Source organism: Streptomyces sp. NPDC033845 (assembly GCF_055576225.1).
The window spans coordinates 281,496-339,166 of sequence record NZ_JBVIRI010000001.1 but is presented as its reverse complement, the minus strand read 5'-3'; the positions used below and the strand labels follow the sequence as shown (position 1 = coordinate 339,166).

Below are 57,671 nucleotides of genomic sequence, written 5' to 3'. Positions count from 1 at the left end.
GCTCGCCGGGGCCCCCGAGGTCGTCGTGGTCGGAGCCGGCTGGATCGGCGCCGAGTTCGCCACCGCCGCCCGGGCGGCCGGCTGCGGGGTCACCGTGGTCGAGGCCGCCGACCGGGTGCTCCCCGGCGCCCTGCCGCCCGAGGTGACCGCCCCGATGGCGCACTGGTACCAGCAGGCCGGGGTCCGCCTGGTCACCTGCGCCCGCGTCGAGTCCGTGGAACCGGGCCTGGTCCGGCTGGCCGACGGCCGCGAGATCCCGGCCGGCGCCGTGGTGGTCGGCATCGGCGCCCGGCCCGCCACCGGCTGGCTGGCCGGCTCCGGGGTGGAGCTCGGCCCGGACGGTTCGGTCACCGCCGACGACCGGCTCCGCACCTCCCTCCCCGGGGTGTACGCGGTCGGCGACTGCGCCTCCTTCCCCTCGGCCCGCTACGCCGCCCGGCTGCTCGTCCACCACTGGGACAACGCCCTCCAGGGCCCCCGCACCGTGGCCGCGGGCATCCTCGGCACCGAGGACCTCCCCTACGACCCGGTGCCCTACTTCTGGTCCGAGCAGTTCGACCGCTTCGTCCAGTACGCCGGGCACCACACCCCCGCCGACACCCTGGTCCGGCGCGGCGACCCGGCCGGCCCGGCCTGGTCGGTCTGCTGGCTGCGGGAGGGCGCCCTCACCGCCGTACTGGCCGTCGGCCGGCCCCGCGACCTGGCCCAGGGCCGCCGCCTGATCGAGTCCGGCTCCCCGGTGGACCCGGCCAGGGTCGCCGACCCGGCCGTCCCGCTGAAGTCGGCCCTCGCCGGCTGAGCCCCACCGGACGGGCCCGGCCCGCCCCCGGACGGGCCGCCCGGGTACCGGGTGTCCGTCCGGGATGGCAGGCTTGGTCCCGTGACCGAGATTGACGCAAAGATCGAAGCTCTCGTCCCCGAGTGGCTCTACCTCCCCGACATCGCAGAAATGCTGGACGTCGAGGTGACCCGAGTCCGCCAGCTGGTCAAGGAGGGCCAGCTCATCGCCGTGCGCCGCGGCGAGAACCGCGCGCTCCAGGTGCCCGCCGCCTTCATCGACGGCGACAAGGTGGTCAAGGGCCTGGTGGGCACCCTGACCCTGCTCCGGGACGACGGCTTCACCGACGCAGAGATGCTGGAGTGGCTCTTCACCGCGGACGACAGCCTCCCCGGCACGCCCGCCCAGGCCCTCAGCGAGAACCGCGGCACGGAGGTGAAGCGCCGCGCCCAGGCGCTCGCCGTCTGACGGCGCCACCACCCGCAGCACCTGCACCAACCGCACCAACCGCAGCACCCGCACCACCGCACCACCCGGTGTGCGGGCCCCCCGCACGGGGCCCGCACACCGCTCACGCAGCTCACACCGGGGGATCCCATGTCCTTGGCCGACGCACGGCTCTACCTCTGCACCGATGCCCGCAAGCGCCAGGGCGATCTGCCCGAGTTCCTGGACGCCGTTCTGGCCGGCGGCGTGGACATCGTCCAGCTCCGCGACAAGGGCATGGAGGCCGGCGAGGAGCTGGAACACCTGGCCGTCTTCGCCGAGGCCGCCCGCCGGCACGGCCGGCTCCTCGCGGTGAACGACCGGGCCGACGTGGCCCACGCCATCGGCTCCGACGTGCTGCACCTGGGCCAGGGGGACATCCCCGTCCCGGCGGCCCGCGCCATCCTGCCCGCCGGAGTGCTCGTCGGCCGCTCCTGCCACGCCGAGGCCGAGGTGGACGCCGCCGTCGCCGAGCCCGGCGTGGACTACTTCTGCACCGGCCCCTGCTGGCCCACCCCCACCAAGCCCGGCCGGCACGCCCCCGGCCTCGGCCTCGTCCGGTACGCCGCCGGGCTCGCCCAGGACCGCCCCTGGTTCGCCATCGGGGGCATCGACGCGGGCAACCTCGACGAGGTCCTGGACGCCGGGGCCACCCGGGTGGTCGTGGTCCGCGCCCTCACCGAGGCCACCGACCCCGGAGCGGCCGCCGCCGGTCTCGCCAAGCGGATCCGCGAACGCCTCGGCTGAACCGGCCCGCCCGGCTGTCCAAAAAGCTGTCCATCTGGTGGACAGCGCTTCGGTGTCCCCGGGCGCCGGTCTAACCTGCCCGTATGGCCTTTGGTACCGCTTCGACCTGGACAGACCGTGCGCACACGGTCCACGACCTGCTGGCGTCCGGGCCTTCGTACTCCTTCGAGTTCTGGGCGCCCAAGACGGAGAAGGGCGAGCGGAACCTCTGGAACGCCCTCCGCCGGGTCGAGGCGGTGGCCCCCAGCTTCGTCTCCGTGACCTACGGGGCCGGCGGCTCCACCCGCGGCGGCACGGTCAAGGCCACCCAGGAGATCGCCGCCGACACCACCCTGACCCCGGTGGCGCACCTCACCGCGGTGGACCACTCCATCGCCGAGCTGCGGCACGTCATCGGCCAGTTCGCCGACGCCGGCATCCGCAACATGCTCGCCCTGCGCGGGGACCCGCCGGGCGACCCGATGGCCGAGTGGGTGCCGCACCCGGAGGGCGTGCACTACGCCGCCGACCTGGTCCGGCTGCTCAAGGAGTCCGGGGACTTCTGCGTGGGCGTCGCCGCCTTCCCCGAGATGCACCCGCGGTCCTCCGACTGGGACACGGACATCCGTCACTTCGTGGACAAGTGCCGCGCGGGCGCCGACTACGCGATCACCCAGATGTTCTTCGATCCGGAGAATTATCTGCGGCTCCGCGACAGCGTGGAGAAGGCCGGCTGCGACACCCCGATCATCCCTGAGGTCATGCCGGTTGTGGGCATCCGGCAGTTGGACCGGCTGCCACAGCTCAGTACAGCGGTCTTCCCCCCGGCGGTGAAAGAGCGCATGCTCGCCGTCAAGGACGATCCGGCCGCTGTACGCTCCATTGGCATCGAGTTCGCCACGGAGTTCTGCGCGCGGCTGCTGTCCGAGGGTGTCCCGGGGCTGCACTTCATCACGCTGAACAACTCCACGGCGACCCTCGAGATCTACGAGAACCTCGGCCTGCACCAGCGGGCCTAGACCGGTCACCTCCTGTCGGGCGGCCGAACCGAGAGGGGCCAGGCATGGGGATGTACGTCCTGTACGGGGCGTTCGGCTTGGTCGCGCTGTGGCTGCTCGCCGAGGTCCTGCTCCAGTACAAGGCCCGGCTGCGCTGGCGGCTGCTGGCCTTCACCGGCTTCCTCGGGGTGGTCGCCGGGGTGCTGCTGCCCTCCGTCCCGGTCATCGGGGCCGGTGCGGCCGCCTTCGCCGTGGGTCAGACCCTGGTCACCCTGTCCTTCCGCAAGGGCTTCGAGGCCGGCTGGGCCCTGCGCCGGGACGGGGCGCCCGAGGACCTGGTGGCCCCCGCCGCCCGGCGCCGGGGCCCCGCCGCCGAGGACCGGGATCCCGCCCTGCGGGTATCCGACCTCTCCTTCGAGGCCCCCGCCGGCCCTGCCGCGGCCGCCCGTCGGCCCGCGGACCGCTCGGAGGAGGACTTCTTCAGCCCGCAGGGGCTGCCCGGGGACACCGGATACGGCTTCCAGGACGCCGGTGACCGGCAGCCGACCGGCGCCTTCCACCCGGACGGCTTCCTGCCCGGCGGGTTCGCGCCGGCGGGCGGGCAGGACGCCCATCAGTACGCGGCCCACCAGGACCCGTACGGCCAGGGCTACTACCAGCCGGACGGCGAGCAGCAGGTCTACGCGGCGTACTCGGACCCGTACATCGGCACCGGCCCCGCGGCGCAGTCCTACGGCTACCCGGACCCGTACGCCCAGGGCCAGTACGCCATGGACACCCCGCCCGGCGGGGTGTGGGTCCCGCAGCAGCGGGCCGAGGAGCCGGGGCCCTACCCCCAGCAGGAGGCCTGGACCGGCCAGGACGGCGGCTACCAGCAGCCGTACGACCCCCAGCAGGCCCACCGGTCCACGCAGCCGCAGCAGCCCCAGCAGCAGGGCTATCCGTACACCGGCGAGTACGAGCAGTACCGCTACTGAGAGCCGCGGAACCCGGCGCCCTCCACGATCAGTCCGGCCACCAGGGCCCCGGTCATGCCCGCGTGCGGCAGGCCGCCGCCGGGGTGTGACCAGCCGCCGGCCCGGTACAGGCCGGGCAGGCCCGTGGTGTTCGCGGGGTGGAGCAGCAGCCCGCCCGCTCCGGCCAGCGAGGGAGCCGGCACGGCTCCGCCCGCCGCCCCGGTGTCCCGTTCCACGTCCGCCGGGGTCCGCACCTCGTGCCACAGCAGCCGCCGCTGGAGGTCGGGCACCACCAGGGCGGCCGCCTCCAGCAGCCGTTCGGCATGTGGACGGGCCGTCTCGGGATCCGACCAGTCGAGCCCACCCTGGAGGGCGCAGACGGCCTGGACGGTCACCGCCTCGTGGTCCTCGTCCGGCCGGGTGGACGGGTCGTCCGGACGGAGCACGGTGAGGTCGGGGGTGCTGCCCCGGCTGGACAGCAGGGTGCGGTGCGCGGTGCCGGTCGGGCGGGCCCCGCGCAGCGCCAGGAACAGGGTGAGCCGGCTGGTCCCGCCGCCCGCGCCGTCCCCGCCGGATCCGGGGGCGCGTCCGCCGGCCGTCAGCTGCCGGGGGTCGATCCCGCAGACCACCGAGTCGGCCCGGGCCTCGGTGCCGTCGGCGAGCCGCAGTCCGGCGGCCCGGCCGTCCTCCGCGAGCACCTCGCGGACCTCGGCCCCGAACACGAAGGCGACCTTCCGTTCCAGGCAGCGTTCGTGGACGGCGTCGGCCAGGGCCCGCATGCCGCCGCGCGCGTACCAGCTGCCGAAGGTCTGCTCCATGTAGGGCAGCACGGTCGCCGATCCGGGGGCGGTGTCGGGGTCGAGGCCGTACGAGCGGACCAGGCCGGTGAGCAGTTCGCCGAGGGCGCCGCCGAGCTCCCGGTCGGCGATCTCGGCGAGGGTGGGCGGACGGCGGCGCAGCAGCCCGCTCCGGCGGAGCGCCGGATAGGGGTCGGCGGCCAGCTCGGCGGCCCGGCCGGGGCCCAGGGGCTCTTCCAGCAGCGGGCGGCGGGTGGCGTCCCAGACGGAGCGGGCGCGGGTCAGCATGCCGTTCCAGCGGTCGCCGGCGCCCGGTCCGAAGGCCTGGTCCAGGGCGGCCGCGACCCCGCCGTGGGAGGCACCGGGGAGGGTGAGGTCGATGCCGTAGTCGGGCAGCAGGTGCCGGACGGCCGGGTTCGCCTGGACCAGGTCCAGGCAGTCCTCCAGGGGGCGTTTGCCGGTCTTCACGAACAGGTCGCGGTAGACGGCGGGCAGGTGCAGCAGGCCCGGCCCGGTGTCGAAGGCGAAGCCCTCGCGTTCCCGGCGGCCGACGGCCCCGCCGTAGGTCTCCGAGCGTTCGTACACCGTCACCTGGTGTCCCGCCACCGCCAGCCGGGCGGCCGTCGCCATCGCGCCCATCCCGGCGCCGATCACCGCAATTCGTGCCATGCGGTGACCTTATCGAGCGCGGTCAGCCCGGGGGCGACCCGGTCCGGTCCGGGTGCTCCGCGCGGGCGGCGGCGGCCAGCCGTTTCTCCTCCCGGCGCTGGGCGCGGCGGCGCCGGAACCGGCGGATCCGGGACCAGAGGTAGATCAGTGCGGCCAGACCGAGGGCGAGCAGGACGGCGGCGATGATCGCGGCGGCCTGCGGGTTGAACATGGCGAAGGTGACGATGCCGCCGACGCCGAGATCCTCGGCGGTGCTCATGGCGATGTTGCTGAACGGCTCGGGGGAGGTGTTGATCGCCATCCGGGTGCCGGCCTTGACGAAATGGCTGGCCAGGGCGGTGGAACCGCCGACGGCTCCGGCGGCGAGATCGGACAGGGAGCCGCTCTGGCCGGCCAGCAGGGCGGCGACCACGGCTCCGCAGACGGGCCGGATCACGGTGTGGACGATGTCCCAGAGGGAGTCGACGTAGGGGATCTTGTCGGCGACCGCCTCGCAGAGGAAGAGCACTCCGGCGGCGATCAGCACGTCGGTGCGCTGGAGGGAGGCGGGGACCTCGTCGGTGAGCCCGGTCGCGCCGAACAGGCCGAGCAGCAGGATCACGGCGTAGGCGTTGATGCCGCTGGCCCAGCCGCTGGTGAACACCAGGGGGAGCACGCTCATCCGCCCAGCATGCCGCAGCCGGGATGATCCGGCGGGGTGAAACGCGTGAGGGGGCGACCGCCGGCGGCGGTCACCCCCTCACCCGGATGTCATGGGTGTCGCGGGTCGCGGGAGCTCAATGCCCCTGCTGTTCGTCGCGGCGGCGCTGCCACCGCTGTTCGATACGGGTCATCATGGACCGGCGCTGCCGGTTCCGGCCCTGGCCCGAGCCGCCGGCGGCACCGCCGGAGACGGGCTGCTCGCCGGGTTTGGGGGCCTTGCGCCATCCGGTGACCGCGAGCACCGCGCAGCCCAGCATGACGAGAAAACCCACCACGCTGATCCAGATCAGATTTCCCTGCGCGACCATTCCGGTCATGAGGAGCGCGATACCCACCAGAAAGCCTGCGACCGCCTGGTAGACCCGTCGCCGGGTGTACGTACGCAGCCCGCTTCCCTCAAGCGCTGTCGCGAACTTGGGATCTTCGGCGTACAGCGCTCGCTCCATCTGCTCGAGCATTCGCTGCTCGTGCTCCGAGAGCGGCACGGGAGTCCTCCTCATCCGTCGGTCGCGGGGGGCGACCGGGGGTCCCCTTCAGGATAGGCAGGGAATCGCCCCCGTGAAACCCGCCCCTCTACGCCATGTTTTTCTGAATCGAGCCTGAAACGAGCACTGCGGCAAACCGTACCGTCGCGAGGGCGGCCGGTGAGGCCATTGTTCCCCAACGGCCCCGGGACCACACCGGACGGTGTCCCCCGATCATACGGGTCCGGCAGCCGGAGCGGAGGGCTTGCGGCGGCACTGCGTCACTTCCCGGGTCCGGGGCAGCGTCGCAGCTCAGGCCTGCTTCTCGCCCAGTACGTGCAACTGGGTGGCGACGGCGTGGAAGGCGGGCAGCTCGGCCGCCGCCTCCTCCAGCTTGAGCAGGGCTTCGACGGCTCCCGGTTCGGTGTCCACCAAGACCCCGGGGACCAGGTCGGCGAAGATCCGGACGCCGTGCACCGAGCCGACCTCCAGACCGGCCCCGGAGACCAGGGCGGAGAGCTGTTCGGCGCTGAACCGGCGGGGGACGGGGTCGCCGGAGCCCCAGCGGCCGTCCGGGTCGGTGAGCGCGGTCCGGGCCTCGGTGAAGTGTCCGGCCAGGGCCCGTGCCAGGACGGCCCCGCCGACCCCGGCCGCGAGCAGGCTGAGGGTGCCGCCGGGGCGGAGCGCGGCGACGGCGTTGGCGACCCCTTCGGCCGGGTCGTCCAGGTACTCCAGGACGCCGTGGCAGACCACCACGTCGTAGGAGCCGCGGTCGACCACGTCCAGCAGGCCCTGGGCGTCGCCCTGGACCCCGCGGACCAGGTCGGCGACCCCGGCCTCGGCGACCCGGCGCTCCAGCCCGAAGAGGGCGTTGGGGCTGGGGTCGACCACGGTGACCCGGTGGCCGAGCCGGGCCACCGGGACCGCGAACTTGCCGGTGCCGCCGCCGGTGTCGAGCACGTCCAGCACATCCCGCCCGGTGGCCTTGACCCGGCGGTCGAGCGCCTCCTTCAGGACCTCCCACACCACGGCGGTACGGAGGGAGGCGCGGGGGCGGGAAGTGTCGGACACGTCGAATGACTCCTCGGCGCGGAAGGGGTGTGCGGTGCGGTCACCACCCTATTCCCTATCCCCGCCGGGCCGGTCATCCCACGTCCGGGCGCGGCCCGGGCAGCGGCGGACGCAGTTCCAGCAGCCGCTCGACCAGCCGCAGGAACATGCCCGCGGCGCGCAGCAGGTCGTCCGCGTCGCGGCTGCTGGCCGCGTCCGCTATCCCCGCCTCGGCCCGCGCCCGGCGGGCCGCGCCGGAGGCGAACAGGGCGCTCCACTCGGAGAGTTCCGGCGCTATCTCCGGAAGCACCTCCCAGGCGCTGCGGATCCGGGGCCGGCGCCGCGGGCCGACCGGCTCGGGCTTGCCGCGGGCGGCGAGCACGGCCGCGGCGGTGCGCAGGGCGGCGAGGTGGGCGGTGGCGTACCGCTCGTTGGGCCGGGGCAGCTCGGCGGCCTCGGCCAGGCCCCGGTGGGCCTTGGCGAGCAGGTCGAGGGCGGCGGGCGGTGCCGCCGACTTCCGCAGGACGGGGTGGACAGGGGACGGGGACGGTGTGGCCATGGCGAACCTCCTGTCGATGCGTTCTGTCTGTGTCGCTCGGTCCGTGGTGCTCGGTCTGTGTCGCTTTCTGTCAGTTGTTCGGTATCCATCGTGACGTACCCCACTGACAATCGCGCTGACCTGCGGATTCGTGCTGGCTACGAAGGATGGTAGTTTTTGAACTGACCGGTCAGTTCAAAGAATGTCGAGGGGGGAACCCGTGGACAGCCCACACCACGGCGCGGCGGTCAAGGCCGAGGACTTCGGACTCAAGGGCCCGCGCGGCTGGGTCTTCCGGGGGGTGGGCGTGGACGCCGCCCCCGGCTCGCTGATCGCGATCACCGGCCCCTCCGGCAGCGGCCGCACCTGTCTGCTGCTCGCCCTCACCGGCCGGATGAAGCCCACCGAGGGCACCGCCGAGGTCGGCGGGCACCCGCTGCCCCGGCGGATGGCCGCGGTCCGCGGGATCGCCGCCCTGGGCCCGGTCCCCGGGGTCACCGACCTCGACCCCTCCCTGACCGTCGCCGAACACCTCCGCGAGGGCGCCCTGCTGCAGGGCCGTTACGAGAGCTCCCTGCGCGCCCTGTTCCGCACCCCCAAGGAGCGGGCCGCCGCCGCGACGGCCCGGACCGACGCGGCGCTGGCCGCGGCCGGTCTGGACCTGGCGGCCCTCCCCAAGGGGCCCCGCACCCCGGTCCGCGGCCTCGAACGCCTCGAAGCCCTGCGGCTCTCGGTGGCCCTGGCCCTGCTCGGCCGGCCCCGGCTGCTCGCGGTGGACGACACCGACCTGAAGCTGTCCGCCGAGGAGCGGGACCGGGCCTGGGAGCTGCTCCGCGGTCTCGCCGCGGCCGGCACCACCGTCCTCGCGGTGTGCACCGAGGCCCCCGCCGGCGCGGTCGAGCTGCGCACCGGGTCCCCGCGCCCGGAGGGGGTGGAGCCGGGGGGCTCCACCCCCTCCGCCATGGCCCCCGCCGGGTCCGCCGCCCCCGCCGGGCCCCGCAAGCCCGCAGGGCGCACCGGGCCCGCCCGGCCGGCCGACCCGGCCGATGCCCCCGCCGGGCCCGCCGCCCCCGCCGGGCAGGCCAAGCCCGCCGCCTCTGCCGAGCAGGCGGGGGCCGCCGGGCCCGGCAAGCCCGCAGGGCGCACCGTGCCCGCCGGTCAGGCCGGACCCGCCTGGCCCGCCGGGCCCGCCGGGCCCGTTGCGTCCGCCGATCCGGCCGGGCCTGCCGATCCGGCCGATCCGGCTGATCCGGCTGAGCCGGCTGAGCCGGCCGACCCGGCTGGGCCTGCCGAACCGGCCGGGCACGCCGGGCCGGCCGAGGCCACCGCCACCGCCGAGACCGTCACGAAGGAGGCCGAGGATGAAATCCTCGAAGCTCGCCGCGCTTGAGCTCAAGCGGTTCGGCCGGGGCAAGCTCCCCCGCGCCGCCCTGGTCGCCGTCCTGCTGATCCCGCTGCTCTACGGCGCCCTCTACCTCTGCTCCTTCTGGGACCCCTACAGCCGTCTCGACAAGGTCCCGGTGGCCCTGGTCAACTCCGACACCGGCACCACCGTGGACGGGGAGCGGCTCTCCGCCGGCGACGAGATCGCCGAGAAGCTGAAGGACAGCAAGACCTTCGGCTGGCAGGAGGTCGGCGCCGCCGAGGCCGAACGGGGCCTGGAAGAGGGGCGTTTCTACCTGACCCTCACCCTGCCCGCCGACTTCAGCACCAGGATCGCCTCCAGTTCCGGCGAGGACCCCACCACCGGCGCCCTCCAGGTCCGCACCAACGACGCCAACAACTACATCGTCGGCTCCATCTCCAAGACCGTGTTCTCCGAGGTCCGGGCCGCCGCCTCCAGCAATGCCTCCCGGGGCTTCCTGGACAAGATCTTCATCTCGTTCTCCGATCTGCACGACAAGACCACCGAGGCCGCCGACGGCGCCGACAAGCTCAAGGACGGTGCCGGGAAGGCCAAGAAGGGGTCCGAGGACCTCGCCGACGGTCTGGACACCGCCAAGGAGAAGACCGGTGAACTCGCCGGCGGCCTCCGCAGGCTGGACTCCGCCGCCGCGCGGCTGGAGACCGGCAGCGCCGACCTCGCCGCCGGTACCGGGATCCTCGCCGGGAAGGTCAACGGGGCAGCGGCCAAAGCCCGTCCGTTCCTGAAGGACCCCGAACGCCTCGCGGCCAGCGCCGAACTCGTCGCCGACACCGCCAGGACGGTCCGCAACCACCTCGGGAGCGTCACCGCCAAGGCCCCCGCCGCGGCCGCCGCCGCGAAGAAGGCCGCCGAGCGGACCGACCGGCTCTACACCGAGGCCTGCGCCACCGGGGCCGAGGCCCCGCCCGCCTTCTGCCCGGAACTGAAGAAGGCCAAGGACGCGGCCGCGGAGGCCGCCGAACTCGCCGGGGACGTGGACACCCTCGTCAAGACCGGCAGCGGTGACATCGACACCCTCAAGTCCCAGCTCACCGACCTGGAGAACAAGGCCCGCGACGTGGTCCGCCGGGCCCCGGCCCTGACCGCCGACCTCGACGCCGCCGTGGCCAAGGTGAACGCCCTGAACACGGGCGCCCGCAAGGTGGCCGACGGCATGGACAAGCTGCACACCGGCATCACCGCGGCCAGCAAGGGCTCCACCGGCATCGACCGGGGCGTCGGCAAGCTCGGCGACGGGGCCCACACCCTCAACAGCGGCATGTACAAGCTCGTCGACGGTTCCGGCGAGCTCGCCACCGGACTGCACGACGGCGCCGGCCGGATCCCCGACTACGACCAGCAGGCCCGGGAGGCCCGCACCGAGGTCATGGCCGACCCGGTCCGGCTCGCCGCCCAGTCCCTGTACAAGGCGCCCAACTACGGCACCGGCTTCGCCCCGTACTTCATCCCGCTGTCCCTCTGGGTCGGCGCGATGGTGGCCTACATGCTGATCGCCCCGGTCAACCGGCGGGCCCTGGCCGCCGGAGCCTCCCCCTGGCGGGTGGCCCTGGCCGGCTGGCTGCCGGTGGCCTCCCTCGGCGTGCTCCAGGTCGCCCTGCTGATGAGCGTCCTGCACTTCGCCCTCGGTCTGGAACTGGCCCATCCGGCCGCCGCCATCGGCTTCCTGGCCCTGGTCACCGGCTGCTTCGCCGCCATGGTGCAGTGGCTGAACGCCAAGTTCGGCGCGGCCGGCCGGATCCTGGTCCTCGCCGTGCTGATGCTCCAGCTGACCTCGGCCGGCGGCACCTATCCGGTGCAGACCAGCCCCGGCTTCTTCAACGCCATCCACCCCTATCTGCCGATGTCCTACGTGGTGGAGAGCCTGCGCAGGCTCATCACCGGCGGCGACCTCACCCCCGTCTGGCAGGGCTGCGCGGTGCTGCTGGCCTTCACCGCCGGATCCCTGGCGCTGACCGCCCTGGCCGTGCGCGGCAAGCAGGTGTGGACCATGGACCGGCTCCACCCGGACCTGAGCCTGTAGGCGGACCTGTGAGAATCAGCGCCATGGACAGCAGCACCGGCACCAGCGCCGGATCCGGCACCGCCCGGCGGCGGGCCACCCGCCAGAAGCTCTACGAGGCCGCCGTCACCCTCATCGCCGAGCAGGGTTTCTCCGCGACCACGGTCGACGAGATCGCCGAACGGGCCGGAGTCGCGAAAGGCACCGTCTACTACAACTTCGCCAGCAAGACGGACCTGTTCGAGGAGCTCCTGCGGCACGGGGTCGGCCTGCTGACCGCCTCCCTGCGGACGGCCGCCGAGGACACCGAGGCCCGCGGCGGCAGCAAGGTCGAGGCCCTCGACGCGATGATCCGCGCCGGACTGGTCTTCATCGAGCGCTACCCGTCCTTCACCCAGCTGTACGTGGCCGAGCTGTGGCGCACCAACCGGGCCTGGCAGTCCACCCTGATGGTGGTCCGGCAGGAGGCCGTCGCCGTGGTGGAGACCGTGCTCCGCGAAGGGGTGGAGCGCGGGGAGCTCAGCCGGGAGATCGACGTGCCGCTGACCGCCGCGGCCCTCGTCGGGATGGTCCTGGTGGCCGCCCTCGACTGGCAGTCCTTCCAGCGCGAGCGCTCCCTGGACGACGTGCACTCCGCGCTGTCGTTCCTGCTGCGGGGCCGGGTCAGCGGCGGCCGGTGACCCCCGGTCGGTGACCCCCGGTCGGCGGTGTCCCGGCCGCCCGCCCGGCACGTAGAACTGAGTATCCGTACCTAGGCGCGCAGATGAGTACGCGCACGGATGGGCCGCCGCCCGCGGGACCGCAGACTGGTGGCCATGGACAGGGGCGTCCGGCCCGCACCGCCGACACGGGGCCGCGGAGCGGGCCGGACACCTCACTTCCGCACGAAGACACCGCCGCGACGGGACCCGGGGGGAACGGGTCCCGCCGCGGCGGTGTTCTCGTCGTGTACCGGGTGACGCCCCGCTCTCAGCCGCGGCGCGGCAGCGGCAGCCGGCCCCAGGCCGCCGAGGCATGGCCCGCCAGGACGGTCCGGCGGGCGGTCAGCGCCCACCACAGCCGGACCGCCGAGCGCGGCAGCAGCAGCGAGCGCAGCCGCCGGCCGCGGGAGGCGGCCGCCAGGAGGCCCGCCCGGGCCTGCTGGACGTCCGCGGCCAGGCCCTCGTACGCGGGGCCCGCGCCGGGCGGGGCGTACAGGGCGACCTCCACCGCGCCGGCCACCCGGTGCACGGCCTCCGCCGGGGCCCCCGCCAGGGAGCCGAGCTCCACGATCCGGGCGGCCGCCCGGCGCGGGGACAGCGCCTCGTCGGGGGCGATGTCCAGGTCCCAGGCCGAGTCCCCGAGCTCCCGCCAGGCGTCCAGCGGACGCCCGGAGGCCAGCCGGCGGGACCGCAGCCGGCTCCGCCAGAGCAGCGGAAGCGAGGGCAGCGCCAGCAGCAGGAGGCCCAGGGCGGTCAGGCCCAGCGCCGGGCCCCAGCCCGACCCGGTGTCCGTCGGGTCGGTGACCACGGTGGCCGCCGTGTCGCAGTCGCCGAGCCGCCGCAGCTCCGGCGGGCAGGTGTCGGCCGACCGGGAGGGCGTCGGCTCCGGGGCGCCGGAGCTCCGGGAGGGCGCCGCGCTCGGCGCCGAGGGCTGGTCGGCGGGCAGCTCCGCCCGGGTGTAGTCCGGGGTGGTGCCGCGGGTCGGGGTGGGCTCGAAGCGGGTCCAGCCCACTCCCTCGAAGTACAGCTCCGGCCAGGCGTGCGCGTCCTTCATGGTGACCTGCATGCTGCCGTCCGGCAGCGCGGTGCCGGGGGTGAACCCGACCGCGACCCGGGCCGGGATGCCCAGCGAGCGGGCCATGGCGGCCATCGAGAAGGAGAAGTGCACGCAGAACCCCTCCTTGTCCCGGAGGAACCGGACGATGGCCTGCGAGCCGGAGCCGGAGGAGCTCCGCGTGTTGTAGCTGAACCCGCCGTTCTCCTTGACCGCGAACCAGTTCTGCAGCTTGAGCGCCTTTGCGTAGTCGTCCTCGGCGCCCCGGGTCACCCGCAGGGCGGTCTCGGCGACCACCGGGGGCAGGTCGTCCGGCAGCCGGGTGAACTCCTCCAGGAAGGCGGCGGGCGGCCGGGGCGCCCCGGACAGCTGCCGGGCGGTGGGGCGGAGCACCAGGCTGGTCACCGTGTACCGGGCGTTCTGCACGGTCTGCCGCTTGCCTTTGCCCAGGTCGTCGCCGATGACGGTGCGGCCGACCGGTTCGAACCGCCAGCGCCCGCCGATCTCCACCTGGGTCGCCGGGTACGGCATCGGCACGTACCGCTGCACGTAGTCGGAGGCGGCCGACACGCTGGTCCGCACCTCGGTGGCGTCCAGCCGGGCCTGCCCGGCGAGCCCCGGGACCTGCGGCAGCTGGTCGGGGACCTCGGTGAGGCTGCGGCCGGAGGACTTCCACTCCACCCCGTCGAACTCGTCCAGGGAGACGATCCGCAGGTACTGGTCGGCCGGGCGGTTGTCGGTGCGGTAGCGCAGCACCACCCGGTCGTCCTGGGAGTTCAGACTGCTCTGCAGGGCGACCAGCGGGTTCACCGCGGAGATGGTGCCGCCGCCGGAGCCGTTCCCGCCGCCGTCGCCACGGCCGCCCGTCAGCCCGCCCTGCGGGGTGGGCAGGACGTACGCCCCGGCCAGCGCGATCAGCACGGCGACCGCGCCGAGCCGGCGGCCGGTCCGCACCGGTGCCACCGCGGGCCCGCCGGGCCGGCCGCCGGCCGGACCGCCGCCGAACACCCGGCCCCACTGGGCGAGCCGGTCGCGGCTCTCGGCCAGCAGCATCAGCAGATAGCCCGCCCCGGCCATCACGAACAGCGGCCAGGAGCCGCCCTCGGAGAGTCCCGCGGCCACCGAGTAGAGGGCCAGCAGCGGCAGTCCGGCCGCCGCCGCCGTCCGGAAGGTCACCGCGAGGAGGTCCACCAGCAGGCCGATGACCAGCACCCCGGAGACCAGCAGCAGCCGGATCCCGTCGGTGAGCGGGGCCGGTATGGCGTACTCGGCCACATCGGCCAGGCCCTCCTGGTACAGCGCGCCCACACCGCCGAACAGGGTGTCGCCCAGCCCGCCGCCCTCCCCGGACCGGCCCGCGCCGGCGAACAGCAGCACCAGCAGGGCCAGCGAGACGAGCAGCTGGGCGCCGACCGTCAGCGAGCGGGCCAGCGGCACCCGCCGGCACAGCGCGCCCACCCCGGCCTGCACCGCCAGCAGTCCGGCGGCCTGCACCAGCCAGGCCGTCCCGCCCACCAGCGGGACCAGGGACACCGCGGTCAGCAGGGTCGCCAGTACGGCGAACAGCGTCAGTCTCGCCCGGCCGCTCATGCCCAGCCCCCCGCACCCGAAGTCCCCGTGCCCAGGGGCATCCCGCCGAATTCCGGGGTGTGCGCCCCGGCCTGCCGCCACAGTTCGCCGAGGGCGGCGCCCGGAAGTACCTCGACGGCCGTCCAGCCCGCCTCCCGCAGCCGGTGCAGACGCGCGGCGGCCGCGGAGCGGTCGGGCGCGCCCTCGGACGCCCCGGCGGCCGGCGCCGGGCCGGTGGTCCGGCCGGCCCAGGCGTCGGGGTCCAGGACGAAGGCCACCGCGCCGCCGCTGCCCCGGCGCAGTCCGGCCGCCAGCTGGGTCTGGGTCTCGTCCAGGCCGCCGAAGAAGGCGATCAGCAGCCCCTCCTCGCCGTGCCGGGCGGTGTCGCAGACCCGGGACAGGCCGCTGCCGTCGGAGTGCCCGACGACCGCGAGGGTGTCCATCATCAGCCCGGCCGCCTCGGCCGACTCCTGGCCGCCGCCCGCGGAGAACCCGCCGCCGCCCGCCCCGGGGACCGAGTCCCCGGTGTCGGTGAGCAGCCGGACCGAGAAGCCCCGCTCCAGCAGGTGGAGCAGGGCGGAGGCCGCCCCGGAGACGGCCCATTCGAAGGCCGAGTCGGGTCCGGCGCCCTCGAAGGCCGTCCGGCGGGTGTCCAGCAGCACGGTGGCCCTGGCCCGCTGCGGCTGCTCCTCGCGGCGCACCATCAGTTCGCCGTAGCGGGCGGTGGACCGCCAGTGCACCCGGCGCAGGTCGTCGCCCGAGCGGTAGCCGCGCGGGATCACGTCGTCGTCCCCGGCCAGGGCCAGCGACCGCTGGAGGCCCTCGCCGTAGCCGTTGGCCTCGCCGGCCAGCCGGACCGGGGGCAGCGGCTCGGTGCGGGGGATCACCGTCAGCGTGTCGTAGGTGCTGAACGAGCGGGTCAGCTCGACCAGCCCGAAGGGGTCGGTGAGCCGCAGCTGGAGCGGGCCGAGCGGATAGCGGCCGCGCAGGTCCGAGCGGACCCGGTAGGACACCTCGCGGCGGCCGCCGGGCTCCACCCGGTCCAGGACGAACCGGGGTCGCGGGCCCAGCACGTACGGCACCCGGTCCTGGAGCATCAGCAGTCCGGTGGGCAGCCGGGAGACGTTGTCCATGCGCAGCTGCACCCGGGCCTCCCCGCCGGCCGGGACCCGCATCGGGGTGAGCCGGCGGCTGCCGGACACCCGGTAGCGGGTGCGGTGCAGTGCGTACACGCAGAGCAGCGGGAGCACGGCGATCAGCAGCCCGACCTGGAGCAGGGCCTGCTGGCCGAGGACGAAGGCGCACACGGTCGCGGCCAGCCCGGCGGCCAGGAAGGACCGGCCCCGGGTGGTGAGTCCGGACAGGGCGGCGCGCAGTCCGCCGGGGCCGCCCGCCCCGGCCGGGGTACCGCCGGCGGCCATCAGAAGCCCCGGGCGCCCGGCTGCTCCCCGGTCCGCGGATGGGCCGCGGGGACCGGGGTGCGCTGCAGGATGTCGGCGACGACCTGCTCGGGGAGCCGGCTGGCCAGCCGGGCCTGCGCGGTGATGGACAGCCGGTGGGTGAGCACCGGGGAGGCGAGCGCCTGCACGTCGTCGGGGAGCACGTAGTCGCGTCCGGAGAGGGCGGCGGAGGCCTTCGCCGCGCGCAGCAGGTGCAGGGTGGCCCGGGGGGAGGCGCCGACCCGGACGTCCTGGTGGACGCGGGTGGCGGAGACCAGGTCGACGATGTAGCGGCGGACCGGTTCGGCCACGTACACCTCGCGGACCGCCTCGATCAGCTTGACGATGTCGTGGGCGTGCGCGACGGCCTGGAGGTCGTCGAGCGGGGACACCCCGCCGTGCACCTCCAGCATCTGCAGTTCGGCGGCCGGGCTGGGGTAGCCGACGGAGACCCGGGCCATGAAGCGGTCCAGCTGGGCTTCGGGCAGCGGGTAGGTGCCCTCCATCTCCACGGGGTTCTGGGTGGCGACCACCATGAAGGGGGAGGGCAGCCGGTAGGTCTGGCCGTCGCTGGTGACCTGCCGTTCCTCCATGGACTCCAGCAGGGCGGACTGGGTCTTGGGGGAGGCCCGGTTGATCTCGTCGCCGATCACGATCTGGGCGAAGATCGCGCCGGGCTTGAACTCGAACTCGCGGTTGTGCTGGTCGTAGACGCTGACGCCGGTGACGTCCGAGGGCAGCAGGTCGGGGGTGAACTGGATGCGCTGGACCGAGCAGTCGATGGACTTGGCCAGGGTCTTGGCGAGCATGGTCTTGCCGACCCCGGGCACGTCCTCGATCAGCAGGTGCCCCTCGGCGAGGAGCACCGTCAGCGCCAGCCGGACGACCTCGGGCTTCCCCTCGATCACGGTCTCCACCGACCTGCGGACCCGGTCCGCGGTGCTGGTCAGATCCGCGAGGCCGGCACGGTCGTCGTAGGTCGTCACCTGGTTCTCCACCCCAAAACAGCCAAAACGATCAAAAATGGGGTCCGCCGGGACCCGGACCGCTGCGGGTCCGGGTGGCGTTCCTCCCGCATTCTTGACGCCGTAGCCGTCCCCTGTCACTCAAGAGGCCGGGTCGATCTCCCGCAGCAGGCCGGTGTGGACGTCGAAGACGAAGCCTCGCACATCGTCGGTGTGCAGCAGGAACGGGTTGGTGCGCACCCGCTGCATGGACTGCCGGACGTCCTGGTCCACGTCCCGGAAGGACTCCACGGCCCAGGCGGGGCGCTGGCCGACCTCCAGCTCCAGCTCGTGCCGGAACTCCTCGGTCAGGCTCTCCAGACCGCAGCCGGTGTGGTGGATGAGTATGACGCTGCGGGTACCCAGGGCCCGCTGGCTGATGGTGAGGGAGCGGATGGTGTCGTCGGTGACCACGCCGCCGGCGTTGCGGACGGTGTGGCAGTCGCCGAGCTCCAGGCCGAGCGCCGCGTGCAGGTCGAGCCGGGCGTCCATGCAGGCCACCACGGCGACCTTGAGGACGGGGCGGGCGTCCATGCCCGGGTCGGTGAAGCGGCCGGCGTAGCCGCGGTTCGCCTCGACCAGGCGGTCGATGACGGATTCCCCGGCGCTCTGGGCCACGGGAGCCGGCGCGGAGTCGGTGGGCAGGTGTGCGGAAGTCGTCATACCCAAGACGTTAGTGGTCACGGCTGGTGAAGGCCTTGCGTGAGGACGGACAAAGAACGTCAACGACCCTTGTTGTGAGCTAACCCACAGGAGTGGGCGGGAGGCGGCCGTCCGGGTGATTCGGGGCCGCCGGCGGTTCGGTGGGGGCGGGCCACACCGGTCACGGGCCGGTTCGTTGACCGCGGCGACCGTTGGACTAAAGTGGCGCGAAACCGGCCGGGGCCCAGCCGTGGCCCGGGCCCGGGCCGGAGTCGCGGTCCGGACGGCACAACCCGCGTGCGCGGTGCGTACGCCTACGCATACGACTGCCGCGCCGTTATCTGAGAGGGCGCCTTGACCAGCGAATCCCGACATGTCCCGGTGATGCTCCAGCGGTGCCTGGACCTGTTGGCCCCGGCGCTGGAGGCCCCCGGGGCGGTCGTCGTCGACTGCACCCTCGGCCTCGGCGGCCACAGCGAGGCCCTGCTCCGGCAGTTTCCCGGAGTCCGACTGATCGGGCTGGACCGGGACAAGGAGGCCCTGCGGCTCTCCGGCGAGCGCCTCGCCCCCTACGGCGACCGCGCCACCCTGGTGCACGCCGTCTACGACGAGCTCCCCGAGGTCCTCGACAGGCTCGGCGTCCCCGCCGTCCAGGGTGTCCTCTTCGACCTCGGCGTCTCCTCCATGCAGCTCGACGAGGCCGACCGCGGGTTCGCCTACGCCCAGGACGCCCCGCTGGACATGCGCATGGACCAGACCACCGGGATGAGCGCGGCCGAGGTCCTCAACAGCTACCCGCCCGGCGAACTGGTCCGCATCCTGCGCGCCTACGGCGAGGAGAAGCAGGCCAAGCGGATCGTCTCCGCGGTGGTCCGGGAGCGCGCCAGGGAGCCCTTCACCAACAGCGCCCGACTGGTCGAACTGATCCGCGACGCCCTGCCGCAGGCCGCCAAGCGGACCGGCGGCAACCCGGCCAAGCGCACCTTCCAGGCCCTGCGGATCGAGGTCAACGGGGAGCTCTCGGTGCTGGAGCGGGCCATCCCGGCCGCGGTGGACCGGATCGCCGTCGGCGGCCGGATCGCGGTGCTCGCCTACCACTCCCTGGAGGACCGCCTGGTGAAGACGGTGTTCGCGGCGGGTGCCGCCTCCACCGCCCCGCCCGGACTGCCGGTGGTCCCCGAGAAGTACCAGCCCAAGCTGAAACTGCTGACCCGCGGCGCGGAGCTCCCCACCGAGGAGGAGGTCGCCGAGAACCGCCGGGCCGCCCCCGCCCGGCTGCGCGGGGTGCAGCGCATCCGCGAGGCCGAACTGTGAGTCGGGCGCCGCTGGGCGGACCCGGGGACCGGGAGGAAGCGTGAGCAGAGTGGCCACCGCGACCCGGATGCGGGTGGCGCGCCTGGGCGGCAGGCGCCCGCGCGGCGCCCGCCCCGCCGGGGGGACGGCCCCGCAGGCCGCCCGCACCCCCTTCGTGCTGCTGGTCGTGGTGCTGCTCGGCGGCGGCCTGATCAGCCTGCTGCTGCTGAACTCCGCCCTCAACCAGGGCTCCTTCCAGCTCAGCAGGCTGAAGAAGGAGACCACCGCGCTCACCGACGAGCAGCAGGCCCTGCAACGCGACGTGGACGCCCACTCGGCCCCCGACGCGCTGGAGCGCCGGGCCCGCGAGCTCGGCATGGTGCCCGGCGGCAGCCCGGTCTTCCTCGGCCCGGACGGGAAGACCACCGGCAGCCCCACCCCCGCCGCGGCCCCGCCGCCCCCCTCGCCCACCGCCGCCCCGCCCGCCGCCGCCCCGGGCACCGGCGCCGACCCGGCGGCCCCCGGCACGAACCCGCCCCCCGGCCCGAACGCCGCCCCCGACGCCGGCAGCACCGCCCCGAACACCGCCGCCGCCCCCGACACGGGCACCGGCACCGGCCCGGCCGACGGATCCGCCGTCCCGCCCGCCGGACCCGAAGGCACCGAACCCCCCGCGGACCCCGCGGCCCCGGCCGCCCCCGCGCCCCCGCAGTCCACCCCGAGCCCCGGACGGTGACGACGTGACCGCCAAGGAACCGCCCCGCCGCCGGGTCCCGGGCCCGCCCCGGCCGCGCCCCGCCGAACGCGGCCGGGGTGCCGCCGGCCGGCCCGGCGGCCGCCCCGCCGCCCGCCCCGCCACCCGGCGGCCCGCTGCCCCCCGCGCCGCGCACACCATCCGGCTCGGCAACCCGCGCCCCCGGCTGCGGCTGGTCGGCATCGGACTGACCCTGGTGATGCTCGCCTTCGTGGTCCGGCTGCTCCAGGTCCAGGCGGTGGACGCCTCCACCTTCTCCGCGGTCGCCTCCAAGAACCGGTACGCCAGCTACACCCTGGCCGCCGAGCGCGGGGACATCACCGACCGCAAGGGCGTCGCCCTCGCCACCAGCGTGGACGCGTACGACATCACCGCCGACCCCTCCATGTTCACGCCCGAGGAGAGCAAGGCCCCGGACGCCCCGGAACAGGCCGCCGCCCTGCTCGCCCCGATCCTGGGCAAGGAGGCCGGGGAACTGGCCGGCCGGCTCAAGACCAAGAACACCCGCTACGTGGTGCTGGCCCGCCGCCAGACCCCCCAGGTCTGGAACCAGATCAAGGACCTCAAGCGGGTGTTCGCCGACAAGGCGACCGCCGACCGGAACAACAACGGGCCGGGCGCCAACGTCCTCGCCGGGATCTTCAACGCGGAGAGCAGCAAGCGGGTGTACCCCAACGGCACCCTGGCCGCCGGGATACTGGGTTACGTCAACGCCGAGGGCAAGGGCGGCGGCGGCCTGGAGTCCTCCCTGGACGACAAGCTGTCCGGCCGCGACGGCGAGGTCACCTACGCCCAGTCCGGCGGCCGCCGGGTCCCCACCGCCGGCTCCAGCGAGAAGCCGGCCGTCCCCGGCCAGGACATCGAGCTGACCATCGACCGGGACATCCAGTGGGCCGCCCAGAACGCCATCACCGAGCAGGTGGAGAAGTCCCGGGCCGACCGCGGCTACGTGATCGTCCAGGACACCCGGACCGGTGAGGTGCTGGCCATGGCCAACTCGCCCGGCTTCGACCCCAACGACCTCAGCAAGGCCCGCTCCGCCGCCATGGGCAACGCGGCCCTCCAGGACGTCTACGAGCCCGGCTCCACCGCCAAGGTGATGTCCATGGCCGCCGTGCTGGAGGAGAAGAAGGCCACCCCCGCCACCCATGTGACGGTCCCCAACCGGCTGCACCGCGGCGACCGGCTCTTCAAGGACGACATCGACCACCCGACCTGGTACCTGACCCTCAACGGGGTGCTGGCCAAGTCCAGCAACATCGGCACCATCCTGGCCACCGGACAACTGGGCCCCACCCAGCCCGAGGCCAACAAGGTGCTGCACTCCTACCTGACCAAGTTCGGCATCGGCCGGCCCACCGGGCTCGGCTACCCGGGCGAGTCCCGCGGACTCCTCGCCGAGCCCGGCACGTGGTCGACCTCCCAGCAGTACACGATCCCCTTCGGCCAGGGGCTCTCCCTCAACGCCATGCAGGCCGCCTCGGTGTTCTCCACCGTCGCCAACGGCGGCGTACGCATCGAACCCACCCTGGTCCGCGGCCACAAGGGCCCCGACGGCCGGTTCACCCCCGCCCCGGAGCCCGAGCGCACCCGGGTGGTCAGCGAGGAGACCGCCAGGACCCTCGCCCAGATGCTCGAATCGGTGGTCGACGACCAGGAGGGAACCGGAACCAAGGCGAAGATCCCCGGCTACCGGGTCGGCGGCAAGACCGGCACCTCCAACCGAGTGGATCCGGCCACCGGCCGCTACAAGGGCTACACCGCCTCCTTCGCCGGCTTCGCCCCCGCCGACAACCCCCGGGTCACCGTCTACTGCGCCATCCAGAACCCCACCAAGGGCAGCTACTTCGGCGGCCAGATCTGCGGACCCATCTACAAGAAGGTGATGGAGTTCGCCCTCAAGACCCTCCAGGTCGCCCCCACCGGAACCGCACCCGCAGGACTGCCGGTCACCTTCAAGCCCGGCCAGTGATCAGAAGAGCGTGAGGCACCCCCAGTGACAACGATCACCCCCGACCCCGGGAACCGGAACGGCACGGCCCCCTCGATTCCCGACCGGCCCGCCGCGCCCGGTACGCTCACCGCCGTGCCCCACGCCGATCAGCCCAGAACCACCCAGAAACCCCCGGCAGCGCCGCCGGGAGCGCCCCGCCCCGCAGCCGTCCGCCCGACCCCCCTCGGGGCCCTGGCGGACCTGCTCGGGACGGCCGCTCCGGGAGCCCGGGCGGAGATCACCGGCATCACCCACGATTCGCGGGCGGTCCGCCCCGGCGACCTCTACGCGGCCCTGCCCGGAGCCCGTGCGCACGGCGCCGACTTCGCCGCGCAGGCCGCCGGACTCGGAGCCGCCGCGATCCTGACCGACCCCGACGGGGCCGAACGGGCCGCCGCCACCGGTCTCCCGGTGCTCACCGTGCCGAACCCGCGGGGCCGGATGGGCGAGCTGGCCGCCGAGATCTACGGCCGGCCCGGCGAGGCCCTGCTCCGCATCGGCATCACCGGCACCTCCGGCAAGACCACCACCGCCTACCTGGTGGAGGGCGGCCTGCGCGGCGCCGGCCGCAGCACCGGCCTGGTCGGCACCGTGGAGACGCGGATCGGCGAGGAGCGCATCAAGTCCGAGCGCACCACCCCCGAGGCCACCGACCTCCAGGCGCTGTTCGCGGTCATGCGCGAACGCGGGGTCGACGCGGTCGCGATGGAGGTCTCCAGCCACGCCCTGGTGCTCGGCCGGGTCGACGGATGCGTCTTCGACGTGGCCGTCTTCAACAACCTCAGCCCGGAGCACATGGAGTTCCACACCGGCATGGAGGACTACTACCGGGCCAAGGCGCAGCTGTTCACGCCGGCCCGGGCCCGGCTGGGCGTGGTCAACCTCGACGACGAGTACGGCCGCCGGCTGGCCAAGGAGTCCCCGATCCCGGTGGTCACCTTCTCCGCGGAGGGCGACCCGGCCGCCGACTGGCGGGCCGAGGACGTGGTCCAGGGCCACATGGACTCCACCCTGACCGTGCTCGGTCCGGAGGGCCGGCGGATCCGGGCCACCGCCCCGCTGCCCGGCCCGTTCAACGTGGCCAACACCGTGGCCGCGATCGTCACCCTGGCCGCCGCCGGGGTGGACCCGCAGACCGCCGCCGACGGGGTCGCCGCCGTCCCCGGGGTCCCCGGCCGGCTGGAGCGGGTCGACGCCGGACAGCCCTATCTGGCCGTGGTCGACTACGCCCACAAGACGGACGCCGTCGAATCGGTCCTGCGCGCGCTGCGCGAGGTCACCACCGGCAGCCTGCACATCGTGCTCGGCTGCGGCGGCGACCGGGACACCACCAAGCGCGGCCCGATGGGCGCCGCCGCCGCCCGGTTCGCCGACACCGCCGTACTGACCTCGGACAACCCGCGCTCCGAGGACCCGCTGAAGATCCTCGCCGCCATGTTCGAGGGCGCCGTCTCCGTCCCGCAGGGCGAGCGCGGCACCGTCCTGGTCGACGCCGACCGGGCCGCGGCCATCGCAGCCGCCGTCGCCCGCGCCGCCCCCGGCGACACCGTGCTGGTGGCCGGAAAGGGACACGAGCAGGGCCAGGACACCGGCGGAGTGGTCCGCCCCTTCGACGACCGCGAGGTCCTGCGCGCCGCCGTCCTGGCCGCGACCGCGGGCCACCCGACAGATTCCGCCCGACAGGCCGAGGTGAACTAAGTGATCCCCCTCTCCCTCGCCGAGATCGCCGACATCACCGGCGGGCGCCCCCACGACATACCGGATCCGTCCGTCCAGGTCACCGGCTCCGTGGTCTACGACTCCCGGGAGGTCGGACAGGGCAGCCTGTTCGCCGCCTTCGACGGGGCGAACGTGGACGGCCACGACTACGCCGAGCGCGCCCACGCGGCCGGCGCCGTCGCGGTCCTGGCGACCCGTCCGGTGGGAGTCCCCGCCATCGTGGTCCCCGACGTGGAGAAGGCGCTCGGCGCCCTCGCCCGCGCCGTGGTCGGCCGTCTCGGCACCGACGTGGTGGCCCTCACCGGCTCGGCCGGCAAGACCTCCACCAAGGACCTGATCGCCCAGGTGCTCCAGCACCACGCGCCCACGGTGTGGACGCCCGGCTCGCTCAACAACGAGATCGGACTGCCCGTCACCGCGCTCCGCGCCACGGCCGAAACCCGGCACCTGGTGCTGGAGATGGGCGCCCGGGGGATCGGCCACATCGCCTACCTCACCGGTCTGACCCCGCCCCGGATCGGTGTGGTCCTCAACGTCGGGACCGCCCACATCGGGGAGTTCGGCGGCCGCGAGCAGATCGCCCAGGCCAAGGGAGAGCTGGTCGAGGCCCTGCCCGCGGAGGCCGAGGGCGGGGTGGCCGTCCTCAACGCCGACGACCCGCTGGTCCGTGCCATGGCCTCCCGCACCAAGGCCCGTACGGTCTTCTTCGGGGAGAGCGAGAGCGCCGAAGTCCGGGCCACCGAGGTGCGTCTGACGGAGCGGGGACAGCCGGCCTTCACACTGCGCACACCCTCCGGGTGCAGTGATGTGACCTTGCGGCTGTACGGTGAGCACCACGTGTCGAACGCGCTCGCCGCGGCCGCCGTCGCCCATGTGCTGGGCATGTCCACCGCAGAGATCGCCACCGCGCTCTCCGGCGCGGGCACGCTCTCCAGGTGGCGTATGGAGGTCACGGAACGGGCCGACGGCGTGACGGTCGTCAACGACGCCTACAACGCGAACCCCGAGTCCATGAGGGCCGCTCTGCGCGCGCTCGCCGCCATGGGCGGCGCCGCCAAGGAGCGCGGGGGACGCACGTGGGCGGTGCTCGGTCCCATGGCCGAGCTCGGGGACGAGGCGCTCGCCGAACACGACGCGGTCGGACGGCTGGCCGTCCGGCTCAACGTGAGCAAGCTCGTCGCGGTCGGGGGCAGGGAAGCCTCCTGGCTGCAACTGGGCGCATATAACGAGGGTTCGTGGGGTGAGGAGTCGGTGCTCGTGTCCGACGCACAGGCGGCGGTCGACCTGCTGCGCAGAGAACTGCGCCCGGGGGACGTCGTGCTGGTGAAGGCATCCAGGTCGATCGGCCTGGAGCGGATCGCACAGGCGCTGCTCGCCGGTGAGGGCGAGGTCGCCGACCGATGAGGCAGATCCTGTTCGCGGGTGTCATCGGTATGTTCCTCACCATCGTCGGCACCCCGCTGCTGATCAAACTGCTGGCCCGCAAGGGCTACGGGCAGTTCATCCGGGACGACGGCCCGCGCGGCCACGCCGGGAAGAAGGGCACGCCCACCATGGGCGGCATCTCCTTCATCCTGGCGACCCTGGCCGCGTACGCCCTGACCAAGGTGCTGACCTCCAGCGAGCCGACCTTCTCCGGCCTGCTGGTGCTGTTCCTGATGGCCGGCATGGGCCTGGTCGGGTACCTCGACGACTACATCAAGATCGTCAAGCGGCGTTCGCTGGGCCTGCGGGCCAAGGCGAAGATGGCCGGCCAGCTGATCGTCGGCATCGCCTTCGCCGTCCTCGCGCTCCAGTTCTCGGACTCGCGCGGGCTGGCCCCGGCCTCCACCCGGATCTCCTTCGTGGCCGACTTCGGCTGGTCCATCGGGCCGGTGCTGTTCGTGGTCTGGGCGCTGTTCATGATCCTGGCGATGTCCAACGGCGTGAACCTCACCGACGGCCTCGACGGCCTGGCCACCGGCGCCGCGGTGATGGTCTTCGGCGCGTACACCTTCATCGGCGTCTGGCAGTACCAGGAGTCCTGCGCCAACGCGCAGACCCTGACCAACCCGGCGGCCTGTTTCGAGGTACGCGACCCCCTCGACCTCGCGGTGGTCGCCTCCGCCCTGATGGGAGCCTGCTTCGGCTTCCTGTGGTGGAACACCTCGCCCGCCAAGATCTTCATGGGTGACACCGGCTCGCTGGCCCTCGGCGGCGCGCTGGCCGGTCTGGCCATCTGCTCGCGCACCGAACTGCTGGTCGCGCTGCTCGGCGGTCTCTTCGTCCTCATCACCATGTCCGTGGTCATCCAGGTCGGCTCCTTCAAGCTCACCGGGAAGCGCGTCTTCCGGATGGCCCCGCTCCAGCACCACTTCGAACTCAAGGGGTGGTCCGAGGTCCTGGTGGTGGTCCGGTTCTGGATCATCCAGGGCATGTGCGTGATCGTGGGCCTCGGTCTCTTCTACGCGGGATGGGCAGCCGACAAGTGAGCGAAACCGACCTGGCCGGCCTGCTCGGCCCCGACGCCCTGGGCCGGTTCGGCCTGCCGGGCCGGATCACCGTCGCCGGACTCGGGGTGAGCGGCATCAGCGCCGCCCGGGCACTGGCCGGGCTGGGCGCCGCCGTCACCGTGGTCGACAACGGCAACGGGGACGCGCACCGGGCCAGGGCGGCGGAACTCGCCGGAGCCGGCGTCGAGGTCCGCCTCGGCCGGCTCCCGGACGGGGCCCCGGCGGGCGAGACCCTGCCGGAGGGCACCGAACTGGTCGTCACCTCGCCCGGCTGGAAGCCCGACAGCCCGCTCTTCCTCGCCGCCGCCAAGGCCGGCGTGGACGTGGTCGGCGATGTCGAGCTCGCCTGGCGGCTGCGCGGGGCCGGCGCCGAACTGCGCGCCGCCCGCGGCACCGCCGGCCCCGGCGCGGAGCCGGCCGGACCGGCCGAATGGCTGGCCATCACCGGCACCAACGGCAAGACCACCACCACCCAGATGCTGGCCTCCATCCTGAAGGCCGCCGGACTGCGCACCGCCGCCGTCGGCAACATCGGCACCCCGATCATCGACGTGGTGCTCGGCGAGCAGGAGTACGACGTGCTCGCCGTCGAGCTCTCCAGCTACCAGCTGCACTGGGCGCCCAGCCTGCGCGCCCACTCCGGGGCCGTGCTCAACCTGGCCCCCGACCACCTCGACTGGCACGGCTCCATGGAGGCGTACGGCGCCGACAAGGGCCGGATCTACGAGGGCAACACGGTCGCCTGCGTGTACAACGCCGCCGACCCGGCCACCGAGCGCCTCGTCGAGCAGGCCGACGTGGAGGAGGGCTGCCGGGCCATCGGCTTCACCCTCGGCGCCCCCGGCCCCTCGATGCTCGGCGTGGTCGACGGCATCCTCGTCGACCGGGCCTTCGTCGAGAACCGGCAGAAGAACGCCCAGGAGCTCGCCGAGGTCGCCGACGTCGACCCGCCCGCCCCGCACAACATCGCCAACGCGCTGGCCGCCGCCGCGCTGGCCCGCGCCTTCGGCGTGGAACCGCGCGCGGTCCGGGACGGGCTGCGGGACTTCCGGCCGGACGCGCACCGGATCAGCCGGGTCGCCGAGGTCGCCGGGGTCACCTACGTGGACGACTCCAAGGCCACCAACACCCATGCGGCCGAGGCCTCGCTGGCCGCCTACGAGCCGGTGGTCTGGATCGCCGGCGGGCTGGCCAAGGGAGCCACCTTCGACGAGCTCGTCCGGCGGTCCGCCGACCGGCTGCGCGGGGTGGTGCTGATCGGCGCCGACCGGGCGTTGATCAAGGAGGCACTGGCGCGACACGCCCCCGATGTCCCGGTCGTCGACCTCGACCGGACCGACACTGAGGCGATGCTCGCAGCGGTCCGGGAAGCGGCCCGGCTCGCCGAGCCCGGCGACACGGTCCTGCTGGCACCCGCCTGTGCCTCGATGGACATGTTCGCGAACTACAGCAGGCGCGGGGACGCGTTCGCCGACGCGGTGCGCGAACTGGCCGCCGAGCAGGGCGTCTAGGGGTCTTCTCCGACGGGCTGCTCGTCCGAGTGGAGGGGAAGACGACAGATGCCGGCCAAGCAGATGCTGCCGGGGCGGCGGCCCGCCGCCGTCCGGGCGCAGGGCCGCAAGCGGCCCGTCACCGGTGCCAAGCGGCCCGTCGGAGGCGCCGGCCCGCTGGCCGGCGCCCGACGCAGCTACCGCCGCCTGAAGCGGACCTGGGACCGCCCGCTCACCGCGTACTACCTGATCCTCGGCAGCTCGCTGCTCATCACCGGCCTCGGCCTGGTGATGGTCTACAGCGCCTCCATGATCAAGGCGCTCCAGCTGGGCCTGTCCCCGTCGTACTTCTTCCAGAAGCAGTTCCTGGCCGCCGCGATCGGCGCCGGACTGCTGCTGGCCGCCTCCCGGATGCCGGTGAAGCTGCACCGGGCACTGGCCTATCCGGTGCTGGCGGTGACCGTGTTCCTGATGGTCCTGGTCCAGGTCCCCGGGATAGGGGTCTCCATCCAGGGCAACCAGAACTGGATCTCGCTCGGCGGCCCCTTCATGCTCCAGCCCAGCGAGTTCGGCAAGCTGGCGCTGATCCTGTGGGGCGCCGACCTGCTGGCCCGCAAGGGCGACAAGGACCTGCTGACCCAGTGGAAGCACCTGCTGGTCCCGCTGGTGCCGGCGGCCTTCCTGCTGCTCGGACTGATCATGCTGGGCGGGGACATGGGCACCGCCATGATCCTCTGCGCCATCCTGTTCGGCCTGCTGTGGCTGGCCGGCGCCCCCACCCGGCTGTTCGTCGGGGTGCTCGGGGTGGCCGTGGCCATCGGGGCGGTACTGATCAAGACCGCCCCGCACCGGATGGACCGGCTGTCCTGCATCGGCGCCACCGACCTCGGCCCCAAAGGTGAATGCTGGCAGGCCGTTCACGGAATCTTCGCCCTCGCCTCCGGGGGATGGTTCGGTTCCGGACTGGGCGCCAGTGTGGAAAAATGGGGGGAACTGCCCGAAGCACACAACGACTTCATCTTCGCCATCACCGGGGAGGAACTGGGGCTGGCGGGGACGCTGTCGGTACTCGGCCTGTTCGCGGCCCTAGGCTATGCGGGTATCCGCGTGGCCGGACGCACGGAGGACTCCTTCGTCAGGTATGCCGCGGGAGGCGTGACCACCTGGATCACGGCCCAGGCCGTGATCAACATCGGCGCGGTGCTCGGTCTGCTGCCGATCGCGGGTGTCCCGCTCCCGCTGTTCTCCTACGGGGGGTCGGCCCTGCTGCCGACCATGTTCGCGGTCGGACTGCTCATCGCCTTCGCGCGGGAGGAGCCGGCGGCGCGCGCGGCGCTCGCGATGCGGCAGCCGAAGGTGGGCTGGAAGCGGTCCGGGCCGATTTGGAAGTCGATGAGACGGCGCGTCAAGAAGCGTCCGTCCGGAGAGCGGTGAATTTCGGTGCATGTCGTACTCGCCGGTGGGGGGACCGCCGGCCACATCGAGCCGGCGCTCGCCCTCGCGGACGCCCTGCGCAGGCAGGACCCCACCGTGGGCATCACGGCCCTCGGAACGGAACGCGGCCTTGAGACCCGCCTGGTGCCGGAACGCGGCTACGAGCTGGGCCTGATCCCCGCCGTCCCGCTGCCCCGCAAGCCCACCCCCGAGCTGATCACCGTCCCCGGACGGCTGCGGGGCACCATCAAGGCCGCGGAGGAGATCCTGGTCCGCACCAAGGCCGACTGCGTGGTGGGTTTCGGCGGATACGTGGCGCTGCCCGGCTATCTGGCGGCCAAGCGGCTCGGGGTGCCGATCATCGTCCACGAGGCCAACGCCCGGCCCGGCCTGGCCAACAAGATCGGCTCCCGGTACGCGCACGCCGTCGCCGTCTCCACCCCGGACAGCAAGCTCCGCAACGCCCGTTACGTGGGCATCCCGTTGCGCCGCAGCATCGCCACCCTGGACCGTTCCGCGGTCCGCCCGGAGGCCCGCGCCGCGTTCGGGCTGGACCCCAACCTGCCGACCCTGCTGGTGTCCGGCGGATCGCAGGGCGCGCGCCGGCTCAACGAGGTGGTCCAGCAGGTCGCTCCGGCGCTCCAGCGCTCGGGGATCCAGATCCTGCACGCGGTCGGCCCGAAGAACGAACTGCCGCGCGTGGACAACATGCCCGGTATGCCGCCCTACATCCCGGTACCGTACGTGGACCGGATGGATCTCGCGTACGCCGCGGCCGACATGATGCTCTGCCGCGCGGGCGCCATGACCGTCGCCGAACTCTCCGCCGTCGGGCTGCCCGCCGTGTACGTCCCGTTGCCGATCGGCAACGGCGAACAGCGGCTGAACGCCCAGCCGGTGGTGAAGGCCGGCGGCGGAATGCTGGTCGACGACGCCGAACTCACCCCGGAGTGGGTGCAGGGGAATGTGCTCCCGGTGCTCGGTGACCCGCACCGGCTGTACGAGATGTCCCGCGCCGCCGCCGAGTTCGGGCGCCGGGACGCCGACGAACTGCTGGTCGGCATGGTGTACGAGGCCATCGCCGCCCGCCGGAACCGCTGACGCAGGAGGCACCGCACGTGGCCGGAGCGACGACGACCGCCGAGCGCGGGAACCCGAAGGAATCCGGCCCCCGGGCCCCCGGCGGCGGACGGCCGCGCCGGGGCCCGGTCCTGGGCTCGCTGGCCGCGGTCCTGCTGCTCGGGGCGGCCGGCGCCTGGGTGCTCTACGGATCGAGCTGGCTGCGGGTGGAGAAGGTCACCACCAGCGGCACCGAGGTGCTCACCCCCCGGCAGGTGCTGGACGCCGCCGCGGTGCCGGTCGGGGCGCCGCTGGTCACCGTGGACACCGGGGAGATCGCGGCCCGGCTGCGCGGCCGGCTGCCGCGGATCGATTCGGTCGAGGTGGTCCGCTCCTGGCCGCACGGAATCGGACTGAATGTCACGGAGCGCAAACCCGTTCTGCTCATCGGAAAAGGTGCCCGGTTCGTCGAAGTGGACGCGACGGGTGTGCGATTCGACACGGTGGCGAAGGCCCCGAAAGGTGTTCCGGTGCTCGAACTGGACGCCGACCGCTCGCCGAGCGTCCGCCGGTTCGACGAGGAGCGGCTGCTGCACGAGGCGGTGGGCATCGCGCGGGACCTCCCCGAGGCCGTGGCCAGGGAGACCGCCCGGATCTCCATCGGCTCCTACGACTCGGTGGTACTGGAGTTGACCCGGGACCGGACGGTGGTCTGGGGCAGCGCCGAACAGGGGGAAGCCAAGGCCAGGGCGCTGACGGCGCTGCTGAAGGCCGCCCCGAAGGCCGGCCGCTTCGACGTGAGTGCCCCCACGGCCCCTGCAGTGACCGGGAGTTGACGTCGGGTCGAAGGTCGGCGCACCCTGGTTGGCCAGCGATACGGGTGATCACATAGGGTGAAAAGAAAAACGGGAGGTTCGGCGTGTTCGTTGAACACGCGCTACTTGTCGACTTAGTGTCCTGTTCGGAAGTCCAAGGATCCAAGCAACAGAGACACTTCTAACCCTAAACTTCAGGGTTAGGGTTCGGGTCGGCGCGTTCGGACCGTCCCTATTTTCGGCATCAGTCGTCGCATCGCGGTCCGCGGGGTGACGACACGTAATCGAGGCGAGAGGCCTTCGACGTGGCAGCACCGCAGAACTACCTCGCAGTCATCAAGGTCATCGGTGTCGGCGGCGGTGGTGTCAATGCCATCAACCGAATGATCGAGGTCGGTCTCAAGGGCGTCGAGTTCATCGCCATCAACACGGACGCGCAGGCGCTGTTGATGAGCGATGCCGACGTCAAGCTCGACGTCGGCCGGGAACTCACCCGCGGCCTCGGCGCCGGCGCCAACCCGGCAGTCGGTCGCAAGGCGGCAGAGGACCACCGTGAGGAGATCGAGGAGGTCCTCAAGGGGGCCGACATGGTCTTCGTCACCGCCGGCGAGGGCGGCGGCACCGGCACCGGCGGCGCCCCCGTGGTCGCCAACATCGCGCGCTCCCTGGGCGCCCTGACGATCGGTGTGGTCACCCGGCCGTTCACCTTCGAGGGCCGGCGCCGCGCCAACCAGGCGGAGGACGGCATCGCCGAGCTCCGCGAAGAGGTCGACACCCTCATCGTCATCCCCAACGACCGGCTGCTGTCCATCTCGGACCGCCAGGTCAGCGTGCTCGACGCCTTCAAGTCGGCCGACCAGGTGCTGCTCAGCGGTGTGCAGGGCATCACCGACCTGATCACCACCCCGGGTCTGATCAACCTCGACTTCGCCGACGTCAAGTCCGTGATGTCCGAGGCCGGCTCCGCCCTGATGGGCATCGGCTCGGCCCGCGGCGACGACCGCGCGGTGGCCGCCGCCGAGATGGCGATCTCCTCGCCGCTGCTGGAGGCCTCCATCGACGGCGCCCGCGGGGTGCTGCTCTCCATCTCCGGCGGCTCCGACCTGGGCCTCTTCGAGATCAACGAGGCCGCCCAACTGGTCAGCGAGGCCGCGCACCCCGAGGCCAACATCATCTTCGGCGCGGTCATCGACGACGCGCTGGGCGACGAGGTCCGGGTCACCGTGATCGCCGCCGGGTTCGACGGCGGACAGCCGCCGGCCCGCCGGGACAACGTGATCGGCGCCGCCTCCACCAAGCGCGAGGAGCCCGCCGCCCCGGTTCGCGCGGCCGAGCCGCCGCGGCCCGCCTTCGGCGGACTCGGCTCGGTCACCCCGCGCGAGGAGCCCCCGGCCCCGGTCGAGGCGGCCCCGCTGGCCGAGGAGCGGCAGACCACCACCGCTCCGCCCGTGCCGTCGGCCCGTCCCTACCAGGACAGCCCGGCGGAGGAACTGGACGTTCCGGACTTCTTGAAGTGACGATAGTCCGACAGACCGTGGGCGGCGCCCACTTCGCCTTCACCGACCGGTGGGGCGGGGTGAGCGCCGTTCCGTACGAGGAGCTCAATCTCGGCGGCGCGGTCGGGGACGACCCGGCCGCGGTCCGGGAGAACCGGGCCCGCGCCGCGCGGGAGCTGGACCTGTCCCCGGACCGGGTGGTCTGGATGAACCAGGTGCACGGCCGGGAGGTGGCCGTGGTCGACGGCCCCTGGGACCCGGACCGGCCGATCCCCGCGGTGGACGCGCTGGTGACCGCCCGTCGGGGACCGGCCCTCGCGGTGCTCACCGCCGACTGCGTCCCGGTCCTGCTGGCCGACCCGGTCGCCGGGGTCGTCGCCGCCGCCCACGCGGGTCGGCCCGGACTGGTCGCGGGGGTGGTGCCCGCCGCCGTCGAGGCCATGATCGCCCTCGGGGCGGACCCCGCCCGGATGGTGGCCCTCACCGGACCGGCCGTCTGCGGCCGCTGCTACGAGGTGCCGGCCGAGATGCGCGAGGAGGTCTCCGCGCTGGTGCCGGCCGCCCGGGCCGAGACGAGCTGGGGGACCCCGGCCGTGGACGTGGTCGCCGGAGTGCACGCCCAGCTCGCGGAGGCGGGGGTGGCCGACGCCCGCCGATCCCCGGTCTGCACACTGGAGTCGCGGGATCACTTCTCGTACCGCCGCGACCGGGTGACCGGCCGGCTGGCGGGATACGTCTTCCTGGAAGCTGCCGAATGATGACCGAACGTGGGGCCGAGCTCGCCGCCAACCTGGCGCGGGTGGAGGAGCGCATCGCCACCGCCTGCGCGGCGGCCGGCCGTGCGCGGGAGGAGGTGACCCTGATCGTGGTCACCAAGACCCACCCGGCGAGCGATGTACGACTGCTGGCGGAGCTGGGGGTCCGTCATGTGGCGGAGAACCGCGACCAGGACGCCGCCCCCAAGGCCGCCGCCTGTGCGGATCTGCCGCTGACCTGGCACTTCGTCGGCCAGTTGCAGACCAACAAAGTCCGTTCGGTGGCGGGATACGCGCAGCTGGTGCAGTCCGTCGACCGGGCCCGGCTGGTGGACGCCCTCTCCGCCGAGGCCGTCAAGACCGGCCGGGAGCTCGGCTGTCTGGTGCAGATCGCGCTGGACGCGGAGTCGGGGGAGCGGGGTTCGCGCGGCGGCGCCGCCCCGGACCTGCTGGGGGAGTTGGCGGACCGGATCGCCGGGGCCCCCGGACTGCGGCTGGACGGGCTGATGACGGTGGCCCCGCTCGCCGGTCCCTACGCGGGACGCGAACAGGCCGCTTTCGAGCGGTTGGTGGAATTGTCAACAGGCCTGCGCGCACACCATCCGGCTGCCACGATGGTGTCGGCGGGGATGAGCGCGGACCTGGAACAGGCCGTGGCGGCCGGGGCGACACATGTACGCGTCGGCACTGCGGTACTCGGCGCGAGACCCCGGCTCGGGTAACGTCGCGGAGAAAGTCGGACCACAGCAGAAAATATGGTCATTCCCGCTGATGGGCGGGCAGGCCGCGTGGATCGTGGGCAGTTGGTGACATTTGTGACACTGCGCCATTTGTCGGTGGACGATCCACCACAGAGCGGAGGACTCGGAGAATGGCCGGCGCAATGCGCAAGATGGCGGTCTACCTCGGCCTCGTGGAGGACGACCGGTACGACAGCCCCGGATACGACCCGGATGACGAGTTCGAGCCGGAGCCGGAGCCCGAGCGCCCCCGCGACCGGGACCGCCGGCAACAGCCGGTGCACCAACCGCCCGTAACGGACGAACCGGTGCGAATTGCTCAGCCGCCGGCGCCCCGTGAACCGATTCCCCTACCGCTGGAAAGCGGACGTTCCGTACGAATGGCCCCCGTGGCATCCATCACACCCGAACGCTCGAACCTGGAGAAGAACGCCCCCGTGATCATGCCCAAGGTCGTGTCCGAGCGGGAGCCCTACCGCATCACGACGCTGCACCCCAGGACCTACAACGAGGCCCGTACCATCGGGGAACACTTCCGCGAGGGCACCCCCGTGATCATGAACCTGACCGAGATGGACGACACCGACGCGAAGCGTCTGGTCGACTTCGCGGCGGGTCTGGTGTTCGGTCTGCACGGCAGCATTGAACGCGTGACACAGAAGGTGTTCCTGCTGTCGCCTGCTAACGTCGATGTCACGGCGGAGGACAAGGCCCGCATCGCGGAGGGCGGGTTCTTCAACCAGAGCTAGACCGGACAGGCGAGAACACGGGGAGAGGGAAGCACGGAATGGGTGTCGCACTGCAGGTGGTCTACATCGCGCTGATGTGCTTCCTCATCGTGCTGATCTTCCGACTGGTCATGGACTACGTCTTCCAGTTCGCACGGTCATGGGAACCGGGCAAGGCGATGGTGGTCGTTCTGGAGGCCACCTACACTGTCACCGATCCACCGCTCAAGCTTCTGCGGCGATTCATCCCGCCGTTGCGTCTCGGGGGCGTGGCACTCGACCTGTCCTTCTTCGTGCTGATGATCATCGTTTACGTCCTGATCAGCATCGTGAGCAACCTTGCGAGCGGCGTGTGAACGATGATGCTCCCCGCCTGCGTGGCGGGGATGGTCCCGATACGGTCTTGCCGACTGCCGACGACTACGTAGAGGTGAAGAAGAGATGCCGCTGACCCCTGAGGACGTGCGGAACAAGCAGTTCACGACCGTCCGTCTCCGAGAAGGCTATGACGAGGACGAGGTCGATGCCTTCCTCGACGAGGTCGAGGCCGAACTGACGCGCCTGCTGCGCGAGAACGAGGACCTGCGCGCCAAGCTGGCCGCGGCGACCCGGGCCGCCGCGCAGAACCAGCAGCAGCAGGGCATGCGCAAGCCGGAGCCCCAGGACCAGCGAGGTCCGGGCGGACCCGTGCCCGCGGCCATATCCGGCCCGCCGGTCCAGCAGGGTCCCCCGCAGATGGGCCCGCCGCAGCTCCCGCCGGGCCCCGGTGGCCAGGGCCAGCAGGGTCCCGGCCCGATGGGCGGTCCCATGGGCGGTCCCATGCAGCAGCACCCGATGGCCGGCAACCAGTCGATGGGCGGCCAGAACCCCCTCGGCCAGCAGATGCAGCCGATGGGCCAGCAGCAGCAGATGGGCCAGCCGATGGGTCAGCCCATGGGCCAGCAGATGCAGCCGATGGGTCAGCAGCAGCAGATGGGCCAGCCGATGGGTCAGCCCATGGGCCAGCAGATGCAGCCGATGGGCCACCAGCCCCCGCAGCTGCCGCAGCCCGGCCAGGGCCCCGGCGGCGACAGCGCCGCCCGTGTGCTCTCGCTCGCCCAGCAGACCGCCGACCAGGCCATCGCGGAGGCCCGTTCCGAGGCCAACAAGATCGTCGGCGAGGCCCGGTCGCGCGCCGAGGGCCTGGAGCGGGACGCCCGCGCCAAGGCGGACGCGCTGGAGCGGGACGCGCAGGAGAAGCACCGCGTCGCGATGGGCTCCCTGGAGTCCGCCCGCGCCACGCTGGAGCGCAAGGTCGAGGACCTGCGGGGCTTCGAGCGTGAGTACCGCACCCGTCTGAAGTCCTACCTGGAGTCGCAGCTGCGTCAGCTGGAGACCCAGGCCGACGACTCGCTCGCCCCGCCGCGCACCCCGGCCACCGCCTCGCTGCCGCCGTCCCCGGCGCCGTCGATGGCTCCGGCCGGCGCGATGGGCCACTCCGGGCACTCGGGCCACTCCATGGGCGCCCCGTCGCCGATGGCGCCCCCGTCCCCGATGGGCGGCGGCCCCTCCTACGGTGGCGGCCAGCAGCAGATGTCCCCGGCGATGACCCAGCCGATGGCTCCGGTCCGTCCGGCCGCTCCGCAGCCGATGCAGCAGGCTCCCTCTCCGATGCGGGGCTTCCTGATCGACGAGGACGACAACTAGGCGCCGCGCCGCACGGTCGGCAGTCGTTCGGCAGGGCCGGGCCCGGTTCCCCTCAGGGGGGCCGGGCCCGGCCCTTTGCCGTGTCCCCGTGTCCGGCCCCCTTGAGGGAATCGGCGGGCCAGGTACGCCGGTGGCCCGAAACGCCGGTGGCCCGGCCCCCCGTGGGGAGACCGGGCCACCGGGCCGGGAGTGCTACGCCTTGCGGAGACGGAAGGTCAGTCCCAGGCCCTCGTCCGTGAAGGGGTCGCCGTAGGAGGCGTCGGGCTCACCGGCCGCGTAGTCCGTGCACAGCACCTCGTCCGCGATCAGGGCGGCGTGGTCGGTCAGCGCCCGGACCACCTCGGGGTCGGTGGCCGACCAGCGCAGGGCGATCCGGTCCGCGACGTCCAGCCCGGAGTTCTTGCGGGCCTCCTGGATCAGCCGGATCGCGTCCCGGGCCAGACCGGCCAGCCGCAGCTCCGGGGTGACCTCCAGGTCCAGGGCCACCGTGGCGCCCTGGTCGGAGGCCACCGACCAGCCCTCGCGCGGGGTCTCGGTGATGATGACCTCCTCCGGGGAGAGGGTCACCTCCTCGCCGTTCACGGTCACCGCGGCCGTCCCGGCGCGCAGCGCCTGGGACAGGGCGGCGGCGTCGGCGGCCGCCACGGCCTTGGCGACGTCCTGCACCCCCTTGCCGAACCGCTTGCCCAGGGCACGGAAGTTGGCCTTCGCGGTGGTGTCCACCAGCGAACCGCCCACCTCGGAGAGCGAGGCCAGCGAGGCCACGTTCAGCTCCTCGGTGATCTGGGCCCGCAGCTCCGGGCCCAGGGTGTCGAAGCCCGCCGCCCCGACCAGCGCGCGGGACAGCGGCTGCCGGGTCTTGACCCCCGACTCGGCGCGGGTGGCCCGGCCCAGCTCCACCAGCCGGCGCACCAGCAGCATCTGCCGGGAGAGCTCCGGGTCGATCGCCGCGGTGTCGGCGACCGGCCAGGTCGACAGGTGCACCGACTCCGGGGCCTGCGGGTCCACCGGGACCACCATGTCCTGCCAGACCCGCTCGGTGATGAAGGGGGTCAGCGGGGCCAGCAGCCGGGTGACGGTCTCCACGACCTCGTGCAGGGTCCGCAGCGCGGCCGCGTCCCCCTGCCAGAACCGCCGGCGGGAGCGGCGCACGTACCAGTTGGACAGGTCGTCCACGAAGGAGGACAGGAGCTTGCCGGCGCGCTGGGTGTCGTACGCCTCCATCGCCTCCGTCACCTCCGCCACCAGGGTGTGCAGCTCGGACAGCAGCCACCGGTCGAGGACCGTGCGGTCGGCGGGGGCCGGATCGGCCGCCGAGGGCGCCCAGTTGGAGGTTCGGGCGTACAGGGCCTGGAAGGCGACGGTGTTCCAGTAGGTGAGGAGGGTCTTGCGGACCACCTCCTGGATGGTGCCGTGGCCGACCCGGCGGGCCGCCCACGGGGAGCCGCCGGCCGCCATGAACCAGCGGACGGCGTCCGCCCCGTGCTGGTCCATCAGCGGGATCGGCTGGAGGATGTTGCCCAGGTGCTTGGACATCTTGCGGCCGTCCTCGGCGAGGATGTGGCCCAGGCAGACCACGTTCTCGTAGGAGGACTTGTCGAAGACGAGGGTGCCGACCGCCATCAGGGTGTAGAACCACCCGCGGGTCTGGTCGATGGCCTCCGAGATGAACTGCGCCGGGTAGCGCTTCTCGAAGAGCTCCTTGTTCTTGTACGGGTAGCCGTACTGCGCGAACGGCATCGAACCCGAGTCGTACCAGGCGTCGATGACCTCGGGGACGCGGACGGCCTCCAGCGAGCAGCCCTCGTGCGTGCAGGGGAAGGTGACCGCGTCGATGTACGGGCGGTGCGGGTCCAGCTCCGAGTGGTCCTGCCCGGACAGCTCGGAGAGCTCGGCGCGGGAGCCCACGCAGGTGAGGTGGTCCTCCTCGCAGCGCCAGATCGGCAGCGGGGTGCCCCAGTACCGGTTCCGGGACAGCGCCCAGTCGATGTTGTTGTTCAGCCAGTCGCCGAAGCGGCCCTGCTTGACCGAGTCGGGGAACCAGTTGGTCTTCTCGTTCTCCCGCAGCATCGCGTCCTTGACGGCGGTGGTGCGGACGTACCAGGAGGGCTGCGCGTAGTAGAGCAGCGCGGTGTGGCAGCGCCAGCAGTGCGGGTAGCTGTGCTCGTAGGCGATGTGCTTGAAGAGCAGGCCGCGGGCGTCGAGGTCGGCGGTCAGCTTCTCGTCGGCCTTCTTGAAGAACACCCCGCCGACCAGCGGGACCTCCTCCTCGAAGGTGCCGTCGGGGCGGACCGGGTTCACCACGGGCAGGCCGTAGGAGCGGCAGACCGCGAGGTCGTCGGCGCCGAAGGCGGGGGACTGGTGGACCAGACCGGTGCCGTCCTCGGTGGTGACGTACTCGGCGTTCACCACGTAGTGGGCGGGCTCGGGGAACTCGACGAGGGAGAACGGGCGCTCGTACGTCCAGCGCTCCATCTCCTTGCCGGTGAAGGACTCGCCGGTGGTGACCCAGTCCTCGCCGAGGGACTTCTCCAGCAGCGGCTCGGCGACGACCAGCTTCTCCTCCCCGTTGGTGGCCACCACGTAGGTGACCTCGGGGTGGGCGGCCACGGCCGTGTTGGACACCAGGGTCCAGGGGGTGGTCGTCCAGACCAGCAGCGCGGCCCGGCCGGCGAGCGGGCCGGAGGTGAGCGGGAAGCGGACGTAGACGGAGGGGTCGACGACCGTCTCGTAGCCCTGGGCCAGCTCGTGGTCGGAGAGGCCGGTGCCGCAGCGGGGGCACCAGGGGGCGACCCGGTGGTCCTGGGTGAGCAGCCCCTTGCCGAAGATCTCCTTCAGGGACCACCAGACGGACTCCACGTACTCGGGGTCCATGGTCCGGTAGGCGTCGTCCAGGTCCACCCAGTAGCCCATGCGCGTGGTGAGCTCGGCGAAGGCGTCGGTGTGGCGGGTCACCGACTCCCGGCACTTCGCGTTGAACTCGGCGATGCCGTAGGCCTCGATGTCCTTCTTGCCGTTGAAGCCCAGTTCCTTCTCCACGGCGAGCTCCACGGGCAGGCCGTGGCAGTCCCAGCCGGCCTTGCGGGCCACGTGGTAGCCGCGCATGGTGCGGAAGCGGGGGAAGACGTCCTTGAAGACGCGGGCCTCGATGTGGTGCGCGCCGGGCATGCCGTTGGCGGTCGGCGGGCCTTCGTAGAAGACCCATTCCGGGCGGCCCTCGGACTGCTCCAGGGTCTTGGCGAAGGTCCTGCTCTCCTGCCAGAACTCCAGGACGGCGTGTTCCAGGGCGGGCAGGTCCACCTGGGCGGGGACCGGGCGGTACTGCGGCGGTGTGGTCATGAGGCTGAACTCTTCCTCCGGCGGGGTGTCACTTCCGTCCGGAGGGACGAGAGCTTCGGCGCTCCCGCGGTACCACCCTCCTTGGCCGCCGGAACGGGTCCGGTGGCCCCCTCATTAGGGGTGCGAGCCGGTTCTACTCGCCCCACGGCACTCCGTGCGGGCTTTCTTCCGGCGGCTCCGGGGTGATCCTTCGCATCGCGCTCGCCCCCGGGCTCGCACCGTCCCCGGGTCGCTCCTGGCTGCGTACGACGCTACTCGTCCCCATCCATGCCTTTCGCTGGGCCCAGTGTACGGGCCCGGTGGCGGCTCGGCAGCCCGGTTTGCCGGTGACCCGAATGGTCCGACGGGGGCCCTCGGGTCCGGGCGCGGATTACCGGGGCGGCAGTTGGGCACAACGCTTGCAGGCCGGTCCCGGCGGAGGTCCGCCCCGTTGCCGCGGGTCCGGGGCCGATTTATCGTCCCAGCACGATTTGCGTGCAAGATCACCATATGTGAAGGGGCCGCAGTCATGGTGGCGAAGAAGCAGGCGACGCCGGCCGAGAAGGCCCCCGCCAAGCGTGCCGCGGGCAAGAAGGCCGCTCCGGCGGCGGAGCAGACCGAGACGGGAGCCGGGAACGTGGTGGCGAAGAAGAGCACGGGCACCAGCAGGGCCAGGAAGACCGCCACGGCGGCCACCAGCGGGCTGCCCAAGTCCCGGGGGCCGGCGGAGCTGGCGGTCCGGCCGGGGGAGGAGCCCTGGAGCCCCGAGGAGGTGGTGGAGGCCCGGACCGAGCTGGAGAGCGAGATCCTGCGGCTGCGGGCCGAGCTGCTCGCCTCCGAGCAGGCCATCTCCGGTCTGATGCGGGACGGCGGCGGCGGGGCCGGGGACGACGAGGCCGACACCGGCAGCAAGAACATCACCCGCGAGCACGAGATCTCGCTGGCCTCCAACGCCCGCGAGATGCTGGAGCAGACCGAGCGGGCCCTGGAGCGGCTGGAGGCGGGCACCTACGGGCTCTGCGAGAACTGCGGGCAGCCCATCGGGAAGGCCCGGATGCAGGCGTTCCCGCGGGCCATCCTGTGCGTGGAGTGCAAGCAGAAGCAGGAGCGCCGGCACTAGCGGGTGTCCGGCGGAGCGGTGACGTACCCTCGTCTGGAGTTGTCGGGCCAGGACGAGGGACGCACGTGGCAGAGGCGGAGCGCATCATCGGTACGCCGGAGGCAGAGGACGGCACCGAGCCGGAGTCCGGGCAGCCCGCGGGGCGGCGCCGGATCGTCGCGCTGCTGGTGGTCGCGCTGCTCGCGTACCTCCTGGACCTGGGCAGCAAGATGCTCGTGGTCGCGAAGCTGGAGCACCGGGAGCCCATCGAGATCGTCGGGGACCTGCTGAAGTTCGAGGCGGTCCGCAACCCGGGTGCCGCCTTCGGCTTCGGCGAGGCCTTCACGATCATCTTCACCTGTATCGCGGCCGCCGTGATCGTGGTCATCGTGCGGCTCGCGCGCAAGCTCTACAGCCTGCCCTGGGCCATCGCGCTGGGCCTGCTGCTCGGCGGGGCGCTGGGCAACCTCACCGACCGGATCTTCCGTTCCCCGGGCGTGTTCCGGGGCGCGGTGGTGGACTTCATCGCCCCCGCGCACTTCGCCGTCTTCAACCTGGCCGACTCGGCGATCGTGTGCGGCGGCATCCTGATCGTGCTGCTCTCCTTCCGGGGGCTGGACCCCGACGGCACGGTCCACAAGGACTGACAAGGCATACTCGACGGGTGAGCACAGTTCCCGAGATCCGCACCCTGCCCGTTCCCGATGGCCTCGAAGGCGAGCGCGTCGACGCCGCGATCGCCCGTATGTTCGGATTTTCCCGGACGAAGGCGGCCGAGCTCGCGGCCTCTGGGAAGGTGTCGGTCGACGGCAGTGTGGTCGGGAAGTCCGAGCGCGTGCACGGCGGCGCCTGGCTCGAAGTCGAGATGCCCGCGCCCCCGCGCCCCGTGGAGGTCGTCGCCGAGCCCGTCGAGGGCATGGAGATCATCCACGACGACGAGGACATCGTCGTCATCATGAAGCCGGTCGGCGTCGCCGCCCACCCCAGCCCCGGCTGGACCGGCACCACCGTCATCGGGGGCCTGGCCGCGGCCGGCTACCGGATCTCCACCTCCGGCGCCGCCGAACGCCAGGGCATCGTGCACCGCCTCGACGTCGGCACCTCCGGTCTGATGACCGTCGCCAAGTCGGAGCGGGCCTACACCTCGCTGAAGAACCAGTTCCGCGAGCGGATCGTAGACAAGCGCTACCACGCCCTGGTCCAGGGCCACCCGGACCCGATGAGCGGCACCATCGACGCCCCCATCGGCCGGCACCCCAGCGCCGACTACAAGTGGGCCGTCACCCAGGAGGGCAAGCCCTCCGTCACCCACTACGACCTGATCGAGGCCTTCCGGGCCGCCTCCCTGCTGGACATCAAGCTGGAGACCGGCCGCACCCACCAGATCCGGGTGCACATGTCCGCGCACCGGCACCCCTGCGTCGGCGACCTCACCTACGGCGCCGACCCGACCGTCGCCAAGCGGCTCGGACTGACCCGGCAGTGGCTGCACGCGGTCCGGCTCGGCTTCGAGCACCCGGCGGACGGCCAGTGGGTGGAGTTCGAGAGCGGCTACCCGGCCGACCTCCAGCACGCCCTGGACGTGATCCGCGCGGAGAGCGAGTGACGGCCGCGCCCGGCCGCCCCTACGAGGTCCGCAAGGCCCTCGGCGAGGCGGACCTCGCCGCCTGCTTCGCGGTCCGCACCGAGGTCTTCGTGGTCGAGCAGGGCGTCCCGGAGTCGGTGGAGTACGACGCCTACGACGCCGGGGCCGTGCATGTGCTGGCCCTCGGCCCGGACGGCCCGCTCGGCACCGGACGGCTGCTGTACGGGGAGGCCGCCCGCGGCAAGACCGGCTCACCCGAGGTCGGGGCGCTCGGCCGGCTCGCCGTGCTCAAGGCCGCCCGCGGCCTCGGGGTCGGCGCGGCCCTGGTCCGGGCGATCGAGGCGGAGGCCGCCGGCCTCGGCCTGACCGCCGTGGAACTCGGCGCCCAGACCCATGCCCTGGGCTTCTACGAGCGGCTCGGCTACACGGCGTACGGCCCGGAGTTCGAGGACGCGGGCCTGCCCCACCGCGCCATGCGCCGCACCTTGTAACCCGTCCTGGCAGGGTGGGGGAGTGGATCAGCTCCTCTTGCTCTTCGTGCTGCTGCTGGGCGCCGTCGTCACCGTGCCGCTCGGCGACCGGCTGGGCCTGCCCGCCCCGGTCCTGATGACCATCGCCGGGGTGGTGCTCGCCCTGATCCCGGCGGTGCCCAACGTGGACATCCCGCCCGAGTACATCCTGCCGCTGGTGCTGCCCCCGCTGCTCTACGCCTCCGTGCAGCGCACCTCCTGGCGGCAGTTCGCGGCGAACGTCCGGCCCATCCTGCTGCTGGCCGTGGCCCTGGTGTTCGTCACCACCGCCGCGGTCGCCGGGGTGGCCCACGCGATCGTGCCCGGGCTGCCCATCGCCGCCGCCGTGGCGCTGGGCGCGCTGATCGCCCCGCCCGACCCGGTCGCCGCCACCGCCGTGGCCGGCTCGCTGGGACTGCCCCGCCGGATGGTGTCCATCCTGGAGGGCGAGGGCCTCTTCAACGACGTGACCGCGATCGTGCTCTACCACGTGGCCGTCGCCGCCGCGGTCAGCGGCACCTTCTCCTGGCCCGAGGCGCTCGGCGAGTTCGCCCTCTCCGCGGTGGTCGCGGTCGCCGTCGGACTGGCCCTGGGCTGGGCCGCGAACCGGCTGATGGGCCGGCTCGGGGACGCGACCCTCCAGATCGGGCTGACCCTGCTGGTGCCCTTCGTCGCCTACGTCCTGGCCGAGGAGCTCCAGGGCTCCGGGGTGCTGGCCGTGCTGGTCGCCGCCCTCTTCCTCGCCGAGTACGCCAACGACGCCGACGACGTCCTGGGCCGGCTCGCCGGACACACCTTCTGGGAGGTGGTGGACACCCTGGTCACCGGGGTGGCCTTCGGCCTGATCGGCCTGGAGCTGCACAACGTCTTCGGCACCGCCGAGGGCCGCTGGGCGGAGCTGGCGGCCTGGTCCGGGGCGGTGATCGCGGTGGTGGTCGGGGTCCGGCTGCTCTGGCTGCTCCCGGCGAGCTGGCTGGCCCGCAAACTGCACCGGCACCGCGACTACGAGGAGGAGATCCCGGTCAGCTGGCGGGAGAGCGTGGTCATGTGGTGGGCCGGGATGCGGGGGGTGGCCTCGGTGGCCCTGGCCCTCGCCATCCCGCTGGAGACCGCCGCCGGGGAGCCCTTCCCCGGCCGGGACGTGATCGTCTTCATCGCCTTCGCCGTGATCATGGCCACCCTGGTGGTGCAGGGGCTCACCCTGCCCTGGCTGGTCCGCCGGCTGGGGGTGGCGGCGGACACCGACGCCGAGCAGGAGTTCGCCCGGCGGCTGGCGGTCCGGGCCGCCAAGGCCGCCAAGCGCCGGCTCAAGGAGATCGAGGAGGTCGAGGACCTCCCCGAGGACCTGGTCGAACAGCTCTACCGGCGGGCCTACGACGTGGGGGCGCGGATCAGCCCGGACATGGTCGACGAGGAGCGCCGGGAGGCGTACGCCCAGCGGGTCGCCCGGCTCCACCACGTGCAGCGCATCCAGCGCGAGATGATGTCCGCCGCCCGGCACGAGGTGCTCTCGGCGCGCAGCGAACCGGGCGCGGACCCGGAGGTCGTCGACCGGGTCCTGCGCCACCTGGACGTCCGCAGCCTGCGCGCCCCCTAGGGGGCGGCCGGCGGATCGGGGCGGCCGGGCGGGGGGACGGCCGGGGAGCTGGCGATGCGCGGCAGGGCGTACGGGTGCTCAGCCGCCAGCCAGGCGATCAGGTGCTCCCGGACCGCGCAGCGCAGGGTCCACACCTGGTCCGCGTTCCGTGCCGTGACCAGGGCCCGGACCTCGATGGTGTGCGGGGTGGTCCCGGTCACCACCAGCCCGGAGCTCCGGCCGTCCCACTCCGGGAGCTCCTTGAGCAGGGCGTCCAGCTTCTCGCGGATCAGCGGGACCGGGGCGCTGTGGTCCAGGTGGAGGAAGACGGTGCCGGTCATCTCGGCGCCGCCGCGGGACCAGTTCTCGTACGGCTTGGAGGTGAAGTAGGAGACCGGCATGGTGATCCGGCGCTCGTCCCAGGTGCGGACCACCAGGAAGGTCAGGGTGATCTCCTCGACCGTGCCCCACTCCTTGTCGACCACCACCGTGTCGCCGATCCGGACGGTGTCGCCGAAGGCGATCTGCAGTCCGGCGAACAGGTTGCTCAGGCTGGACTGGGCGGCGATGCCCGCCACGATGCCCAGGACCCCGGCCGAGGCCAGCAGTGAGGTGCCGACGGTCCGCATGGCCGGGAAGGTCAGCAGCATCGAGGCGATGGCCACGACCACCACCACGGCGGTCACCACCCGCATGATCAGCTCGACCTGGGTCCGCACCCGGCGCACCCGGGCCTCGTCGGTGTTCCCGGCCGCGTACCGGCCGTAGGAGGCCTCCACCACGGCGTCGGCGAACCGGACCAGCAGCCAGGCGCCGGCCCCGATCACCAGCAGGGTGAGCAGCTGGCCGAGTCTGCCCTCCGCGTCCAGGAAGGCCTTGACCCCGACGGTGCACAGCAGCACCAGCAGGGGCGGCAGACAACGGCGCAGCAGCAGTGAGCGGAGTACCTTCTCCATGCCGTCGACCGTAACCGACCGCCGTCGGCGGCGGCTGGCACGATGGACGCATGAACATCATCCTTTTCCATTCCACCTACGGTCTGCGGCCCGCCGTGCACGCCGCCGCCGACCGGCTGCGGGCCGCCGGCCACCAGGTGGAGGTGCCCGATCTGTTCGAGGGCCGGACCTTCGAGACGGTGGAGGAGGGCATGGCCTTCCAGGAGGAGGTGGGCCGGGACGAGCTGCTCAGGCGGGCGGTGCTGGCCGCCGCCCCGCTCTCGGACCGCGGTCTGGTCTACGCCGGGTTCTCCTTCGGCGGCTCGGTCGCCCAGCAGCTGGCCTTCGCCGACGACAAGGCCCGTGGCCTGCTCCTGCTGCACGGCACCTCGGACATCGCCGACGACGCCTCGGTGGACGAGCTCCCGGTCCAGCTGCACATCGCGGACCCGGACCCCTTCGAACCGCACGACTGGCTGACCGCCTGGTACCTGCGGATGCGGCGGGCCGGCGCGGACGTGGAGGTGCACCGGCACCCCGGAGCCGGCCACCTCTACACCGATCCGGAGCTCCCGGACCATGACGCGGAGGCCGCCGAGGACACCTGGAAGTCGGTGCTGGGCTTCCTCGACTCGCTCTGATCCCCGGCCGGAGGGCCCGGGAAGGCCCCGCCCCGGGAAAGGCCCCCGCCCCGGGCCGGGTGACCGGCTCGGGGCGGGGGCGGGGCGGGGCCGCGCTCAGGCGCGGTAGGCCGTCCACATGTTCTTCATCCGGCTCACCTGGCCGGCGGTGAACTGGTACATGCAGGAGTCGTACGTGTAGTCCATGAAGTTGTGGACCGGGTCGGCTCCCGGGGCGGTGCAGGTGTCACGGCCGGTCGGGCACTCGAACGCGGCGCTCTTCTCGGCCGGGGTGTCGGAGACGGAGTCCCCGCTGCCCGAGCAGCCGCCCTGGAAGGTGTGGTAGAGCCCCAGCCAGTGGCCGACCTCGTGGGTGCCGGTGTCGCCCTGGTTGTAGTTGGCGGCGGAGCCGCCCGGCAGCGAGGTGTTGAGCAGGACCACGCCGTCCATCTTCGGCTGCGAGGCGTAGGAGCTCGGGAAGGTCGCCCAGCCGAGCAGGCCGCCGCCGAGGTTGGCGGTGTACACGTTGAGGGCGTTCTTGCCGCCCTTGCGCAGCGCGTTCTTCATGTTCTTCTCGGCGCTGGTGCCGTCCGAGACGTTGTACCAGGTGGCGTTGTTCGTGTAGTCGGTGGAGACCAGCGAGAACCGGAAGCCGGAGTCGGTGTTGCCGGTGCCCTGGCCGCTGTAGGCCGAGTTCAGGACCGCGATCTGCCGGTCGATCTCGGCGGCCGTCAGCTTCCCGGCGGTGCCGTTGTGGATGACGTGGAAGTAGACCGGGATGGTGGTGGCGGCGGCCGCGGCGGCGGAGGTCGCGCGCTGCGGCTGGTTCTTGAGCTTCTTGTCCAGCTTCGCCTTGAAGTCGGCGTCCATCGCGGCGGCCTGGGTGCTGCTGAGCTCGTTGGGCTCGGCGGTGTGGCCGGCCCCGGGACGGGCCACCCGGGCGTTGGCCGGGGCGGCGGCCGTCTCGTCGGCGCAGACCTCGGCGGGGGTCTTGGCGGCGGCGACCGTGGTGGCGGCCGAGAGCGGGGTGAAGGCCAGGGTGGTGGCCAGGACCGCCGTACCGAGCAGGCGGCGACGGAGAAGGGGGGATATGCGGGCAACGGCGCGCACGTGTGCTCCTCGCGGGGAAATGTGGGGGTGGCGGAGAAACGATCTCTCCTCAACTGGCGCGCAGCTTACGTGTGCATGTCATTGCAGCCCAAGGGGTGAGTTGTAAAAGATTTGTTGCCCGATGCGCACAACGGCGTCCGGGAGGTTCCCGGACGCCGTTGTGGACCGCAAGATTGACGGTCAATCAGAAATGATCACCGGACCGGCTGGTTGACCCGCTCGACCCGCTGGGTGCCGTTCAGGGTCCGGTAGGACCGCACCCAGCTGGTGCCGGCGTTCCGGTTCGACCGGTCGGAGATCACGTAGTAGTCCATCTGCGCGCGCTCCGCGGTCACGTCGAGCACCCCGTACCCGTGACCGTCCATGTCCACCCACTTCACGTGCCGGTTGGCGGCCTTCACCGCGGTCTCGGCGACCAGGGAGACGGTGTCCGCCGGGACGTGCAGGATGTCGTCCAGGTTGTCGGAGGTCACCGAGGTGACCACGAACTCGGTCGCCGCGGTGCCCGAGAAGGGGTAGGTGGCCTGGTTCACCGGGACCTCGTTCGCCCAGGCCATGTGGATGTCGCCGGTCAGGAACACGGTGTTGCGGATGTTCCGGTTCCGCAGGTGGCCCAGGAGTTCCCTCCGGTCGTCCGTGTACCCGTCCCACTGGTCCACGTTGACCGCCAGTCCGCCCTGCGGCAGCCCGAGCAGTTCCGCCAGCGGCCCCAGCAGATGGGCGGGCAGCGATCCGAAGGCCACCGGCGAGATCATCACCGAGGTGCCGACCAGCTTCCAGGCGGCGTCCGATCCGGCCAGCCCGGCCTTCAGCCAGTCCAGCTGGGCCCGCCCGGTGATCGTCCGCTCCGGGTCGTCCACCGCCCCGCTGCCGGCCGTGACCTGCTGGGAGCGGAAGGAGCGCAGGTCCAGCAGGTGCAGATCGGCCAGGGTGCCGAACCGCAGCCGCCGGTAGACGGTGCCCGCCGTGGAGGCGCGGACCGGCATCCACTCGAAGTACGCCTGCTTGGCGGCGGCCGCGCGGGCCGCCCACTCGCCCTCCGCGCCCGGGGTGTGGTTCTCCGCGCCGCCCGCCCAGGCGTCGTTGGCGAACTCGTGGTCGTCCCAGATGGCGACCACCGGATGGGCCGCGTGCAGGGCCTGGAGGTCAGGGTCCGACTTGTAGTTCCCGTGCCGGGTCCGGTAGTCGGCGAGGGTGGTGATCTCGTGCTTCGGCTCGTGCTGCCGCACCCCGTACTTCGCCTCGGGGTAACCCCCGGCCCGGTACTCGTAGATGTAGTCGCCCAGGTGCAGGACGGCGTCCAGGTCGGTGCGGGCGGCCAGGTGGCGGTAGGCGGAGAACCAGCCGGCCTCCCAGTTGGCGCAGGACACCACGCCGAAGCGGACCCCGGGGGTGGCGGCCCCGTGCGCCGCGGTGGTGCGGGCCCGGCCGGTGGGGGAGGGGGTCCCGCCGGCGGTGAACCGGTAGAAGTGGTCGGTGCCGGGCCGCAGTCCCCGTACGTCGGCCTTGACGGTGTGGTCGGAGGCGGCGGAGGCGGTCACGCTGCCGCTCGCCACGATCCGGGAGAAGGCGCGGTCCTCCGCGACCTCCCAGCCGACCGGCAGGTCGGGGCCCAGGCCCGAGCCGGGCACGGCTCCGGGGAGCGGGGTGACGCGGGTCCAGAGCAGGAACCCGTCGGGCAGCGGGTCGCCGGAGGCGACTCCGTGCAGGAACGCCGGTGCGTTGCCGGCCGCCCGGGCCGGGCCGCCGGCGAGGGCCAGCGGGGCCAGGGCGGCGGTGGCCGCGGCCGCCAGCACCACGGTGCGGCGGCGCGGGGACGGCATGGGGGCAGGGGGAAGTTGACTGGTCACGGCCGCACAGATTACTGAGCGGTAGTCAGCTTTCACACCCTCGTGCAGGCAAAGGGCGGGCGAACTTCCGGAGTCCGCCCGCCCGTTCCGCAGATCTGCCGGGTCAGCCCTTGAGGGCCGCGTCGATGGCCGCGGTGTACGCCTCGGGCGTCTGCGGGGTCTCGATCTTCTTGCCGTCCATCTTCAGGGTCGGCGTGCCCTTCACCCCGGAGGCGTCGAAGGACTTCGACATCTCGATGGCCCACCGGTCGTAGGTGCCGTCGTTGACCGCCTTGGCGAACGCGGCGTTGCCCTTGAGCGCGGGCACCTGCTCGGCGACCTCGATCAGGTACGAGTCCTTGGCGAACTTGTCCTGGGACTCCTCGGGGTGGTTCGCCGTCGAGTACAGCGCCGCCTTGTAGTCCAGGAAGGCCTGCGGGCTGACGTTCAGCGCCGCGCCGAGCGCGCTCAGCGCGTTCTTGGAGCCCTCGCCCTTCATCGCGTTGTCGATGAAGGTGGCGCCCACGTACCGCAGCTTGTACTTGCCGTCGTTGACGTCCTTCTTCACCTGCTCGCCCACCGACTGCTCGAAGGTGGCGCAGGCCGGGCAGCGCGAGTCCTCGTACAGCTCCAGGGTCTTCTTCGCCTCGGGCTTGCCGATCACCACGGTGGTGCCGTTCTCGCCGGTGGCGTTCTTCGGGGTCACCAGGGTGGCCGTGGCGGCCTTCTCCCAGGCGTCCGGCTTGGTGGCCTCCATGACCAGGTAGCCGATGCCGCCGGCCAGGGCCAGCACACCGACCACCGAACCGGCCACGACGGCCTGCCGGCGCGCCTTGGCCTTCTTCTCCTGGGCCTCGCGCTCCAGGCGCAGCCGCTCGCGGGCGGCTTCCTTGTTGGCCTTGCTGTTGCGTGCGCTCATGGTCGTACTCCGTGAAAGGTGAAGGTGAGGTGGGGTCCCGCGGTACGTCGGTCAGGCTCCGAGCGGAGCCGTGGCCGGTCCGGGGGGTCCCCGGCGTCCCACCGAGTGCACGGGGAACCGGGTCCGCGGCGAGCCGCCCGCCCGGCCCGGCCGCAGGGTCCGCCGGGCCGGCCCGGTGAGGACCCGGAGCGCGGCGGCCGCGGCCAGCCGCAGCGGCCGGAAGGCCCCCGCCGCCACCGCGCGCAGCAGCCGGCCCAGCGCCCGCTCGCCCTGCCAGAGCCACAGGGCGGCCAGCAGGCCCACGCCCACGTGCGCGCCCAGCAGCAGCCAGGGCACCCAGGGGCCGGGGGCCGCGAGGAGCCCGGCGGGGCCGGCGGCCGGCCCGGCCATCTCGGCCAGCGGTCCGCCCACCGGGGTGCCCCCGCACAGCTCCTCCAGGCCCAGGGCCCGCAGCGGGCCGGCGACGGGGCCGCCGGCCGGGCCGTAGCAGAGGTGCTGGCCGGCCGTGAACACGGTGTCCGCGGCCAGCTCCAGCGGCACCAGCAGTCCGGCGATCGGGCCGAAGCCGCGCTCCCGGCCGGCCAGCGCGTAGCTGATCGCGAAGACGGCGGCGAAGGCGCCGAGCACCAGCGAGGGCGGCAGCGGCACCCGGGACATCAGGACATGGCTGCCGGCCGAGAGCAGCACGACGAGGGCGCTGAACAGCGCCGCCCGCAGGCCTCTGAGCCGTATCCCTGATATGTCCATCGCCGCGAGTGTGCCATGAGTCCCTGTGAAACCGGGTCTCAGGTCCCGACCGCCCCTTCCGTCACAGGCCCCCGGGGACCAGCCGGCCGTTGCGGAACAGGTCCACGAACAGCTGGTGGTCGGCCCGCGCCCGGGCGCCGTACGCGTGCGCGAACTCCACCAGCAGCTCCCCGAAGCCCTCCTCGTCCGCCGCGATGGCGGCGTCGATGGCCCGCTCGGTGGAGAACGGGACCAGGGACTGCCCGCTCTCCTGCTCGTCGGCCGCCCCGTGCATGGTCGCCGTCGCCCGGCCCAGGTCGGCGACCACGGCCGCGATCTCCTCCGGGTCGTCGATGTCCGACCAGTCCAGGTCCACCGCGTAGGGCGAGACCTCGGCGACCAGCTGGCCGGCCCCGTCCAGCTCGGTCCAGCCCAGCCAGGGGTCCGCGTGCGCCTGGAGCGCCCGCTGGGAGATCACCGTGCGGTGCCCCTCGTGGTGGAAGTAGTCGCGGACCGCCCGGTCGGTGACGTGCCGGGACACCGCCGGGGTCTGCGCCTGCTTGAGGTAGATCACCACGTCGTTCTCCAGGGCGTCGCTGTGCCCCTCCAGCAGGATGTTGTACGAGGGCAGCCCGGCCGAGCCGATGCCCACGCCCCGGCGGCCCACCACGTCCTTGACCCGGTAGGAGTCGGGCCGGACCAGGGACTCCTCGGGCAGGGTCTCCAGATAGCCGTCGAAGGCGGCGAGGACCTTGTAGCGGGTGGCCGCGTCCAGCTCGACGGCCCCGCCGCCGGGGGAGAAGCGCCGCTCGTGGTCCCGGATCTCCGTCATGGAGTCCAGCAGCGAGAACCGGGTCCGGGAGCGGGCCGCCCGCAGTGCGTCCAGCAGCGGGCCCTCGGCGGTGTCCAGGGTGAAGGAGGGCACCTCCTCGTGCTTGGCCCCCGTGGCCAGCAGGTGGATCCGCTCCCGGTAGGCGGCCGCGTAGGTCCGCACCAGCCCGGTGATCTGCTCGTCGCTGAGCGCCTTGGTGTAGCCGATCAGCGCGATCGAGGCGGCGAACCGCTTGAGGTCCCAGGTGAAGGGGCCGACGTAGGCCTCGTCGAAGTCGTTGACGTTGAAGACGAGGCGGCCGTTGGAGTCCATGTAGGTGCCGAAGTTCTCGGCGTGCAGATCGCCGTGGATCCAGACCCGGCCGGTCCGCTCGTCCAGGTACGGCCCGCCGTGCCGGTCCCGCTCCAGGTCGGCGTAGAACAGGCATGCGGTGCCGCGGTAGAAGGCGAAGGCGGAGGCCGCCATCTTCCGGAACTTCATCCGGAAGGCGGCGGGGTCGGCGGCGAGCAGCTCGCCGAACGCGGTGTCGAACACGTCCAGTATCTGCTCGGCGCGCTGCTCGTTCGTCGTCTCGGGGACCGCCATGGCGGATGCCTCCTGCTTGGTTTCCGGACAGCTGTACACGGTGGTGCAACGGCTGACGCTACCGTTCCGTGCCGCCGGTCCGTCGGTCGGTGGACGTAGGATTCGTAGCTGCCCCCTCGCCCCGCCCCCGGAGGACCCGCGCCGTGACAAAGCCGCCGTTCACGCACCTGCACGTCCACACCCAGTACTCGCTGCTGGACGGTGCCGCGCGGCTGAAGGACATGTTCAACGCCTGCAACGAGATGGGCATGACGCACATCGCCATGTCCGACCACGGCAACCTGCACGGCGCCTATGACTTCTTCCACACCGCGAAGAAGGCCGGGATCACGCCGATCATCGGCATCGAGGCCTATGTGGCCCCGGAGTCCCGGCGCAACAAGCGGCGCATCCAGTGGGGCCAGCCGCACCAGAAGCGGGACGACGTCTCCGGCTCCGGCGGCTACACCCACAAGACGATCTGGGCCTCCAACGCCACCGGTCTGCACAACATCTTCCGGCTGTCCTCCGACGCGTACGCCGAGGGCTGGCTCACGAAGTGGCCGCGGATGGACAAGGAGACGATCTCCCAGTGGTCCGAGGGGCTGATCGCCTCCACCGGCTGCCCCTCCGGCGAGGTGCAGACCCGGCTCCGGCTCGGCCAGTTCGACGAGGCGGTGCAGGCCGCCTCCGACTACAAGGACATCTTCGGCGAGGGGCGCTACTTCCTGGAGCTCATGGACCACGGCATCGAGATCGAGCGCCGGGTCCGGGACGGGCTCCTGGAGATCGGCAAGAAGCTCGGCATCCCGCCGCTGGTGACGAACGACTCGCACTACACCTACGCGAGCGAGGCCACCGCCCACGACGCGCTGCTCTGCATCCAGACCGGCAAGAACCTCTCGGACCCGGACCGCTTCCGCTTCGACGGCACCGGCTACTACCTGAAGTCGACCGACGAGATGTACGCGATCGACTCCTCGGACGCCTGGCAGGAGGGCTGCGCCAACACCCGGCTGGTCGCCGACCAGATCGACACCGAGGGCATGTTCAAGTTCCGGAACCTGATGCCGAAGTTCGACATCCCGGACGGGCACACCGAGGTCAGCTGGTTCCGCGAGGAGACCATGCGCGGCATGCACCGCCGCTACCCCGGGGGCATTCCGGACGACCGGATGCAGCAGGCCGAGTACGAGATGGACACGATCATCTCGATGGGCTTCCCCGGCTACTTCCTCGTGGTCGCCGACTTCATCATGTGGGCCAAGAACCAGGGGATCGCGGTGGGCCCGGGCCGAGGCTCCGCGGCCGGCTCGATCGTGGCGTACGCCATGGGCATCACCGACCTCGACCCGCTCACCCACGGTCTGATCTTCGAGCGGTTCCTGAACCCCGAGCGCGTCTCCATGCCCGATGTCGACATCGACTTCGACGAGCGCAGGCGCGTCGAGGTGATCCGGTACGTGACCGAGAAGTACGGGGCCGACAAGGTCGCCATGATCGGCACCTACGGCACCATCAAGGCCAAGAACGCGATCAAGGACTCGGCCCGGGTGCTGGGCTACCCCTACGCGATGGGCGACCGGCTCACCAAGGCCATGCCCGCCGACGTCCTCGGCAAGGGCATCCCGCTCTCCGGCATCCTGGACCCGCAGCACCCCCGCTACGGCGAGGCCGGCGAGATCCGCGGGATGTACGAGAACGAGCCGGACGTGAAGAAGGTCATCGACACCGCCCGCGGTGTGGAGGGCCTGGTCCGCCAGATGGGCGTGCACGCGGCCGGCGTGATCATGTCCAGCGAGACCATCACCGACCACGTGCCGGTCTGGGTGCGCCACACCGACGGGGTCACCATCACCCAGTGGGACTACCCGAGCTGCGAGTCGCTCGGCCTGCTGAAGATGGACTTCCTCGGCCTGCGCAACCTCACGATCATGGACGACGCCGTCAAGATGGTGAAGGCCAACAAGGGGATCGACATCGACCTCCTGGCCCTGCCGCTCGACGACCCCAAGACCTTCGAACTGCTCGGCCGCGGCGACACCCTCGGCGTGTTCCAGTTCGACGGCGGGCCCATGCGCTCCCTGCTGCGCCTGATGAAGCCCGACAACTTCGAGGACATCTCCGCCGTATCGGCCCTCTACCGGCCGGGCCCGATGGGCATGAACTCGCACACGAACTACGCCCTGCGCAAGAACAAGCAGCAGGAGATCACCCCGATCCACCCGGAGCTGGAGGGCCCCCTCGAAGAGGTCCTCGCGGTCACCTACGGCCTGATCGTCTACCAGGAGCAGGTCCAGAAGGCCGCCCAGATCATCGCCGGGTACTCGCTCGGCGAGGCCGACATCCTGCGCCGTGTGATGGGCAAGAAGAAGCCCGAGGAGCTGGCGAAGAACTTCGTCATCTTCGAGGAGGGGGCCAAGAAGAAGGGGTTCAGCGACCAGGCGATCAAGGCCCTCTGGGACGTCCTGGTCCCCTTCGCCGGCTACGCCTTCAACAAGGCGCACTCCGCCGCCTACGGCCTCGTCTCCTACTGGACGGCCTACCTCAAGGCGAACTTCCCGGCCGAGTACATGGCCGGTCTGCTCACCTCGGTCAAGGACGACAAGGACAAGTCCGCGATCTACCTGAACGAGTGCCGCCGGATGGGCATCAAGGTGCTCCCGCCGAACGTGAACGAGTCGGAGCCGAACTTCGCCGCCCAGGGCGACGACGTGATCCTCTTCGGGCTCACCGCCGTCCGCAACGTCGGCCAGAACGTGGTCGAGTCGATCATCAAGACCAGGAAGGCCAAGGGGAAGTACTCCAGCTTCCCGGACTTCCTGGACAAGGTGGAGGCCGTGGTCTGCAACAAGCGGACCGTGGAGTCGCTGATCAAGGCCGGGGCCTTCGACGAGATGGGCCACACCCGCAAGGGCCTGGTCGCCCACCACGAGCCGATGATCGACAACGTGGTCGCGGTGAAGCGCAAGGAGGCCGAGGGACAGTTCGACCTGTTCGGCGGAATGGGTGACGAGGGCGCCGCGGACGAACCCGGCTTCGGGCTCGACGTGGAGTTCTCCGACGTGGAGTGGGAGAAGTCCTACCTGCTCGCCCAGGAGCGCGAGATGCTCGGCCTCTACGTCTCCGACCACCCGCTCTTCGGCCTGGAGCACGTGCTCTCCGACAAGACCGACGCCGGGATCGCCCAGCTCACCGGCGGGGAGCACTCCGACGGCGCGGTGGTCACCATCGGCGGCATCATCTCCGGCCTCCAGCGGAAGATGACCAAGCAGGGCAACGCCTGGGCCATCGCCACCGTCGAGGACCTGGCCGGCTCCATCGAGTGCATGTTCTTCCCGGCCACCTACCAGCTGGTCTCCACCCAGCTGGTCGAGGACACCGTGGTCTTCGTCAAGGGCCGCCTCGACAAGCGCGAGGACGTCCCCCGGCTGGTCGCCATGGAGATGATGGTCCCCGACATCTCCTCCGCCGGGACCAACGCCCCCGTGGTCCTCACCATCCCCACGGTGAAGGTCACCCCGCCGATGGTGGCCCGCCTCGGCGAGATCCTGCGCCACCACCACGGCAACACCGAGGTCCGGATCAAGCTCCAGGGGCCGCGGTCCACCACCGTGCTCCGGCTGGACAAGCACCGGGTCAAGCCCGACCCGGCCCTGTTCGGCGACCTGAAGGTGCTGCTCGGCCCGTCCTGCCTGGCCGGCTGAGGCCCGGCCCGCCCGCGGGCCCCGTCCGTACGCGCGAAGGGCGCCCCCGGTACTCGCCGGGGGCGCCCTTCGTCACACCGCGACCGGAGGCGTCAGTTGTGGCCGAACTTCTTCTGCTTCCTCTTGTGCGCCATGTCCAGCGGGCTGGGCGAGGAGGACGGGCTGTCCGGCATGGACTCCGCGGAGGCCTTCGGGGCGTCCTGGGCGGAGCGGGCCTGCTGCTTGGCGGGCTGCTGGCGGTTCTTGTTCTTGGCCATGGGGAAGCCTCCGTGAGGGGTGTAGGGGCCAGGGCCGCCTTCACACTCACATACGGCAATAACCACCGCATTTTGGATCATTACCGAGTGTAGTCATCAGGCCTGTGCCGCGGAGCCCGGGCATCCGCCACGCCGATGATCGAGTTCCGGCCGTCAACACCCTTACGGTCGGGCAGACTCGGGGTAAACCAGAGCGCTCCCGGAAGAGGGTGGTAAGCGTGGACCGCTGCGTCGTCCTGGTGGACGCCGGCTATCTGCTGGGCGCCGCCGCGAGTCTTCTCGCAGGGGAGCCCTCCCGCTCCCGCATCACCGTCGACCACGCCGCCCTCATCCAGGGGCTGAGGGAACGGGCCGAAGCGGACACCGAACAGCCGCTGCTCCGCATCTACTGGTTCGACGGCGCCCCCGACCGGGTGCCGCAGCCCGAGCACCGCAGGCTCCGCGTGATGCCCCGGGTCACCGTCCGGCTCGGCGCCCTGACCCGCAGCGACGGCCGCTGGGCGCAGAAGGGCGTGGACGCGGCCATGCACGCCGAGCTCACCGAGCTGGCCCGCAACCGGGCCTGCTCGGACGTGGTCCTGGTGACCGGGGACGGGGACCTCCTCCCGGGCCTGATGTCCGCGAAGGAACACGGGGTGGCCGTCCACCTGTGGGCCGTGCAGGCCGCGGACGGGGACTACAACCAGTCCGAGGACCTGGTCGCCGAGGCCGACGAACGGCGGGTGCTGGACCGGGTCTGGATCACCCGGGCGGTCCGCGCCAAGGACCTCAGCGGACTCTGCGCCCCGCCGCCCGCCCCCCGCCCCGAGATCGCGGCCATCCTCTCCGCGCCGCTCCCCGAGGCGGCCCTCGCCGAGGCGGCCCGCAACGGCTCCGCCCCCGGCGAGCGGGGCCTGTCGGGCCCGCCGGGCCCGGACGGGCGAAACGGTACGGCCGTTCCGGCGCCCGCCGCGTCCGGCGCCGGACGCGGGGACCTGGCCGAGCTCGGCCCCGCGCTGGACCCGGGCCTCGGGGCGGCCGCCGGAGCCGGCACCGGACCCGGCCGGGCCGTGCCCACCCCCAAGGACCTGGCCGGGCTGCGCGGGCCCGGCGCCCCGGCCGGGGCCGGCCCGCTGGCCGCGGCCGCCGCCGGCGGACAGCCACCGGCCGGCAGCGCCCTGCGCTGGTCCTCCGACAAGGGCTGGATCGACCGGCCCGGCCCGCTGGGCGAGCCCGCCGAGACCGCCTCGCTGCCCACCCTCGCCCAGCTCACCAGCGCCGAGCAGCGCTGGGCCGACCGGGAGGAGGACATCACCACCGTCGGCGGCGACCCCTTCGAGGTCGGCCAGGTCTTCGCCCGGCGCTGGATGGAGCGTCTCCCGGAGACCGTCCACCTGCAGAAACTGTCCACGATGTACCCCCGGATCCCGCACCGGATCGACGGGGAACTGCTGCGTTACGCCGCCCGGTTCGGGCTGCTCGCGCACAAGGACGACCAGATCGACGAGCACGACCGCTACGCCATCCGGGCGGGCTTCTGGCGGGAGATCGACGTCCGGGCGGCCGCCGAGCACGTCGCCGCACCGGCGACCCCGGGCACCGGGGAGGCCTCCTGACCCCGTAGGCTGCTCCCTCGTGAACACGGGCACGGCAC

At 72.6% G+C, this 57,671-nt stretch carries 49 protein-coding genes (1 of these 49 only partly in view); 32 read left to right on the top strand and 17 right to left on the bottom strand.

The window, feature by feature from the left end:
* The 5 genes from ACZ50K_RS01555 to ACZ50K_RS01535 form a co-directional block, all read left to right on the top strand.
* A protein-coding gene (locus ACZ50K_RS01555; protein WP_468896028.1) for an NAD(P)/FAD-dependent oxidoreductase crosses the window boundary here: on the top strand, positions 1-799 show its 3' portion. 461 nt of this gene lie to the left of the window's left edge; the window shows 799 of its 1,260 coding nt (coding positions 462-1,260); its start codon lies beyond the left edge, outside the window; it ends in the stop codon at positions 797-799.
* A gap of 81 nt (positions 800-880) precedes the next feature.
* Positions 881-1,246 (top strand): Rv2175c family DNA-binding protein, encoded by a 366-nt coding sequence (locus ACZ50K_RS01550; RefSeq protein WP_468896025.1) that lies wholly within the window; start codon positions 881-883, stop codon positions 1,244-1,246.
* A gap of 129 nt (positions 1,247-1,375) precedes the next feature.
* Complete coding sequence (gene thiE / locus ACZ50K_RS01545) at positions 1,376-2,011, top strand: thiamine phosphate synthase (RefSeq protein WP_468896022.1); 636 nt, start codon at positions 1,376-1,378, stop codon at positions 2,009-2,011.
* An 83-nt stretch (positions 2,012-2,094) separates the two neighbouring features.
* The gene (gene metF / locus ACZ50K_RS01540) at positions 2,095-3,009 is read left to right on the top strand and encodes a methylenetetrahydrofolate reductase [NAD(P)H] (RefSeq protein WP_468896019.1); all 915 of its coding nucleotides are present in this window, start codon (positions 2,095-2,097) and stop codon (positions 3,007-3,009) included.
* 44 nt (positions 3,010-3,053) lie between these two features.
* A complete protein-coding gene (locus tag ACZ50K_RS01535) occupies positions 3,054-3,965 on the top strand; it encodes a hypothetical protein (RefSeq protein WP_468896016.1) in 912 nt (303 codons plus the stop codon).
* Here the strand turns inward: ACZ50K_RS01535 and ACZ50K_RS01530 are convergent.
* The 5 genes from ACZ50K_RS01530 to ACZ50K_RS01510 form a co-directional block, all read right to left on the bottom strand.
* Positions 3,959-5,410 (bottom strand): phytoene desaturase family protein, encoded by a 1,452-nt coding sequence (locus ACZ50K_RS01530; RefSeq protein ID WP_468896013.1) that lies wholly within the window; start codon positions 5,408-5,410, stop codon positions 3,959-3,961. The genes ACZ50K_RS01535 and ACZ50K_RS01530 overlap by 7 nt on opposite strands.
* A 22-nt stretch (positions 5,411-5,432) precedes the next feature.
* On the bottom strand, positions 5,433-6,071 hold the full coding sequence (locus tag ACZ50K_RS01525; RefSeq protein WP_468896010.1) for a DUF4126 domain-containing protein: 639 nt from the start codon (positions 6,069-6,071) through the stop codon (positions 5,433-5,435).
* Positions 6,072-6,186: 115 nt separating this feature from the next.
* On the bottom strand, positions 6,187-6,597 hold the full coding sequence (locus ACZ50K_RS01520) for a DUF3040 domain-containing protein (protein WP_468896008.1): 411 nt from the start codon (positions 6,595-6,597) through the stop codon (positions 6,187-6,189).
* Positions 6,598-6,888: 291 nt separating this feature from the next.
* Positions 6,889-7,647 (bottom strand): methyltransferase, encoded by a 759-nt coding sequence (locus ACZ50K_RS01515; protein WP_468896005.1) that lies wholly within the window; start codon positions 7,645-7,647, stop codon positions 6,889-6,891.
* 73 nt (positions 7,648-7,720) lie between these two features.
* Positions 7,721-8,185 (bottom strand): SAV_6107 family HEPN domain-containing protein, encoded by a 465-nt coding sequence (locus ACZ50K_RS01510; RefSeq protein ID WP_468896003.1) that lies wholly within the window; start codon positions 8,183-8,185, stop codon positions 7,721-7,723.
* A 199-nt stretch (positions 8,186-8,384) separates the two neighbouring features.
* Here ACZ50K_RS01510 and ACZ50K_RS01505 point away from each other — a divergent pair, with 199 nt between their 5' ends.
* The 3 genes from ACZ50K_RS01505 to ACZ50K_RS01495 are packed head-to-tail and all read left to right on the top strand — an operon-like array spanning position 8,385 to position 12,269.
* Positions 8,385-9,554 (top strand): ATP-binding cassette domain-containing protein, encoded by a 1,170-nt coding sequence (locus ACZ50K_RS01505; protein ID WP_468896000.1) that lies wholly within the window; start codon positions 8,385-8,387, stop codon positions 9,552-9,554.
* Positions 9,526-11,610, top strand: coding sequence for a YhgE/Pip family protein (locus tag ACZ50K_RS01500; RefSeq protein ID WP_468895997.1), 2,085 nt, complete (start codon positions 9,526-9,528; stop codon positions 11,608-11,610). The genes ACZ50K_RS01505 and ACZ50K_RS01500 overlap by 29 nt, the downstream gene beginning before the upstream one ends.
* 23 nt (positions 11,611-11,633) lie before the next feature.
* Positions 11,634-12,269 (top strand): TetR/AcrR family transcriptional regulator, encoded by a 636-nt coding sequence (locus ACZ50K_RS01495; protein ID WP_468895995.1) that lies wholly within the window; start codon positions 11,634-11,636, stop codon positions 12,267-12,269.
* Positions 12,270-12,558: 289 nt separating this feature from the next.
* Here ACZ50K_RS01495 and ACZ50K_RS01490 read toward each other — a convergent pair whose 3' ends face one another.
* The 4 genes from ACZ50K_RS01490 to ACZ50K_RS01475 form a co-directional block, all read right to left on the bottom strand.
* Positions 12,559-14,934: a transglutaminase TgpA family protein gene (locus tag ACZ50K_RS01490; RefSeq protein WP_468895992.1), complete on the bottom strand. Its 2,376-nt coding sequence runs from the start codon at positions 14,932-14,934 to the stop codon at positions 12,559-12,561.
* Positions 14,931-16,334 carry a DUF58 domain-containing protein gene (locus ACZ50K_RS01485; protein WP_468895989.1) on the bottom strand — a complete coding sequence of 468 codons (1,404 nt, stop codon included), beginning with the start codon at positions 16,332-16,334 and terminating at the stop codon, positions 14,931-14,933. Before ACZ50K_RS01485 ends, ACZ50K_RS01490 begins: the two co-directional genes overlap by 4 nt.
* Complete coding sequence (locus ACZ50K_RS01480; RefSeq protein WP_468895986.1) at positions 16,334-17,338, bottom strand: AAA family ATPase; 1,005 nt, start codon at positions 17,336-17,338, stop codon at positions 16,334-16,336. Before ACZ50K_RS01480 ends, ACZ50K_RS01485 begins: the two co-directional genes overlap by 1 nt.
* Before the next feature lie 120 nt (positions 17,339-17,458).
* Positions 17,459-18,082 carry a beta-class carbonic anhydrase gene (locus ACZ50K_RS01475; RefSeq protein ID WP_468895983.1) on the bottom strand — a complete coding sequence of 208 codons (624 nt, stop codon included), beginning with the start codon at positions 18,080-18,082 and terminating at the stop codon, positions 17,459-17,461.
* Between the two features lie 270 nt (positions 18,083-18,352).
* Here ACZ50K_RS01475 and rsmH point away from each other — a divergent pair, with 270 nt between their 5' ends.
* The 16 genes from rsmH (at position 18,353) to ACZ50K_RS01395 (ending at position 36,452) form a co-directional block, all read left to right on the top strand.
* On the top strand, positions 18,353-19,312 hold the full coding sequence (gene rsmH, locus ACZ50K_RS01470) for a 16S rRNA (cytosine(1402)-N(4))-methyltransferase RsmH (RefSeq protein ID WP_468895980.1): 960 nt from the start codon (positions 18,353-18,355) through the stop codon (positions 19,310-19,312).
* A 40-nt stretch (positions 19,313-19,352) separates the two neighbouring features.
* Positions 19,353-20,027 carry a cell division protein FtsL gene (gene ftsL, locus ACZ50K_RS01465; RefSeq protein WP_468895977.1) on the top strand — a complete coding sequence of 225 codons (675 nt, stop codon included), beginning with the start codon at positions 19,353-19,355 and terminating at the stop codon, positions 20,025-20,027.
* Positions 20,028-20,031: 4 nt separating this feature from the next.
* A complete protein-coding gene (locus tag ACZ50K_RS01460) occupies positions 20,032-22,017 on the top strand; it encodes a peptidoglycan D,D-transpeptidase FtsI family protein (RefSeq protein WP_468895974.1) in 1,986 nt (661 codons plus the stop codon).
* 24 nt (positions 22,018-22,041) lie between these two features.
* Positions 22,042-23,736, top strand: a complete 1,695-nt coding sequence (locus ACZ50K_RS01455; RefSeq protein WP_468895971.1) for a UDP-N-acetylmuramoyl-L-alanyl-D-glutamate--2,6-diaminopimelate ligase — start codon at positions 22,042-22,044, stop codon at positions 23,734-23,736.
* Positions 23,737-25,161 (top strand): UDP-N-acetylmuramoyl-tripeptide--D-alanyl-D-alanine ligase, encoded by a 1,425-nt coding sequence (locus tag ACZ50K_RS01450; RefSeq protein ID WP_468895968.1) that lies wholly within the window; start codon positions 23,737-23,739, stop codon positions 25,159-25,161.
* On the top strand, positions 25,158-26,228 hold the full coding sequence (mraY, locus tag ACZ50K_RS01445) for a phospho-N-acetylmuramoyl-pentapeptide-transferase (protein ID WP_468895966.1): 1,071 nt from the start codon (positions 25,158-25,160) through the stop codon (positions 26,226-26,228). The genes ACZ50K_RS01450 and mraY overlap by 4 nt, the downstream gene beginning before the upstream one ends.
* Complete coding sequence (gene murD / locus ACZ50K_RS01440; protein ID WP_468895963.1) at positions 26,210-27,760, top strand: UDP-N-acetylmuramoyl-L-alanine--D-glutamate ligase; 1,551 nt, start codon at positions 26,210-26,212, stop codon at positions 27,758-27,760. The genes mraY and murD overlap by 19 nt, the downstream gene beginning before the upstream one ends.
* A 48-nt stretch (positions 27,761-27,808) precedes the next feature.
* Positions 27,809-29,173, top strand: coding sequence for a putative lipid II flippase FtsW (gene ftsW / locus ACZ50K_RS01435; RefSeq protein WP_468895960.1), 1,365 nt, complete (start codon positions 27,809-27,811; stop codon positions 29,171-29,173).
* A gap of 6 nt (positions 29,174-29,179) precedes the next feature.
* Entirely contained in the window at positions 29,180-30,274 is a 1,095-nt protein-coding gene (murG, locus tag ACZ50K_RS01430) for an undecaprenyldiphospho-muramoylpentapeptide beta-N-acetylglucosaminyltransferase (RefSeq protein ID WP_468895958.1), read from the top strand.
* 17 nt (positions 30,275-30,291) lie between these two features.
* Entirely contained in the window at positions 30,292-31,068 is a 777-nt protein-coding gene (locus tag ACZ50K_RS01425; RefSeq protein WP_468895955.1) for a cell division protein FtsQ/DivIB, read from the top strand.
* Between the two features lie 284 nt (positions 31,069-31,352).
* Positions 31,353-32,564: a cell division protein FtsZ gene (gene ftsZ, locus ACZ50K_RS01420; RefSeq protein ID WP_468895952.1), complete on the top strand. Its 1,212-nt coding sequence runs from the start codon at positions 31,353-31,355 to the stop codon at positions 32,562-32,564.
* On the top strand, positions 32,561-33,301 hold the full coding sequence (gene pgeF, locus ACZ50K_RS01415) for a peptidoglycan editing factor PgeF (protein ID WP_468895949.1): 741 nt from the start codon (positions 32,561-32,563) through the stop codon (positions 33,299-33,301). Before ftsZ ends, pgeF begins: the two co-directional genes overlap by 4 nt.
* The gene (locus ACZ50K_RS01410; protein WP_468897152.1) at positions 33,301-34,020 is read left to right on the top strand and encodes a YggS family pyridoxal phosphate-dependent enzyme; all 720 of its coding nucleotides are present in this window, start codon (positions 33,301-33,303) and stop codon (positions 34,018-34,020) included. The genes pgeF and ACZ50K_RS01410 overlap by 1 nt, the downstream gene beginning before the upstream one ends.
* A gap of 149 nt (positions 34,021-34,169) precedes the next feature.
* Complete coding sequence (locus ACZ50K_RS01405; protein WP_468895946.1) at positions 34,170-34,787, top strand: cell division protein SepF; 618 nt, start codon at positions 34,170-34,172, stop codon at positions 34,785-34,787.
* 38 nt (positions 34,788-34,825) lie between these two features.
* Entirely contained in the window at positions 34,826-35,122 is a 297-nt protein-coding gene (locus ACZ50K_RS01400; RefSeq protein ID WP_468895943.1) for a YggT family protein, read from the top strand.
* Positions 35,123-35,207: 85 nt separating this feature from the next.
* Positions 35,208-36,452: a DivIVA domain-containing protein gene (locus ACZ50K_RS01395; RefSeq protein WP_468895940.1), complete on the top strand. Its 1,245-nt coding sequence runs from the start codon at positions 35,208-35,210 to the stop codon at positions 36,450-36,452.
* A 192-nt stretch (positions 36,453-36,644) separates the two neighbouring features.
* On the opposite strand, the gene ileS is transcribed toward ACZ50K_RS01395, so the two are convergent.
* Positions 36,645-39,791, bottom strand: coding sequence for an isoleucine--tRNA ligase (gene ileS / locus ACZ50K_RS01390; protein WP_468895937.1), 3,147 nt, complete (start codon positions 39,789-39,791; stop codon positions 36,645-36,647).
* A 508-nt stretch (positions 39,792-40,299) separates the two neighbouring features.
* Here ileS and ACZ50K_RS01385 point away from each other — a divergent pair.
* From ACZ50K_RS01385 to ACZ50K_RS01365, 5 genes are all read left to right on the top strand, one after another.
* Positions 40,300-40,890, top strand: a complete 591-nt coding sequence (locus ACZ50K_RS01385; RefSeq protein ID WP_468895934.1) for a TraR/DksA family transcriptional regulator — start codon at positions 40,300-40,302, stop codon at positions 40,888-40,890.
* A gap of 65 nt (positions 40,891-40,955) precedes the next feature.
* On the top strand, positions 40,956-41,516 hold the full coding sequence (lspA, locus tag ACZ50K_RS01380; RefSeq protein WP_468895931.1) for a signal peptidase II: 561 nt from the start codon (positions 40,956-40,958) through the stop codon (positions 41,514-41,516).
* Positions 41,517-41,533: 17 nt separating this feature from the next.
* A complete protein-coding gene (locus ACZ50K_RS01375; RefSeq protein ID WP_468895928.1) occupies positions 41,534-42,475 on the top strand; it encodes an RluA family pseudouridine synthase in 942 nt (313 codons plus the stop codon).
* Positions 42,472-42,945 (top strand): GNAT family N-acetyltransferase, encoded by a 474-nt coding sequence (locus tag ACZ50K_RS01370; RefSeq protein ID WP_468895925.1) that lies wholly within the window; start codon positions 42,472-42,474, stop codon positions 42,943-42,945. Before ACZ50K_RS01375 ends, ACZ50K_RS01370 begins: the two co-directional genes overlap by 4 nt.
* Positions 42,946-42,967: 22 nt before the next feature.
* Complete coding sequence (locus ACZ50K_RS01365) at positions 42,968-44,560, top strand: Na+/H+ antiporter (protein ID WP_468895923.1); 1,593 nt, start codon at positions 42,968-42,970, stop codon at positions 44,558-44,560.
* Here the strand turns inward: ACZ50K_RS01365 and ACZ50K_RS01360 are convergent.
* Positions 44,557-45,495, bottom strand: coding sequence for a mechanosensitive ion channel family protein (locus ACZ50K_RS01360; protein WP_468895921.1), 939 nt, complete (start codon positions 45,493-45,495; stop codon positions 44,557-44,559). The genes ACZ50K_RS01365 and ACZ50K_RS01360 overlap by 4 nt on opposite strands.
* A 50-nt stretch (positions 45,496-45,545) precedes the next feature.
* Here ACZ50K_RS01360 and ACZ50K_RS01355 point away from each other — a divergent pair, with 50 nt between their 5' ends.
* The gene (locus tag ACZ50K_RS01355; protein ID WP_468895919.1) at positions 45,546-46,115 is read left to right on the top strand and encodes a dienelactone hydrolase family protein; all 570 of its coding nucleotides are present in this window, start codon (positions 45,546-45,548) and stop codon (positions 46,113-46,115) included.
* 96 nt (positions 46,116-46,211) lie between these two features.
* On the opposite strand, the gene ACZ50K_RS01350 is transcribed toward ACZ50K_RS01355, so the two are convergent.
* From ACZ50K_RS01350 to ACZ50K_RS01330, 5 genes are all read right to left on the bottom strand, one after another.
* Positions 46,212-47,204 carry a zinc metalloprotease gene (locus ACZ50K_RS01350; protein WP_468895917.1) on the bottom strand — a complete coding sequence of 331 codons (993 nt, stop codon included), beginning with the start codon at positions 47,202-47,204 and terminating at the stop codon, positions 46,212-46,214.
* Between the two features lie 194 nt (positions 47,205-47,398).
* Complete coding sequence (locus tag ACZ50K_RS01345; protein WP_468895915.1) at positions 47,399-49,027, bottom strand: alkaline phosphatase D family protein; 1,629 nt, start codon at positions 49,025-49,027, stop codon at positions 47,399-47,401.
* Between the two features lie 130 nt (positions 49,028-49,157).
* Positions 49,158-49,952, bottom strand: coding sequence for a DsbA family protein (locus ACZ50K_RS01340; protein WP_468895913.1), 795 nt, complete (start codon positions 49,950-49,952; stop codon positions 49,158-49,160).
* Positions 49,953-50,003: 51 nt separating this feature from the next.
* Complete coding sequence (locus ACZ50K_RS01335) at positions 50,004-50,699, bottom strand: hypothetical protein (RefSeq protein WP_468895911.1); 696 nt, start codon at positions 50,697-50,699, stop codon at positions 50,004-50,006.
* A gap of 61 nt (positions 50,700-50,760) precedes the next feature.
* Positions 50,761-52,095, bottom strand: coding sequence for a DUF2252 domain-containing protein (locus tag ACZ50K_RS01330; protein WP_468895908.1), 1,335 nt, complete (start codon positions 52,093-52,095; stop codon positions 50,761-50,763).
* A gap of 143 nt (positions 52,096-52,238) precedes the next feature.
* Between ACZ50K_RS01330 and dnaE the strand changes: the two genes are divergently transcribed.
* Entirely contained in the window at positions 52,239-55,781 is a 3,543-nt protein-coding gene (gene dnaE / locus ACZ50K_RS01325) for a DNA polymerase III subunit alpha (RefSeq protein ID WP_468895905.1), read from the top strand.
* A gap of 92 nt (positions 55,782-55,873) precedes the next feature.
* On the opposite strand, the gene ACZ50K_RS01320 is transcribed toward dnaE, so the two are convergent.
* Entirely contained in the window at positions 55,874-56,038 is a 165-nt protein-coding gene (locus ACZ50K_RS01320; protein WP_468895902.1) for a hypothetical protein, read from the bottom strand.
* A 218-nt stretch (positions 56,039-56,256) separates the two neighbouring features.
* Here ACZ50K_RS01320 and ACZ50K_RS01315 point away from each other — a divergent pair, with 218 nt between their 5' ends.
* On the top strand, positions 56,257-57,633 hold the full coding sequence (locus tag ACZ50K_RS01315; protein WP_468895900.1) for an NYN domain-containing protein: 1,377 nt from the start codon (positions 56,257-56,259) through the stop codon (positions 57,631-57,633).
* The last annotated feature ends 38 nt before the right edge of the window (positions 57,634-57,671 follow it).

Excerpts from the sequence above, each read along its gene's own strand:
- thiE (WP_468896022.1), top strand. The coding sequence starts at position 1,376 with ATGTCCTTGGCCGACGCACGGCTCTACCTCTGCACCGATGCCCGCAAG.
- metF (WP_468896019.1), top strand. The coding sequence starts at position 2,095 with ATGGCCTTTGGTACCGCTTCGACCTGGACAGACCGTGCGCACACGGTC.
- ACZ50K_RS01535 (WP_468896016.1), top strand. The coding sequence starts at position 3,054 with ATGGGGATGTACGTCCTGTACGGGGCGTTCGGCTTGGTCGCGCTGTGG.
- ACZ50K_RS01530 (WP_468896013.1), bottom strand. The coding sequence starts at position 5,410 with ATGGCACGAATTGCGGTGATCGGCGCCGGGATGGGCGCGATGGCGACG.
- ACZ50K_RS01525 (WP_468896010.1), bottom strand. The coding sequence starts at position 6,071 with ATGAGCGTGCTCCCCCTGGTGTTCACCAGCGGCTGGGCCAGCGGCATC.
- ACZ50K_RS01510 (WP_468896003.1), bottom strand. The coding sequence starts at position 8,185 with ATGGCCACACCGTCCCCGTCCCCTGTCCACCCCGTCCTGCGGAAGTCG.
- ACZ50K_RS01500 (WP_468895997.1), top strand. The coding sequence starts at position 9,526 with ATGAAATCCTCGAAGCTCGCCGCGCTTGAGCTCAAGCGGTTCGGCCGG.
- ACZ50K_RS01495 (WP_468895995.1), top strand. The coding sequence starts at position 11,634 with ATGGACAGCAGCACCGGCACCAGCGCCGGATCCGGCACCGCCCGGCGG.
- ACZ50K_RS01490 (WP_468895992.1), bottom strand. The coding sequence starts at position 14,934 with ATGAGCGGCCGGGCGAGACTGACGCTGTTCGCCGTACTGGCGACCCTG.
- ACZ50K_RS01485 (WP_468895989.1), bottom strand. The coding sequence starts at position 16,334 with ATGGCCGCCGGCGGTACCCCGGCCGGGGCGGGCGGCCCCGGCGGACTG.
- mraY (WP_468895966.1), top strand. The coding sequence starts at position 25,158 with ATGAGGCAGATCCTGTTCGCGGGTGTCATCGGTATGTTCCTCACCATC.
- murD (WP_468895963.1), top strand. The coding sequence starts at position 26,210 with ATGGGCAGCCGACAAGTGAGCGAAACCGACCTGGCCGGCCTGCTCGGC.
- ftsW (WP_468895960.1), top strand. The coding sequence starts at position 27,809 with ATGCCGGCCAAGCAGATGCTGCCGGGGCGGCGGCCCGCCGCCGTCCGG.
- ACZ50K_RS01410 (WP_468897152.1), top strand. The coding sequence starts at position 33,301 with ATGACCGAACGTGGGGCCGAGCTCGCCGCCAACCTGGCGCGGGTGGAG.
- ACZ50K_RS01405 (WP_468895946.1), top strand. The coding sequence starts at position 34,170 with ATGGCCGGCGCAATGCGCAAGATGGCGGTCTACCTCGGCCTCGTGGAG.
- ACZ50K_RS01400 (WP_468895943.1), top strand. The coding sequence starts at position 34,826 with ATGGGTGTCGCACTGCAGGTGGTCTACATCGCGCTGATGTGCTTCCTC.
- ACZ50K_RS01395 (WP_468895940.1), top strand. The coding sequence starts at position 35,208 with ATGCCGCTGACCCCTGAGGACGTGCGGAACAAGCAGTTCACGACCGTC.
- ileS (WP_468895937.1), bottom strand. The coding sequence starts at position 39,791 with ATGACCACACCGCCGCAGTACCGCCCGGTCCCCGCCCAGGTGGACCTG.
- ACZ50K_RS01385 (WP_468895934.1), top strand. The coding sequence starts at position 40,300 with ATGGTGGCGAAGAAGCAGGCGACGCCGGCCGAGAAGGCCCCCGCCAAG.
- ACZ50K_RS01360 (WP_468895921.1), bottom strand. The coding sequence starts at position 45,495 with ATGGAGAAGGTACTCCGCTCACTGCTGCTGCGCCGTTGTCTGCCGCCC.
- ACZ50K_RS01355 (WP_468895919.1), top strand. The coding sequence starts at position 45,546 with ATGAACATCATCCTTTTCCATTCCACCTACGGTCTGCGGCCCGCCGTG.
- ACZ50K_RS01345 (WP_468895915.1), bottom strand. The coding sequence starts at position 49,027 with ATGCCGTCCCCGCGCCGCCGCACCGTGGTGCTGGCGGCCGCGGCCACC.
- ACZ50K_RS01340 (WP_468895913.1), bottom strand. The coding sequence starts at position 49,952 with ATGAGCGCACGCAACAGCAAGGCCAACAAGGAAGCCGCCCGCGAGCGG.
- ACZ50K_RS01335 (WP_468895911.1), bottom strand. The coding sequence starts at position 50,699 with ATGGACATATCAGGGATACGGCTCAGAGGCCTGCGGGCGGCGCTGTTC.
- ACZ50K_RS01330 (WP_468895908.1), bottom strand. The coding sequence starts at position 52,095 with ATGGCGGTCCCCGAGACGACGAACGAGCAGCGCGCCGAGCAGATACTG.
- ACZ50K_RS01320 (WP_468895902.1), bottom strand. The coding sequence starts at position 56,038 with ATGGCCAAGAACAAGAACCGCCAGCAGCCCGCCAAGCAGCAGGCCCGC.